Below are 54,794 nucleotides of genomic sequence, written 5' to 3'. Positions count from 1 at the left end.
TGAAAGGCATGTCCATCACGTGGTCGATGCCAAGGACGTACATTGCCAGACGCTCCAGACCATAGGTCAATTCGCCGGACACGGGTGCACAATCATGGCCACCTACCTGCTGGAAATAGGTGAATTGGCTTACTTCCATGCCATCGCACCAGACCTCCCAGCCCAAGCCCCATGCACCAAGCGTGGGGCTTTCCCAGTCGTCCTCGACAAAGCGGATGTCGTGCAGGTCCATGTCGATGCCGATGGCTTCAAGCGACCCCAGGTACAACTCCTGCAAGTCCGGCGGGCTGGGTTTGATCAACACCTGATACTGGTAATAATGCTGCAGCCGGTTTGGGTTTTCACCGTACCGCCCGTCTGTAGGTCGGCGCGACGGCTGCACATAGGCGGCTGCCCAAGCCTTGGACCCCAACGCACGCAACGTGGTCGCCGGGTGAAAAGTGCCTGCTCCGACCTCCATGTCGTAAGGCTGTAGAATCGCACAGCCTTTGGCGGCCCAATAGGTTTGCAACCGCAGGATTATTTCCTGAAATGAACGTGGTGCGCTGGACGGTTCGGTCATGTCATTCCCTTTGGCGCACAGGCGCCGGTTCCGTTGGGTTTTGCCCTTCCTATGCAAGGGGCCAAGGGGCGTCAACGGGCCAGTGTGCTCTAGCTGTCACTGCGCCGCCACACTGGAAATTCCCCGCGTTCTTGGCATGGCGTTCAATACCCCAAATCGCGTAGTCTGCGGCAAAGCTAAAACACCGCGGACACGGGCAGACAATGACACGCTTATTTTCGGCAATTCTGTTTCTTTTTCTATTTGGCGCGCGCGCCGTCATCGCCCAACAAGACGCGGGCGTTTGGGTTCAGGTTGAGGCACGACCTTCTCTGAGCGAGGCTCAGGATCGGGCGCAGGCTTACGCAAGCATCTTGCCGGATGTGAACGGATTTCGTCTGAACTCTGGCTGGTATGCCATTGTTATTGGTCCGTATTTACGCAGCGATGCCGAGCAGGTATTGCGCGTATACAGGGCCGAGGGGCAGATACCTTCGGACAGTTACATAACCTTTTCAAATACACTCGGCCAGCAGTTCTGGCCTGTCGGCGTAAACCTGTTGGACCGTGGTGTCGTGTCCCCCCCGGTCGAGCCGCAACCACAAGAACCCGTGGTCGGACTGTCAGCGGAACCGACCGACGAAACCCGCGCTGAAGCGTTGCAAAGCGAGCGTCTTTTGACAGCAGAAGAACGCAAAGCGCTGCAGACGGCCTTACAAGCGGCGGGTTTTTACAACTCGACAATTGATGGCGCGTTTGGGCAAGGCACCCGCCGTTCAATGGGCGACTGGCAGCGTTTCAACGGGTTTGAGGCAACTGGCGTCCTGACCACTGCACAACGCAGGGCACTTATGGACGACTTCAACGCCCCCTTGATCAGTGTTGGGATGGCACGACACGTGGACCCACAGGCGGGGATTGATATCGATCTGCCCTTGGGTGCCGTTGCGTTTTCGCGCTACGAAGCGCCTTTTGCGCATTTCGACAGCACGTCCGATTTGGGTGCAAGCGCATTGTTGATCAGTCAGCAAGGCAACAAAGACACGTTGCGCGCATTGTATGAGGTTATGCAATCGCTGGAAGTTGTCCCACTGGAAGGTCAAAGACAGCTGCGCGGTGACAGCTTTGTGCTCGAAGGGCGCGGGAATGGCATTGTGTCTTATACCGAAGCCCGTTTGAACGACGGCAAGATCAAAGGGTTTACTTTGGTTTGGCCAGACGGCGACGAAGCGCGCCGTAAACGCATACTGGGGGCGATGAAGGCCAGCTTTGCGGTGAATGACGCTGTTTTGGACTCGGCCGCCGGTGCGGACGCCGAACAGCGGATTGACCTTGTCTCTGGGCTGCAAATCCGCAAACCTCGCCTGTCGCGGTCAGGGTTCTTCGCGGATGCAAATGGAACTGTGCTGACCGTAGCGGAAGCCACCAATAGCTGCACGCGCGTAACCCTTGACGGCGATCAGGAACTGCAAGTGGCGTGGAGTGACGCCGATCTTGGCGTTTCCGTCCTGCGCCCCCGAACCAATCTTGCACCGCTGAGTGTTGCTGAATTCAGCGCGGATATCCCCCGCATCCAATCCGAGGTGGCGGTATCCGGCTTTTCGTACCAAGGGGCTTTGGGCGCTCCTACTCTGACATACGGACAAATCGCTGATGTGCGCGGCCTGAATGGCGAAGAAGGGGTCAAGCGACTTGCACTTGCCGCTCAACCCGGAGACGCAGGTGGCCCGGTCTTTGATGATGCGGGGCATGTCGTGGGTATGCTGCTGCCAACCCCATCCGAAGGACGCACCCTGCCCGCTTCGGTCAGTTTGGCAGCAACCGCCGCTCGCCTGAGCGAGATTCTGGGCAAGGCTGGTATCTCTGGCCAGTCCAGCCAATCCGATACGCAAATCTCACCTAATGAGTTGAACCGGCGCGCTACAGGGATGACTGTTCTGGTGCATTGTTGGGATTAACCAATGCTTCATACAAAAAAGCGCCGTCGGCTAAGCAGCGCTTTTTTGTTTCAGACGATGTCCGGTGTGATCCGGATTAGCGTTGGAACCGGCGCATCAAAGGCCGCCCTTACAGCTTGCTGCATCTCGTCCAGATTAGTGGGTGCCGCCGATAAAGCACCGAACGCCTCAGCCAGTTTGCAGAAATCGGGATTTCGCGCAACGACCGCATTAGGGGCAATCTGACCACGGACCATGCTGTCCTCGATCTCCTTCAGTTTGCCGTTGTCCCATAGGATGATCGGCAAAGACAGACCAAGCTCGACCGCGACCCCCAGCTCCATCATGGTGTAGTGAAAACCATAATCTCCGGCGATTACCGCCGTAGGCTTACCAGCGCGCGCAACCGCACCGCCTATTCCAGCAGGCAAAGCATACCCAAGTGTTCCGAAACCCGTTGGGTGATGCCAATGGTACGGAAAGGTCATATCCCAGACTTCTTTTGCGACATACGCAAACTGTGTCATGTCCGAATAAATCATACAGTCGGCGGGGATCGCCGCCCGCAGCGCATCGATAACCGGCACAAGACCGGGTCTTTCGGCATCAACCTCCGCGCGCCACCGGGCACGTGCCTGCGCGACCTCTTCCGGCGTCCAGCCAGAGGACGGCTTTACATGGTCAATTGAGCTCCACAACGCGTGGGCAAAGCTCTCTCCATCCGCCTGCAGCTTGACCGCGGCCCGGTGATGATCGGATAGCACCACAGGGTCGATATCCACGCGGACAAGATTTCCACTATACCCCAGCTTATCGCGCCACAGATCGACTTCGCCCAGTTCAGCCCCCACTGCGATGGCCAGGTCGGCGGAGGCAATGACGTCCACACTGCTGGGACGCGGCAGGTATGCTCCGAAATCCAGCGGATAGTTCAAACCAGCCAACCCGCGACCCGCATATGTGGTAAAGCACGCAGCCCCCAATTGGGTCAGAATTTGCCGCCACAGGTTCGACCGCGTCCCACCACCCAAAATAAACAGCGGCCGGCGCGCAATGTTCAACATAGAAAGAACCGGCGCGACATCTGGTGGCAACGCCTTTGTGCGCAACCCCGGCTGATTGGGGAACGGGGCTGGGTCGGCCTCGGTTTCAAGCTGCGCGATCGGGATCTGGATATGTTTCGGTCGCGGTCGGGACAGCTCGAACTCTTCAAAGGCGCGCTCGACTAGGCCGTAGGCTGCCTGCGCTGTATTCGCTTGAAGGGACCAGTCGGCCACGGTGTCCGCCGCTGCGCGCTGATCTTTCATCTGGTGTAACTGACCCTGCACAACCTGCGTTTCGTCGAGGCACGAGGACAGAACAAGCATAGGAACAGAATCCGTATAGCCCTGCCCCATCGGTGTCATGATGTTGCACAGACCCGGCCCCGTAATCACATAAGCCACGCCGGGTTTACCCGTTGCCCGCGCATATCCATCGGCCATAAACCCGGCGCCTTGTTCGTGGCGCGCCAGAACGTGGGTAATACCGGCCTCTTCGATACCGCGATACATCTCTTGGTTATGCACGCCGGGAATGCCAAAAATGACGTCCACGCCTCGGTCCCTGAGCATGTGCGAGATCTGCGCGCCAAGGGGTCTTTTCATCAACTTCTCCAGAATTGAACGGTAAATAGCGCGTAGACTGCCAGTAGTTCTAAACGTCCCACCAGCATTCCGATGGACAACAACCACTTGGCCGTATCGCTCAGCCCGGCAAAGTTTCCTGCAGGACCGATCTGATCGCCAAGGCCCGGTCCGACATTCGCCAACGCCGTGGCTGCACCTGAGACCGAAGTGATAAAATCCAGCCCAGTCAGCGCCAACGCCCAAGCCAGAATGCCCATCGACAACACGAAGAACATGAAGAAACTCATGACCGAGGTCAGAACATCCGTGCCGATCGGCCGCCCATCATAGAGCGGCATGAACACACCATGCGGAGAGCGGATGCGCCGAATTTGGGTTTTGATCGACGCAAACAGCAACTGGTATCGGAAAACCTTGATCGAACAAGCGGTTGAGCCAGCACAGCCACCGATCAGGCCAACCAAAAAGAACACCATCACGGGAAAACTACCCCAAGTCATGTAATTGACGCTGGCATAACCCGTCCCGGAAATGATCGAGGTGATGTTGAACAGCGACTCTCGGAATGCTTTCTCCCAATGATGTGGGAAAACCGCCAGCAAGAACATCGTCATGATAATGACCAAAACCATGATCGTCGCCAGAAAAGTGCGAATCTGGCTGTCCCTCAAAAGCGAGCTTGTATGACCATTCGCCAGCTGCACGTAGCGCACAAATGGCAAGGCCGCCAGAATCATGAAGACAGATGCGGCATATTCGGTCGGGCCTGAAAACGTAGCGAACGACGCATCATAATTCGAAAACCCGCCTGTCGCGATTGTCGTCATTGCGTGCACCACGGCGTCAAAGAACGACATGCCAAAACCCGCATATACCAACGCGCAGACAAAGGTCAGGAAAACATAGATCAGCGAAATCTGCCCCGCTATCTCTTGCGCGCGAGGCAGAATTTTCCCCATTGTTTCAAAACCTTCCGAGCGGAAGATCTGCATGCCCCCGACGCGTAGCTCGGGCAGGAAAACCATGGCGACAACGATGATGCCGATGCCACCCAACCATTGCAACACACCGCGCCACAGCAGCAAGCCCTGCGGTAAGTCGTCTAGCCCCGAAATCACGGTCGACCCCGTTGTCGTCAGGCCAGACATCGCCTCGAAATAGGCATCAACAAAACGCAGCTCGGTCTCGCCGAACAGGAACGGGATCGCGCCGAAAAAAGGCAGGGCCACCCAAACACCAGTGGTCAGCAAGAACGTCTGGCGAATGGTCAGCCCTTCGCCCACACCGTTCGAACAGCTCATCGCCAGGATGACACCTGTCAGGACGGTTATGATACCGCTTTCCAGAAAGACATGCCATTCGCCGCGGCCCTCGATGAGGTCCGCAAGCAAGGGTAGCGACATGGTCGCCCCAAGAATGGCGACCAAAAGGCCAATCACATATCCAACCGGGCGCATGTCCGTCATGAGGCGCAGCGTTGGCGTGCCAACACGACCGAGTCAAGCAGGTGCCTGGATTTACTTTCCTGTTTTGCTTGCCGGAGAGGGCATCGCAGGCGGTTTAGATGGCGCTCGCGTTCGTCGCACAGGTGCCTCAGACACGGCCGCCTTAGGCGCTGCAGGCTTTGGCGTGACGGTCTTGGCAGCCGGTTTCGGCGCAGCGGCCTTGGTCACGGTGGCTTTGGGTGCTGCAGGTTTGTTCACAGCCGGTTTGATAACCGGAGCTTTCACCGCCTTTGGCTTTGGCGCGGCTTTGGCCGCGGCTGGTTTAGGAGGCGCCGTTTTAACCGTTGCCGTCTTGGGTGCTGCCACTTTCTCAGCAGCCGGTTTCGGTGCCGCGGTCTTGGCCACCGGCTTAGGTTCAGCCGGTTTCGGAGCTGCGGTCTTGGCCACTGGCTTAGGAGCAGCCGGTTTCGTTACCGCAGGTTTTGGAGCAGCAGTTTTCGCGGCTGCTGGCTTCGCCGCAGCTGGTTTCGGAGCGACTGGCTTAACTTCCGGCGCTTTCTCCGTGGCGACTTTTGGAGCGACCGTCTTGGCAACTGCAGGCTTCGGAGTGGCAACCTTGGGCTTGGTCGGTTTCGCAACCGGAGTGCGCCCTGCCCGCGCCGCAGGTTTGGCAACCTCAGCTTTCGCGGTCGGCGTGGCGCGTTTGGGCGCTGCACGGACCGTCTTCGCCTTTGCCACGGTCGCCTTTGCTGGCGCAGCCTTGGGCGATTCGGACACCGTTTTGGCCGCCGGTGCCGCGGCTTTGGCAACTTTGGGCTTTGCAACCGGGGCTGGTTTCGCTTTAGCGACCGGCTTGGTGGCCGGGGCTTTTGGCTTGACCGCAGGCTTTGCAGGTGTCGGCGCAGGCGCAGCCGATGAGATGTGCAAAGCATGTACCGGAACAAATGGCAGCTCTAATGCCGAGGTGGCAATAATCTGCATTATTTTCATCTGGTTGCTGACCGCGTAGCCAGCCATGCGAATGGCGGCCGCCTGAAACTCCAGCGGCTGGGTAATGGGGTTCATACGCTATTTCTCCTCTGAAAACGACACAGCCGGGAACGGAGAGAAGAGCTCTGTCCCGCCCAATTTCTCAGGCGGGATGCGATGTCGTGCACTATCGAGCGTCGCACGTTTCAGCGTCCTTCACGAGTAGCAGTAACCGCTGGAAAGCGGCCTTTGCCACGGCTGCAGTCATGCACAGTCTACTTGAAAGAATGTGCGTGCGCAGCAATTATTGCCGCACTGCGGCAAAAACGTGCCTGAAGGCTGGTTCTGAGGCTAAATTAGCTCACCCAACGTGAAAGAGCGTGGTGAACAACCGTGGGTCCAGACTGGCAGAGACGAATGTAGGACCCTCTGTCAAAACGGACACCGCATCATGGCTGTGCAGGCTTTCCTGATGACTTGCAACAACGCGGAAGTCGCCAATGTGGTGGTCCGCCAAAAGCTCGGCGCAGAACAGGCGGGCCGCATCTTCAACAAAAATGGGGTTTGCCGCGTTCAGCTCGGCAAAGGCCTGTTCATCCTCACGCTTGACCATGACCTGAGTTTCGGTTGGGACTGCCCTGCGACATAACGCGATCAGGTCCTCGAACCACAGGCAGTCTGCGTCGCAATCCAGAACGACAGAAATTCGCGCAACCGAGCGCTGCGAATGCGGGGTTGCCAACTGGCCACGCGTTGACCGGGCATGTTCGCTCAATTCCAACGAACACGGACAGGTCGATGAATAGACATAGTCCAGGTGCATGATCTTCTGACGCACGCCATTCTGTTCGACCAGTTCCAGCGCGATGTCATAGTACTGGTAGCCTTCCAGCCCCGAGCGCAGGCTTTTCACCTTATCCGGATACGAGAACCGCATCTGAATGCGCGCATCAAAGCTGTCCAGATCGTTCATGTAATCGTCCAGCGCGGCCTCGATGACCTCAAAGCTGAATGTACGCTCAGCATGCTTGTAGAACGAGCGCATGATCCGGGACATGTTGATGCCCTTCTTTTCGGCCTCCAGGCTGACGGTCCCGGTGACAGAGGTCTCAAGTGTCAGGTCTTCACCGTTTTTCCGATGAAACCGGATCGGCAAACGGAAGTTCGAGATGCCGACATGTTGGATCTGCTGTTTGGCACCACGGATCAGGCTGGATGGCCCATTCTGAAGATCCGGCAACGAAGCACGATAGGCCGCGTCAACCTTAAACCCTTCGGGGTAATCGCGCGACAAAGACGGATAATTCTCAGGAACCAATCCCGGCACCAGACGCGCAATAGCAGGATCAAGCTGGCTGATCTCGGCATCGGTCGCAGATACGGCCCATTTGCGCAGCGTTTTCAGTGCTGCGGCGGCCTCATCATGGTCGGGGGCGTCGTCAATGTCACGGGGGTGCACGTTCATCGATCAGGGTTCCTCGGGGTTGGTCGCCGGACTATATACAGCTTGGGCGCGTTTTCCAGTTTATCCGTATACGCCGGAAAACACAGCCCGGATCGATTTTCGGTGCGGGATGAGCAATTTACCACCCCACACACGGTCCTTTGATCCGGCTTTTAGCAGCCTTGACGCGACGTTTACTGCTGAGAAACGTCCAATGCGCGTTCAATATCGGCAAGAAGATCGCCTGCATCCTCAAGACCCACCGAAAAGCGGATCAGGCCGGGCGTGATGCCAAGCTCATCTTTTTGGTCGTCCGTCAGGCGCTGATGCGTGGTCGTTGCGGGATGGGTGGCAATCGATTTGGCATCACCCAGATTGTTCGAAATCACCGGAATCGTCATTGCATTCAGGAGCTTGAACGCAGCTTCTTTGCCGCCCTTGATGTCCAGCGACAGAACCGTGCCACCTTTACCGCCCAATTGACTGTGGACCAGCGCATTCTGCGCATGGGTTTTCAGGCCCGGATACAAGGTACGCTCCAGCGCCGGGTGCCCTTCAAGCGCCTCGGCAATGGTCTGCGCCGACTCAGCCTGAGCGTTAACCCGCAGGGCCATCGTCTCAAGGCCTTTCAGCATGACCCATGCGTTAAACGGGCTAAGCGCGCCGCCTGTATGCTTAAGGTAGGGTTCGATCGTACCACGGATGAACTCCTTGGTGCTGATGATGACTCCTCCAAGCGCACGCCCCTGCCCGTCGATATGTTTGGTGGCCGAATAGACGACGACATCGGCCCCCTGCTGGATCGCGCGCGAGAACACGGGCGTTGAGAAGACATTATCCACGATCACTGTCGCGCCGACCGCATGCGCCAGCTCGGAAACGGCTTCGATATCAATGACCTCAAGCGTGGGGTTCGACATGGATTCGAAGAACACCGCCTTGGTTTCCGGGCGAATTGCAGCTTTCCATTCATCCAGGTTTGTTCCGTCGACAAACGTCACGTCGACCCCGTAGCGGGTCAGGATGTTTTCGAGAATATAAAGGCACGAACCAAACAGCGCCTTGGCAGAAACCACGTGGTCGCCAGCCTTTAACATGGCCGTCAGGGCCGCGTTTACGGCTGCCATGCCCGATGCGGTCGCAAAAGCGTCCTCGCCGCCTTCCAACGCGGCAATACGCTGTTCGAACATCGACACGGTCGGGTTGCCATAACGGGCGTAAATGAACTCATCCGGTCCGGTCTCAATAAACCGCGCCTCGGCCTGTTCGGCGTTTTCATAAACGAAGCCCTGGGTCAAAAAGATCGCCTCGGATACTTCGTTGTATTGACTGCGACGGATACCGCCATGGACGGCTTGGGTGCGTTTGTTCCAGCTCTCGCTCATCTCAATCCTCTCGACCCTTGTCTGGCAAGGGCATCAAAAAAACCCCAGACGCGGTCAAGCGAAAGGGGCCTTTCATCCTGACCTTTTAGCGGTGATGTTTAGCGTGGCCCGCAATCCGGTAACAAATCGCCACGTAGTACCGATGGCCTTACGCTGCACTTGCGAAGGCGTCAAGCCCGCTGTGGGTTCAGTCACGGTTTCGTAACACTTTACACCTGCCCCTTGCCCAACCGCCTGAAACCCTCATGATCGCCTCAACTTGAGGAGAGACCATGATTGATCTGTATTTCTGGCCCACGCCGAATGGCTGGAAGGCGTCCATCGCCTTGGAAGAGATGGAGCTGCCCTACACCACCCACCTGATTAATATCGGCAAGGGTGACCAGTTCGATCCCGAATTCCTGAAGATTGCGCCCAATAACCGGATGCCAGCCATCGTTGATCCAGATGGCCCGGGCGGTGAACCGATTTCCGTCTTCGAAAGCGGTGCCATCCTGATGTATCTGGCCCGTAAAACCGGCCGGTTCTATGGCAAGACCGAGCGTGACCGGATCGCGGTCGAAGAATGGTTGATGTGGCAGATGGGTGGAGTTGGTCCCATGGCAGGTCAGGCACATCATTTCCTGAAATACGCGCCGCAGTTGGAGCCACCGCAGGATCTGCCCTACGCCAAAGATCGCTACCGCACCGAGGTCGGGCGGCTTTACGGGGTTCTCGACCGGCGACTGGCCGAAAACGAATACGTCGCGGGCGATTTCTATTCCATCGCCGATATCTCAATTTGGGGCTGGGCAAGCCTTTGGGAAGGTCAACAACAGGTGCTGGAAGACAAACCCCATTTCACGCGTTGGCTGGAAACCGTCAGCGCGCGTCCGGGTGTTCAGGCGGGGCGCGCCCTGCATGCGGATTTGCGCGGAGATCACCGAGACAAGCAATCGCAGAGCAATTTGTTCAAGCGATGAGCATCGTCGCAGACTGAACCTGTCAACGGTTACCTCTGGGCCAGAGAGCTAACGGCTCAAATCATTCCTCTGTCGGCGGAACAGCCCGCTGATAGAGATGCCATGTCGTGTGCCCAAGTATTGGCAGGGTGAAGATCAGTCCCAAAAATGCCGGCACCAGTGACAACAGCATGGTGGCCGAGATAATGGCAGCCCAAGTCAACATGACCACGGGGTTCTCGCTAACGGCCCGCAGCGAGGTGAGCATTGCGGTTATGAAATTTGTCTCTCGGTCCAGAAGCATGGGCATGGCAACGACAGTGACCGAAAACAAAACCGCCGACAAAAAGGCGCCAATTCCGGTGCCTATGAGAAGGAACAGCCAGCCTTGCGGCGTAAAGAAGACCGAGTTCAAAAACCCATCGAAATCCGAGAAAGAGGCGTTTTGCAAGATAATCGCCAGCCAAAGCCGGACCTGATAAATCCAAACCCAGAAGATGAATAGTGTAACGAAAGCCATCCAGCCCATTTCGCGCTTACGTTGATCTGCCATGACGGTCAGAATGTCAGACCAGCCGAAATCCTCGCCTTTTTGCAATCGACGCGACATCTCATATAGCCCTGCAGCCGCAAAAGGCGCGATGAGCGGAAAGCCCACAATGGCGGGAATGATCATCCAGATCTTGCCCAGCCAAACCATGACCCACACTATCAGAATTCCAAACACTGCATAGAACAGGCCGAAAAAGCCGCTCATGACCGGGCGCGCCAGAAAATCGGAAAATCCGGCCTTTAGCGACGCGCGAATATCATCTGCAGTGATCGTGTTGACGCTGTACCTGTCCGGCTGCGGTGGTGCCAGGTTTTCCGGCGGTGTGGAACCTGCGGTTTTGGATGTCATGACGCATTCCTCCCCAATCGCGGCGTAGCAGGCATTCGATGCCGCTAACATCCCGATTTCGAAACTGTGCATCAGCGCTGACTTTTGGGCAAGGCAAGAGTGGGTTTCAGACGTACAGCGTGCTGAATGTCGACTTGTTCTATGACCATTAAACAAGCAATCGCGGCGCAGCCTGTTCGCGCAGAGGAATCGCCTTTTGGCCTCAAAGACAAACGATTTTTGGCAGATTACTAGGCAGACCCGCCGCTTTTACTAGGCGGATCGTCACTAAACTGCTCGAAAAACCGTGCGAGTCCGACCAATGGCGACACATACGGCAAATCGACCAGTGCAACCGAGGGCAAACCTTCGGCGGCATCCAATCTGGCATGCAAATGGTCCGCTCCGAAATCCTGCACCCAATAACCCAAATCTTCGTAAAGGTTACATCGGCTTCTGATTGTAACCGTTTCACAAATCGCGGTCTGCCCTTCGCTGCGAACATTAAGGCGTTCGACATCCACATTCGCTTCGCCTTCGACCATGTAATACGTCGAAATAACCTGACTCGTGCCGCTCTCTTGCTCGATCTTGCATCTATAGAGCATTTCCATGTTCTCCGGGTCCCAGGTTTCGGGATTTACCGTGTTCATGTTCATCGAGACCGTGAATAACCCATCATCCCCCACCGGGCCGGTTTTGTATTTTCCGCTATAGCTGTCAGGTCTTGTCTTCAGAATGTCAAAGGCACGCTGTGCGGGGATGGGGTATCTGGTGCGTGACTTCCATTCCCGCAAATCAATGGGAACATGCAGAAAAACACTGGGCAACCAGTTCAGGCCGAGCCATAGGAAAAAACTAACTAGAACCGTTCCGACAATCGTCCAGGCAGCAGCCTTCCCTTGATTCTGCGTTGGCGCAAGATCGGGCAACATCTCAATCACCGGCAAGAGCATTAACGTCATCCCAAGCATCAAAGCCGTTGTGACCGTCTCCCACCAGACTCGCGGATAAATGAGAACCAACGACATGATTGCACATACACCACACAAGGCTGTCACGATTTGCGTTTTGGGATCCGCCAAGAGTGCGGAATGACCAAAGAGTTTGACCCCGACAGCCCATGGCACGAATAGAAGAAACAAACTTAGCAATATCAGGCGCCGCAGTCGAAATATGCGGTACAAATATTTGTTTTTCATAATGTAATACCTGTCAAACTTGTGACTGGATTACATTCAACCTTGGCGAAACCATGACGCTTGGGTGTTTTCTGCTCACTTGCCTTGGGGCGATTGCTCTTCCCCTCGCACCAACACGTCCAACATCCCCGAGATATCCTCAATCTCTTCCGCGATTACATGGGTTACTGAATGTGCCCTTTGCATGCGGCCCGTGACCCTTAGCAATCGCCCCGAGATCACTGCACGGCGGAATTGTTCGTAAATTTTGCGCCAGACAACCACGTTCACGATACCCGTCTCATCTTCGAGCGTGACAAAGATCACGCCCTTGGCCGTTCCCGGCCTCTGCCGCAGGATAACCAGCCCCGCAACGGTGACCCGCGCGCCCTCGGGCGGATCATCCAGCCGGTTGGCAGGAAGGCACGCAGGCGGGCGTGGCCAGTCTCGGTTTGAAACTGCGGGGCGAACAGGCGCAACAAGCATAGGAACAAAGATAGAACATACATCAAGAATGTCCAGTCGCGGCATGTCGAGTCGCAAATGAGGGTGGAAAGACCTAAATGCCTTGACTAAGGAAGGTTTCGAACATCGAAAAAGGAAGACGCACGCAATGGCAAAGATCACCTATGTCGAGCACGGCGGTACCGAGCATACAGTCGAGGTCGCCAACGGACTGACCGTCATGGAAGGGGCCCGTGACAACAACATCCCCGGCATCGAGGCCGATTGCGGCGGCGCTTGCGCATGCTCGACCTGTCATGTCTACATCCACCCCGACTGGGTCGAAAAAGTTCCGGCCAAAGACGACATGGAAGAAGACATGCTGGACTTTGCCTACGAGCCCGACCCTGCCCGCTCACGCCTGACCTGCCAGATCAAGGTCACTGACGCGTTGGACGGACTGGTCGTTCAAATGCCGGAAAAGCAAATCTGATGTGGTCCAAAGCGCCGCGCCTAACTAGTCGCCTCTGGCGAGGTCAGGTTCGCGGCGCATGGATGGCTTTGTGCCTGTGGCTGGCGGGGTCAATACCCCTAGCTGCTTCAGATACTGTTGTGCGTGCCCATTTCATCGCCCCAACCACACGCTACGCACATGGCGTGTTAGGGGACTTCGTCGAATATGGCGGACTCGAGATGCGGATCGAAAATGCCTCATTTCAAGCACCACTCCGACTGCATCCGGTCTATGAATGGACAACACAATCCGTCAAGCTTCCCCTCGATCGTGTATTCGAGGACCTAGAACCACGCCTTGCCGATGTCGACCTTGATGGTACAAACGAAGTGATCGTCGTGGAATCCAGCGTGCACGAAGGCGCGCAACTGGCAATCTACAACGCCCGCGGAGAAAAGATCGCCGCTACGCCGCATATCGGTACCCGTTTCCGCTGGCTCGCCCCGATAGGCGCAGCCGATCTAGATGGCGACGGATATATCGAAGTCGCCTATGTTGACCGCCCCCACCTAGCCAAAACCTTACGTATCTGGCGCTTCAAAGATGGTACGCTTAACGAAATCGCTTCCCTTCCTGGCCTGACAAACCACAAGATCGGAGAGGACTTCATCTCTGGTGGCATCCGAGATTGCGGCAACGGCCCAGAGATGCTTGTCGCCAGTGCGGACTGGAGCACTATCGTCAGCGTCTCCTACCAAAACGGCTGGCTTACCACCGATCTCGGACCTCTCAGAAAACGCAACGACCTAAAAAACGCGCTGACCTGCTGATCCGGCCTTCATCTGGCTAAAAATATCTCGGGGTGCGCGAGGGGCTGGCCCCTCGCCCTAAAAATCAAGACGGGCACAACCCGGCAATAGAATTACAGAGCCCGCCAACCAATATCGCGACGGAAAAAGCCCTGAGGCCAGTCAACCCCATCAACCATCGCGTAGGCATTGTCTCGCGCTTCCTGAAGGGTGTTGCCCCGCGCGGTTACGTTCAGAACCCGACCGCCTGCGGCCAGAATTTGGCCCTCGGCTTCTTTGGTGCCAGCGTGGAACACCATATTCCCACTGTCTTCGGGAAGTGCCGTTAAACCACCAATCACGCTGCCTTTTTCGTATGAGCCAGGATAGCCATTTGCCGCCATAACGACGGTCAGTGCATGATCATCCGCCCAGTTCACGCGCGCCTCGGCCAACCGCCCCTCTGCCGCGGCGTGCATCAGGTCCATCGCCTGGGCACCCAGACGCATCATCAGGACCTGACATTCCGGGTCACCGAACCTGACGTTATATTCAACCAAACGCGGTTGGTCGTCCTTGATCATCAATCCGGCGTAGAGGACGCCTTGAAATGGTGTTCCCCGACGTTTCATTTCCTCAATCGTGGGTCGCACGATCTGCGCCATCGCGCGTTCTTCGATTTCGGCGCTCAAAACAGGTGCCGGGGAATAGGCGCCCATTCCGCCAGTATTGAGGCCGGTGTCACCTTCACCGACGCGCTTGTGATCCTGCGCTGTGCCGACAGATAGAACATTCTCTCCGTCACACAGCACAAACAACGAAGCTTCTTCACCATCCATGAACTCTTCAATGACAACTTCTGCGCCTGCGCCGCCAAAGGCACCGCCGAACATGTCATCAATCGCGTCAAGGGCAGTTTGTTCGTCCATCGCCACGATAACACCTTTGCCTGCCGCAAGGCCGTCGGCCTTGACCACAATAGGTGCCCCCTGCGCGCGGATGTAATCCTTGGCGGGCGCTGCTTCGGTAAATCGCGCATAAGCAGCGGTCGGAGCGCCCGCAGCATCGCAGATTTCCTTGGTAAAGCTTTTGGATGCCTCTAACCGAGCTGCTTCAGCCGAAGGTCCAAACACAAGAATTCCCGCCTCACGCAGGCGATCCGCGACACCTGCTGCAAGCGGCGCTTCGGGCCCGACAATCACAAAGTCGATCGCATTTTCTTCGGCAAAGCTTACAACGGCACCACCGTTTTCGATATCCAGCGCTGCGCAGTCTGCGATCTGGGCAATTCCGGCATTACCGGGGGCCACGATCAGACGATCGCATTTCGGGTTTTGCATCACCGCCCATGCAAGGCTGTGTTCGCGCCCTCCACTGCCGAGAATGAGGATATTCATAACTGCTCTCCGATCTGCTTGGCCTCGCCTGCCGCGCGTTCTAAGCTGGGTAGGCATTTGACACAAGGCGCTGAAATGTCCGATCTGCTTGATGACCCAATCCCCGGCCAAAACACCCCCGAATACTCGGTTTCGGACATTTCGGGCGAGGTAAAGCGCACCCTCGAAGGTGCCTTTGGCCGAATCCGTGTGCGCGGAGAAGTGGGCCGCGTGTTCAAGGCACGTTCGGGTCATCTGTATTACGACATCAAGGATGACCGGAACGTTCTGGCTTGCACCACTTGGAAAGGACAGGTCGCGGGTCTTTCCGTTGTACCCGAAGAAGGGCTTGAGGTCGTCGTAACCGGCCGTCTCACCACTTTCGGTGCCCAATCCAAGTACAACATGAACGTCGACGAAGTCGCTGTTGCTGGACAAGGCGCACTTATGGCGCTGTTGGAAAAGCGCAAAAAGCAGCTGGAGGCCGAAGGTCTTTTTGCACCCGAGCGCAAGAAACCACTGCCCTACCTGCCCCAGATTATCGGTGTCGTAACATCGCCGTCCGGTGCGGTGATTCGCGACATCCTGCACCGCCTGCGGGATCGGTTTCCGCGAAAGGTGCTGATTTGGCCGGTGGCCGTACAAGGTGCCAACTGCGCGCCCGAGGTAGCAAACGCAATTCAGGGGTTTAACCAACTGTCCCCCGGCGGAGCGTTACCTCGCCCTGACCTCATCATCGTTGCCCGAGGCGGCGGATCAATCGAAGACCTATGGGGCTTCAACGAAGAGGTTGTGGCGCGCGCCGCGTCAGCCTCGGCCATCCCATTGATTTCAGCGGTTGGGCACGAAACGGACACCACGCTAATTGACTTCGTTTCTGACCGCCGCGCCCCAACGCCCACCGCCGCAGCCGAACTGGCGGTACCGGTTCGTATGGAGCTTCTTGCGTGGACCGGAGAACAAGGCGCACGGCTTTCGCGGGCAGCATCAGATGCCGTTCAGCGTCGTTCTCAACGTCTGCGGGATCTATCGCGCGCTTTACCACGCCCAGACAGCCTGTTGAATTCTCCACGGCAACGCCTTGATTTAATTGCAGACCGTCTGACACCTGCACTGGATCGGGGGATCCAAAATCGCCGTCTGCAAGTCGTGAAACTGTCGGGGCATCTGCGTCCTTCGACCCTGCAGAACCTGATCACGTCGCGACAAGACGCCATACGAAACCTTTCATCCCGCCTGTCCCTGCGTCCAATCCAGCGAGAAATCGAACAACAACGCCAAAACCTGATCCGATTGTCCGAGCGTATGAACGCCGCACAATCCACGCGGTTGGATCGCATGCGTCAGAACCTCGAGGCAATGGATCGATTGCGCGAAACCCTGAGCTACAAAGCGACCTTGGACCGCGGATATGCCGTGGTCCGGGCCGAAGGTCAGGTTCTGACAACCAAAGCGCAAGCAACGAAACATACCGCTTTCGAGATTGAATTCGCCGACGGCCTTCTGGCTACCGGCCCGTCATCACCCCAAAAGACCAGCGCAAGGAAGCCCGCTAAAAAGGACGCACCGGATCAAGGCACGTTGTTCTAAGCAGGGTCGTTCAAACGCCGACGTCCGGTCCATAACAGACCATCTCTTCATCGATATTTTCAGCTTCGTACAGCTCAGTCTGATCCGGATTGCCCTCGAACTGAGCGATGAGCCCCCCGCCCGATCGCGTGAAAACCCAGCATTGGGGATCAGATCTGTCCTCGTAAATGAAACAGATTTGGTCGTCGCGTTCGTACCAGATGCCTTCTCTGCACTCGCCATCCAGAAAAGACCAAATCACACGTCGGTTTGGCAGATACCGTTCCGCGCCATAGACCTGCCCTTGAAAGCCGTAAAACAACGTTTTTCCGCGTGTATAAGCATCGAACTCAGCGCCTGTGAGGGCCGATTGCGCACCCGCGGTTTGCGTGGAAAGCGCCAGAAGAATCATGACGTGTTTTAGCATAGCCGTATTCTGTCAGATGAAGCCTCGCTAAGCCAATTACCATTGCGTCACAATTGCCTTCCCTTACGTAATATATTGAATTCGTTTAGTGATTTTTGCGAACCTGGCAGAAACGAACGGGACAGAACGTTGGCAACAGTCTTAACTTTAATTGCAGCGGCCTGTGCGTTGGCCTATCTGCCAATGACGCCCAAATCAGCAACGCTTTTGCGATCAGCCTTGAAAACAGCTTCTGTCGGCGTTCTGGCTTTGGTTGCTCTTTACCAAGGGGCACCCATTCTGCTAACTGCAGCTCTGGGGCTTTGCGCTCTTGGGGACGCGCTGCTCTCTCGTGAGACGGACAAGACGTTCATGGCCGGCATCGGTGCCTTTGCAGCAGGTCACATTGCATACATTGTACTGTTCGTCACACGACCGTCTGCAGACCTCGCCATGATACTGGACCACCCCGGGGTTTTCTGGTCTCTGATCATTCTCGGCATCGTGGCAGCAAGCGTTTTGGTACCACGCGCAGGTGATCTGACGTTGCCTGTTTTAGGTTACATTCCCATCATCTTGGGCATGGGAGTCACTGTATTGGCCTTACCGGGCGAAGGTGCCCTTGGGCTGGCCTTGCCCGCCGCGCTGGCTTTCATTGCATCCGACCTTATCCTGGCCGCCGAGAAGTTTGTTCTGCCCGCCGGTCACCCCGCATTGCGTGTCACGCCATATTTGGTTTGGCCACTTTATTGGGGCGCACAAGCCGGGTTGCTTTTCGCATTCCTGTGACCCTTTGCAACTGCCGCAATTCCGCATTAGGTGAAGGGAACACCTGCGGAGACCAAAAATGGCGTTTTTCTCAAAGCTCAAGGACAAACTCTTCAAATCCTCGTCGCGCCTCGAACAGGGGCTGGATGAGATCATCGAAGATGGCGGTGAGGAATCGTCGGCCCCCGAGCCTGTTGAACCCGAGCTGCCAACCGAACCGCAGCCAGAACCCGAGAAACAGCAACCTGCCGATACGCCCGTTCAAGCAACCACCCCCACGCCCCAACCTGCGCCAGCCGACCCCGCACCAGCGCAAGGCGTTTTGGGCCGTTTCTTTGGACGAAGTGAACCCAAAACCGTCATCCGCCGCACTTTGGACGACGACATGCTGGAACAGCTCGAAGAGCTGCTGATCGCCTCAGACATGGGCGTGGACACAGCGCTGCGCGTCACATCCAACATGGCCGAAGGGCGCTATGGTCGAAAACTGTCGACACAGGAAATCAAGGAGTTGCTTGCGCAAGAGGTCGCTCGGGTGATGGAGCCTGTTGCGAAACCGATGCCGCTTTACCCCAAAAGGCCACAGGTCGTTCTGGTCGTCGGCGTAAATGGCTCTGGCAAAACGACCACGATCGGCAAACTGGCCAGTCAGTTCAAAGCTGCAGGAAAGAAGGTCGTCATCGCCGCTGGAGACACATTTCGCGCCGCCGCGGTGGAGCAATTGCAGGTTTGGGGTGACCGCGCGGGCGTTCCTGTTCTGACGGCCCCCGAAGGTTCCGACCCCGCATCACTCGCTTTCGATGCCCTCACAAAAGCACAATCCGAAGGCGCAGATCTTCTGATGATCGACACGGCCGGCCGCTTACAGAACCGGGCTGACCTAATGGAAGAGCTGGCCAAAATCGTTCGCGTGATCCGCAAAGTGGACGATACTGCGCCCCACAACACCCTATTGGTGCTGGACGCAACGACAGGCCAGAACGCCCTTAGCCAAGTGGACACTTTCCGTAAATTGGCAGATGTGTCTGGCCTGGTCATGACCAAACTTGATGGCACCGCCAAAGGCGGCGTTCTGGTCGCGCTGGCTGACAAATTCGGCCTTCCCATTCACGCCATCGGCGTTGGCGAGCAAATCGACGACCTGGCCCCATTCGACCCCGAAGAATTCGCTGCCGCATTAACGGGTCTCGCAACAGGGTCCGAAACTTCATCTGGCTAAAAATATCCTCGGGGGGTGTGGGGGGCAGACAGCCCCCCCACCCTCTCCAACCAAACAAAGGCCACTATGTGAGCGATTGGCTGATCTCTCTCGAAGGTACCGAAGCCGGCCACCGCCTTGCCTTGGCGCTGGCCTTGATGGCTGCTTTCCTTCACGCTGCATTCGGCGCGCTGCAAAAGGGCCGCCATGATCCCTGGATGTCCCGTGGCGCAATCGACGCAAGCTATGGCCTAATGGCAGCCCCATTCGCACTCTTTGTGGTCCCGTGGCCAGAACCGTATATGTGGCCCATCTTTGCGGTCGTTTGGCTAATCCACATCCTCTACAAAATCCTACAGGCATTTGCCTATACCAAGGGGTCATACACAGTAGTTTACCCGGTAGTTCGGGGAACCGGCCCGCTTTTCACCGTCGTTGGCGCCTATCTCCTGTTCGGGGAAACATTTACCGGGATGCAATGGTTTGGCGTTTTTGTTCTGACAACCGGGATTTTCGGCTTGGCCGCCTACAATTTCCGTTTCCTGGAAACTGACCGAGAAACTCTTGGCATTGCTCTCGTTCTCGCCATCGCAACGGGTCTTTTTGTTGCGCTTTATACAACCTATGACGCCTACGGCATTCGGGCGACGGCCGATCCCTTTACGTTCCTTGCATGGTTTTTCATGATCGACGGTGCCGCTATGCCAATCTACGCCGCGCTGAGATGGCGCGCCATGTCCAACCCTCCAGCCATAGGCCCTTTGATGTTGCGTGGGCTGGCAGGTGGCCTGATCGCGCCATTGTCGTTTGGCTCTATCATGATGGCCACAAGATTGGACAAAGTCGGCGAAGCAGCCGTCCTGCGCGAAACCTCAACGGTTTTTGCGGCGCTGATCGGATGGCTGATCCTGAAAGAAACCGTCGGTCCAAGGCGGATTGCGCTGATGGCATTGATTGCACTCGGCGCCGTAATAGTTGAAATGGGCGGGTAAGCAGCAGGAAACCGACATGACAGGCAAAAAAGAGATCAATCCGTTTCTGAAACAGGTGCTGGAGCTGGGCCCGCCTTTGGCCTTCTTCTTCATCTACCTGCGACTGCGCGACGACAGCTTCGAATTCGCAGGGACCGAGTATTCGGGCTTTATCGTTGCAACCCTGATCTTCGTGCCACTCATGCTGGGCGCGATGGCTATCCTGTGGTTTCTGACTGGGAAACTCAGTCGGATGCAGATCTTCACCGCCTTCATGGTCATTTTCTTTGGCGGCCTGACAGCCTGGTTCAACGACGAGCGCTTTTTCAAAATGAAAACGACGCTGGTTTACGGTTTCTTTTCGGTCATTCTGGGGATCGGTCTTTTGCAAGGAAAGTCCTATCTGGCCTACGTTCTGGATGAGATGCTGCCAATGCGCCACGAAGGGTGGATGATCCTGACCCGCAGACTGTGCGGTTGTTTTGCCGTACTTGCAGTGGCCAACGAACTTGTCTGGCGCACGATGTCCACCGATCTTTGGGTTAAAATCGAAACCTTCGGGTTTCCCATAGCCCTGATGGTGTTTCTGATGCTGCAATTCAGCCTTTTGCAAAGCTACATGGATGACCCCGACCACCAGTAAAGGGGCTGGTTCAGCAATCTGGGGCACCAGTACGAAAGGCAAGCCCAACAAAAACCTTGGCTAATTGTCATAGCTGTGAAAAGTTGTGGAACCACTCACCACCGCCAGCCGGAGTACCACACCAATATGACGGCCTTCCCTAACAGTGGCTTCCTGTCGGAAGCTTCGGACCGATTGAGGGCCATGCTCTCAGCGCAGGCTACCGAAATATCCCTCAAACAAGGCGACGTCCTCTTCGAACAGGGGGACGAAGGCGATGCCCTTTTTGCCATTCTGGAGGGCACGCTCGAAGTTTCCTTTCTCGCGATGAGCGGGCGCAAGCTATCCCTGACCCTCATGAAGCCAGGAGAGGTCTTTGGTGAGATTGCGTTGTTCGATAACGGACCACGTACCGCGACGATCTCGGCGGCTGAACCGTCGCGTGTATTACGGGTACGACGCAACGACGTCATGAACCAAATTCGTCAGCACCCTGACCTTGCCGTCGACATGATCCGCTTGGCGGGCCTTCGGATGCGCTGGATGGGCTCTCAGCTGAACGAACAGGTCTTTCTGCCGATGCCTATCCGCCTTGCCCGCAAACTGTTGCACCTGTCCGACCTGCAGGGCAACGCATCCAACCGCATAACCTTATCGCAAAGCGAACTGGCCGAGTTTGTGGGCGCAACGCGTGAGGCCGTTTCCAAGACCATTTCGACCTGGAAACGCGATAACGTGGTCGAAGCCTCGCGCGGAGGGTTAAAAATCCATGACTTTGAGGCGTTGCGGGAACTGGCCGACTCGGATTTGATTTAACCTGATGTGACCTGCTTCACATACGGTCAGCCGCGTTAAGACTATCTTAATAATTGTTACCGTAGGAGGTCAGAGAATCATCCCCGATATCTGTCCACTGACCTCTCCCTGTATCAGAGCCACGCGCCTTCCCCGGCGTGTGGCTCACTAATTTAGACCTCGCACAAATAAGGCCGGAGCTCTCGCTCCGGCCTTTTTCATTTTGCGGATATTTGACGGTTACCCGCCAAGGCTCAGCGCCACGAAACGAGGATCGCCGCCCCGACGCACCAGCAGCAACAGCGACTTGCGTCCTGCTTCACGCGCTTCTTCCATCCGTGTTTCAAGATCGTCGATGGACGTCACTTTTTGCTGGCCGGCCTCGGTGATCAGATCACCTGCGCGTAAACCCTTGGCGTATGCTTCGGATGCTTCGTCAACTTCGGTCACGACCAGACCATCCGCATCTGCATCCAAGTTAAGATCCGTGCGCAATGTGTCGGTCAGTGGCGAAATGGAAAGCCCAAGAATATCGGCATTCTCGTCCACCGGCTCTTCAGGAGCCTCTTCCTCGCCGCTATCTGCGCGTTCCGCATCTTCGCGACGGCCAAGCGTTACCAGTACCGTCTGCGTTCCGCCATCACGATGAACGACGACCCGGACAGATTTGCCGACAGTGGTTTCACCGACCTGACGCACCAAACCGCGTGTATCTTCAACTTCGACACCATCAAAGCTGAGAATAACGTCGCCAGCCAGCAGGCCCGCATCTTTGGCCGGGCCGTCCGGAACATCGCTGATCAGCGCGCCGCCGGGTTTTTCCAGCCCCATGGCTTCGGCCATATCCTCGGTCACATCCTGAATGCGAACACCCAGCCAACCGCGACGGGTTTCACCAAACTCGCGCAATTGATCGACGACCTTAATTACAACGTTGGACGCCATCGAAAATCCAATGCCGATCGACCCTCCGTTCGGGGACAAGATGGCCGTGTTCACTCCGATTACTTCACCATCCATATTGAACAGTGGCCCGCCCGAGTTGCCTCGGTTAATGGCCGCATCCGTTTGGATGTAGTCGTCATAAGATCCGCTCAGCGCGCGATTTCGGGCCGATACGATACCAGCGGACACCGAAAAACCTTGTCCAAGCGGGTTACCCATTGCGATCACCCAGTCGCCCACGCGGGCCACGTCGCTGTCGCCGAACTGCACATACTGCAGCGGGCCGGACGCTTCGACCTTGAGAAGCGCGATGTCGGTTTTCTCATCCGTTCCGATCACTTTGGCGGGCAACTCTTTCTTAGGCTGTCCGTCGCCAGGGAAGAATTCGATCAGGATTTCATCAGCCTCAGCGATGACGTGGTTGTTGGTTACGATGAACCCATCCTCTGAGATCACGAAACCTGAACCCAAGGCATTGCTGCGACGCGGGCGATTGTTGTCGTCACCGTTACGATCCTGAAACTCGCGAAAGAAATCCTCGAACGGAGAACCTTCGGGAACGATCCCCTGAGGCCCTGCCTGCCCTTCGATCAGGGTGGATGTCGTAATATTGACCACCGCAGGGCTGATCTGTTCAGCCAGCGGTGCCAGGCTGTCACCACGCGCTTGCGCAGAGACCGATTGGGCCAGAACAAGCAGCAGACCGGCGACCGCCAACCACATCAACCGCATGAAACCAACAACATCGTCCCGCCGGACGGAAATACTGCGCGCTTGTGCCTGCACTTGGGAACTCCTTGTCGTCAATATTGTCTGGATCGCCCTTGGGCGGTCCTTCTTGACAACCAATGTAGTCGGTTTGTCCTAACCCGCAACTGAGGATCGCGGGGAAATCACCTGCAAGTGAAAACGCTGTATTAAAACCCGACCTGAAAAGCCCCCCAAAGCAGCACCAATCCACTTACGATGCACAATAACCCGGCCAATCGCCGCGCCTGTTCCGGTAAAGTCCGCAAAGCTTCGAGCATTCTTTCAATAAGCGAAGGGGCCAGCGCATAGGCCAGCCCCTCGACAATCAGCACCAGCCCAAAGGCCAGAAGGATCATACCCATTACTGGGTCGCCTGCCCTGTGGGCGATTTCAGGTAGTTGAAGAACTCGGAATCGGGGCTGAGCACCATCGAGCTGTTGCCACCGCCCAGCGCGCGCTCATAGGCGGACAGCGAGCGGTAGAACTCGAAGAACTCCGGGTCTTTGCCAAAGGCTTCAGCGAAGATTGCGTTGCGTTCCGCGTCGGCCTCACCACGAATGATCTCAGCTTCGCGGTTGGCGTCCGAGACCAGCTCGACCACGGTCCGGTCGGCCTGCGCACGCACACGCTGCGCCGCCTCGTTACCGCGGGCACGTTCGTCGGTCGCCTCACGCTCCCGCTCGGCTTTCATCCGGTCGAAGGTTGCATTCAGGTTAGCCTGCGGCAGGTCAGTTGCCTTCAGGCGCACGTCGATCACATTCACGCCCAGCGCACGCGCTTCGGCAATTGCGCTGTTGCGGATACGAAGCATAAGGGCCGCACGGTCCGAGCTGAGGATGTCGCGAGAGGAAACTGAACCCAGAACTTCACGCGTTTCGGCGCGCAGGATACGGTCCAGACGATCTTCGGCGACCGGGATGCCTCCGACACCAACGGCCTGACGGAATTGCTCAAGATCCGAGATCCGGTAACGGGCAAATGCGTCAACCACCAGACGACGATCGTCCAATGGCGTGACTTCCAACGGCTGTACGTCAATGGACAGGATACGGTCGTCGTAACGTACCACTTCCTGAATGACCGGGATCTTGAAGGCCAGACCCGGGTCTTCCTTGACCGAGACAACACGGCCAAATTGCAGAACCAGTGCGCGTTCGCGTTCATCGACGATAAAGATCGATGACAAACCGACCACGCCCAGGATCACGATGATGATAAGAATAATGGGTGACTTACGCATCAGTTGCTCTCCCCGCCTGAGTTGCGGCGCAGTTCATTCAACGGCAGATATGGCACGACGCCCTGGCTCTGACCGTTGGAGTTTTCGTCCAGAATGATCTTATCCACGTCACCCAGAACCTGCTCCATCCGCTCTAGATACAGACGCTTGCGGGTCACATCGGGCGCTTTGGAGTATTCTTCCAAAACCGCGCTAAAGCGGCTTGCCTCACCCTGTGCGCTGTTGATCTGTTGGGCGCGATAAGCTTCGGCCTCTTCCAGAACCTGTGCGGCTTCACCACGCGCTTCGGCCAAAACGCGGTTGGCGTAGGCGTCAGCGACGTTTTGCAGACGGTCACGCTCCTGAGCAGCGGCCTGAACGTCGCGGAAGGCCGCAATCACGTCTTGCGGCGGGTCAGCCTTGTCAAAGTTCACACGGACAATGTTGATGCCTGAATCGTAACTGTCCATCGTTTCCTGGATCAACTCTTGCAGGCGTTCAGCGATGACACCACGATCCCTGTTCAGGATCGGAGCCAGTTCGCTTTGCGCGATGATCTCACGCATCGCCGATTCAGATACCGCGCGGATCGTTTGACGTGCGTCGCGTAGATTGAACAGGAACTTGGCCGGGTCGTTGATGTTCCAAACGACTTGGTAGTCGATATCGACCACGTTTTCGTCACCTGTCAGCATGAGGCCATCATCGCTGCCGCGCGCGCCACCCATGTCTTCGTTCTGTTCGCGGGTGACCGGGATGACCTCGGCGGTCACGAACGGCCACGGCGCAAAGTTCAGACCGGGATTACCAACCGCGGAGAACTCACCAAGAAACAGCTCGACTGACTGTTCTTCCGGTTTCACCGTGTAAAAACTTGCCGCGCCCCATAGGACAGCGCCAACCACGAGACCGATAATGACCGTCCCTTTAGTGAAAAGCGGCCCACCGCCGCCCGAGCCCTGCCCGTTGCTGCCGCGTCCTGAACCACCGCGACCGCCCATGAGGACGCGCAGTTGTTCCTGACCTTTCTTCATCAGCTCGTCGATCTCGGGGATCTGCGGGCCATCGCCTTCGGGTGGGCGTTGCCCGTTCCCGTTGTTACCCCGATTTCCTCCGCCGCCAGAAGAGCCTCCGCCCCCCCAGGGGCCGCCGCTGTTGCCCGCCATATGAATCTATTCCCTTGTGTTGGACCGTGTGATCACGGGTTCCCTTGTAACTTGTGTGCGCGCGGTTGCAAATCAAGCGGTGCGCGCAGGTTGCCGCATTGTCACCAGTTCTTCGGCCATGACCGGGTGAACTGCAACAGTGCGATCGAAATCTTCTTTGGTTGCGCCCATCTTTACGGCAATTCCCGCCAATTGGATCATCTCACCCGCACCCGGAGCAACAATGTGGCACCCCAATACCTTTCGGGTGGCCTGAGACACGATCAGCTTCATCAAAACACGCTGAGTTCCCCCCGCAAACGCTTTTTGCATAGGCTTGAACGATGTCGCGTAAACCTCAATCGGCTCTTGTGCCGCTGCTTCTTCTTCGCTTAGCCCTACTGTTCCAAACTCGGGCTGGGTGAAAATCGCGGTCGGGATCAATTCGTGATCAACCGGCGTCGGGTTCCCTCGGAATACGGTTTCGACGAAAGCCATACCTTCGCGGATCGCCACTGGCGTCAGGTTTACCCGATCTGTCACATCACCGATGGCGTAAATCGAAGGAACGCCCGTCTGGCTGTACTCGTCCACCAGAATCTCACCTTTGCGGCCCCGCTCAACGCCGACGGCCTCAAGACCCAGATTGTCCGCGTTCGGCGCACGGCCCGTTGCGTACATCACAACGTCGAACTGATCCTCGGTACCGTCGGTCGCTTTGACACGGATTTTGTCGCCCTCTTTCGTCATCTCAAGCACATTGGTGCCGAGACGGACATCAATCCCGTTCTGACGCATCTCTTCACAGATCAGCCCGCGTGCTTCTTCGTCGAAACCACGCAGGATTTGTGCCCCGCGATAGAACTGAGTTGTTTTGACCCCAAGCCCGTTCATGATCCCTGCGAATTCGCTGGCGATGTAGCCACCGCCGACGATCAGAATGCTTTCGGGCAGCTTTTCCAGATGGAAAATCTCGTTCGACGTAATCGCAAGATCCGAGCCCGGAAACTCGGGCACAACCGGGCGCCCGCCGGTGGCGATTAGAATGTGCTTGGCCGTCTTGCGGGTGCCATCGGCCAGTTCGACCGTATGAGCGTCAACGATATGCGCGCGCTGGTCAAAGCTTTCGACCCCGTTGTTCTTAAGGATGTTGCGGTAGATGCCTTCCAGGCGATCCAGTTCTGTCGTCAATTTGTCGTGAAACGTGTTCCAGCCAAACGCTCCGGGCTGGATGTCCCAGCCATAGGCTTGCGCGTCGCCCACCATGCCAGAATACTCACTGGCAAAAACCATCAGCTTTTTGGGCACGCACCCACGAATAACACATGTACCGCCATAGCGGTCTTCTTCGGCAAGTGCGACCTTGGCCCCGGTTTCACCAGCCGCTACGCGCGCCGCGCGGACTCCGCCCGAGCCTCCGCCGATGACAAACAGATCATAGTCAAAGCTCATCCTGAGTTCCTTCTTTCCGTCAGGCCAAAATTCGTTGAGTATCTGGGGTCGAATAACAAACTGCCAACCCTTGGTGTTTCAGAAAATGTAACAAAGACCCTGAAAACACGATTGGTTAAGCTCAATCCGCGAGGTCCGAGAATAGATTCTCGTGGCTATCGGCCGGCTGCTCGGTCTCGACAGTACCGTCATTGATATCGCGGATTTCGACGCGACCATCGCCGTAACCGACCACAACTTTGTCACAAATGTCGATGAACAGACCGTTTTCGACAACACCCGGCACCTGGTTCAGAACCAGCGCCAGTTGGCGCACATTCCCGATGCGCTGCAAATGCAGGTCAAGCACATGGTTGCCCTCATCGGTGACAAACGGCACTTCTTGGTTCATACGCAGCGACGTGCGTGTGCCCAGTACGTCCATTGTGTCCAGCGCCTCTTCAACAAGGGTGCGGGTGGTTTGCCAGCCAAAGGGGATCACCTCCAACGGCAAGGGGAACGCGCCCAATGTCTCAACCTCTTTTCCGGCATCGGCGATGACCACCATCTGATCACTTGCAGTCGCAACGATCTTTTCCTGCAGATGCGCGCCGCCACCGCCTTTGATCAGGTTCAGTTCGCCGTCAAATTCATCCGCCCCGTCGATGGTCATGTCCAACCACCGCGCCTGATCCAATGACACAACCTCGATCCCGACCTCGCGCGCCAGTTGGGCCGTGCGGGTCGAGGTCGGTACACCCCTGATCTTCAAACCGTCCTGCTGCACCCGCTCGCCCAGACGACGTACCATCCAGGCGGCAGTCGACCCGGTGCCCAATCCGACGCGCATCCCGTCCTCAACCAAGTCCGCAGCACGGCGCGCGGCCACGTATTTGGCCTTGTCGATGGGCGACATCTCTGTGGTCATTGCAGCACCCCCTTGTCTTGCTGCCGAAACGTATACGGAATGCCCTCAGAAACTGCGAGAGGGAATTGATCACGTCACCCGGCGCGCGAATCCTAAAACTACGCGTTTCCTATGGGAAACGTCGCAATCGAGGCTTTCTGGCCGACGTTCAGCGTATACATATGGATCATGAACACGCCCTATCGCCTGCACTATGCCCCTGACAACGCCTCGCTGGTGATCCGGCTGGCGCTGGAAGAGATGCGCCTAAAGTACGAAACCGTTCTGGTAGACCGCAGCGTGAACGAACAGGAAACTGATGCTTATCGTGCATTGAACCCGAATGGGTTGATCCCCGTTCTTGAGACACCGCACGGGCCAATTTTTGAAACCGCTGCCATTTTATTGTGGCTGGCGGATTCGCATAAACAACTTGCCCCTACCCCGGACGCTCCTGACCGGGCCGCGTTCTTGAAATGGCTGTTCTTTGCCTCCAATACACTGCACGCCGATCTGCGGATTCTGTTCTATGCGGAAAAGTACATTGAGGCGGGTCACGCAGACACCCTGCGCGCCGGAATCCGCCCGCGGCTGCGGAACCACCTTCGTCTGTTGGATGCGCAGGCTGCAAAGACGCCTGAGTGGCTGCACCCGGAAAAACCTTCTATTCTGACCTACTATGTCGCTTGTCAGATGCGATGGATGGGCCTTTACCCGATGAAAGCTGATCGCAGCTGGTTTCAACTTGCGGACACACCCCATCTGCAGCGGATTCTGATGCAACTGGAATCTCGCCCCGCGACGCGTGCCGCTATCGCAGCCGAAGGGTTGGGGGTTACACCCTTCACAGCCCCGATTTACCCTAACCCACCAGAAGGCTCTGCTATCTGATATGTTCCTGTCTGTCTTCGATATGTTCAAAGTGGGCATTGGCCCATCGTCATCGCACACTATGGGTCCGATGGTGGCCGCCGCGCGGTTCTTGGACCAAATGCGCGCCTCGCCGTTCGAATTTGCGGGCTTGCGTGGGTCACTGCACGGATCATTGGCGTTTACGGGCGTCGGTCACGCGACGGACAGAGCGACTATTCTGGGTCTGGCGGGCTTTGTCCCCGATACGTATGACCATGAAAAGGCCGAAGCGGCGCTGGCCGCCATCAACGAAACGCACACCGTCACGGTCGATGGGCTGCCGACGTTGCACTTTGACCCCAAAACTGATCTGGTCTTTGACTATGAACACCACCTGTCCGGCCACGCCAATGGCATGATCCTGATGGCCACTGATGCGCAGGGCGATGTGATCTTGCGTCAGGTGTACTACTCTATCGGTGGCGGGTTTGTCTTGACCGAAGAAGAACTGGCAGAAGGCAAAGCCACAGACGAAGGCAAGCCGGTCCCTTTTCCTTTCAAATCTGCGGTCGAGATGCTCGACATGGCCAAATCCAGCGGTAAAAGCATTGCCGAGATGAAGCGCGCCAATGAAATCTCGCGGGGGTGCGCCGACAGCTTTGCCAAGGGCACCGCGCGGCTTTGGCAGGTGATGAACGACTGTATCGAACGCGGCCTGACCACCGACGGCATCCTGCCCGGCGGTTTGCACGTTCGACGCCGCGCCAAGGGCATCCATGACGCGCTGCAGGCCGAGCGTGGGATGAACCTGAACGCGCCGCACACGATCAACGACTGGATGAGCGTCTACGCCATGGCCGTGAACGAGGAAAACGCAGCCGGTGGACAGGTCGTCACCGCACCCACGAACGGGGCCGCAGGCGTACTGCCAGCGGTGTTGCGCTATTACCTCGACCATGTCCCCGGTGCCTCTGAAACCCATATCGAGGACTTCCTGCTGACGGCTGCTGCAATTGGGGGGTTGGTCAAATTCAACGCCTCGATTTCGGGTGCCGAGGCCGGTTGTCAGGCCGAGGTCGGCAGCGCGGCGGCTATGGCGGCAGCCGGGCTTTGCGCTGTAATGGGCGGCACGCCCGAGCAAGTGGAAAATGCGGCTGAAATCGCGCTCGAGCATCATTTGGGTATGACCTGCGATCCCGTGGCAGGATTGGTTCAGGTTCCCTGCATTGAACGCAACGGCTTGGGCGCCATCAAGGCAGTTTCGGCTGCTTCGCTGGCGTTGCGCGGGGATGGGCATCATTTCGTCCCTCTGGACGCGGTGATTGAAACCATGCGCCAAACGGGCCACGACATGCACGAGAAATACAAGGAAACCTCGTTAGGCGGATTGGCTGTCAACGTGCCGAACTGCTGACCCTTACGGAAGGAATAACATGCAGGGACATTGCCTTTGCGGTGCCGTTTCTTTTCAGGTCGACCCTCCGGTCCTGTCCTGCGTGACCTGCCACTGTGACAGCTGTCGCCGACAATGCGCCGCCCCGATGACAGCGTATTTCGGCGTCAGAGATGGTCAGTGGCGGTGGACGGGGTCTACGCCAAAGACATTTGCGTCTTCGCCGGGTGTCGAGCGTAGTTTTTGTGCCGATTGCGGAAGCCCCATATCGTTTCGATCCGAAGCCATGTCTGGTGTACTGCATCTTTACACCGCGCTGCTGGACGACCCAAACCAGCTCCGACCCACATTACATGTTGCGCACGAAGAAAAGCTGGATTGGTTGCAGTTATCGGACGGGTTGCCGGTTTGCATTGGTCCCGACTACACCAAGGTTCAACCCTTGCCAGAAGACCTTTCAACCGATCCGCAAAACCCTTAGCGTCGCGCACATGACACAGGATCGCCCCGTCTTTGGCATCGTCTTGATGCTTGGATTTTGCCTGCTTGCGCCGTTGGGTGACGCAATGGCGAAACTGCTGGGCGAGACGACTCCGGTTGCGATGCTGGTTTTTATCCGCTTTGCGGTTCAGGCCCTTATTCTGACGCCGCTTGTTCTGTTGACCGGCAGACCCTGGATGATGCGAGGGCGCGTTTTGCGCCTGACGTTTATTCGAACGGTTCTGCACATTATCGGCATTAGTGCGATGTTCAGCGCATTGCAGTATTTGCCCTTGGCAGACGCGGTAGCCATCGCTTTTGTGATGCCATTCATAATGCTGCTATTAGGCCGGTACGTACTGGGCGAAGAAGTCGGGGCGCGGCGGCTGATCGCCTGCGTCGTAGGCTTTGTGGGCACATTGCTTGTCATTCAACCCAGTTTTGTGCAGGTCGGCGCAGCCGCGTTGTTGCCCTTGGTGGTCGCCGTGGTCTTTGCCCTGTTCATGCTGGTAACGCGTCAGATCGCCAAAGATACGGACCCAATCGCGCTTCAAGCTGTGTCCGGCCTGATGGCAACTGGTCTGATGCTGCCGTTTCTGCTGGCTGGAACATCGGCCCAGATATGGCAGCTTTCACTAGTCGTCCCCGAAGGCGACAGCCACGTGTTGTTGTTGGCCATCGGGGTCTTGGGAACGGTCGCGCATCTTTTCATGACCTGGTCGCTGCGGTACGCCCCGTCGGCCACTTTGGCCCCGATGCAGTATCTTGAGATCCCGGTCGCCACCGTATTCGGTTGGATCATCTTTCACGACTTACCAGACGGGCTGGCCGCACTTGGGATCGCAATCACGGTCGCTTCGGGCCTTTATGTCATCCTGCGCGAGAGGGCCAGCGCCCGGTCTGCTCCGACTGAAACACCTGCATAACCTGCTCTAGCGCGCCGCGCGGAACCATAACGATCATACCCGGGCCGTCGATGTTCAACTCGACCTCCGCGATGACCCGATTGGACGTACCGATTTGCCCGCCGGGTTCGAACACCAAGCCATCAATGGGCCATTCCAACCCCTTGCTTCGTCCTGTCACGCGCTCAAGTGGAAACAAGGACACGATATCTCCAACCGATAGATTTAACGCAAGACGAGGTGGCGCGTGAAAAACGACCTCATGCGCGCCCAGCAAAACACAGGGGCGATCTTGCTGGCGAACCAGTGTGTTAAGGACCGCGAGTTGATGGTCCAACCTGTGTCCAAGAAATCCGATTCCCAAAACCAGGGGGGTGTCGATACTACGAAGCGCCTTATCAAAGTCAGTGCTGTCTTGTTCCTTGATCGGAAACTGACGTTCCGATGGTATAAGGTCTTGGATACGCGGCTCAAGCGAATCGAAATCGCCGATGACAGCATCCGGAATGCGCCCATTTTCGACCAAAGGTATCGCTCCGCCATCTGCGGCGACTATTGTTTGTGTACGAATCAGCGCCAATTTCAGGTCTTCGGGCATGATTAGACCGCCGCCAACCAGCGTTATTGGGTCGTCTGACCGTACAATTGGCATATTTTTCGTAAGATTGATCATTTTTCCCGGATTTGGACACATTGAGACCACAAAATGGTAGGTTCATAGGCAGAGGTTTGAGCCAATAGGTGTGCCCGGCACAGGGCGGGTTGGCTGTCGTAGTTTGTAAAGGACGTGCGTCTGATGGTACAGAATAACAAGGTTTTAACCGTTTCATACGGAACCTTCTCATGCACATTGGAAGGCTTTGACGACTCGTTCGAGACGATGAAAGCGATTGCCGAGTATTTTCGCGATCTCGCTGCCGAAGATCGTTACTTTGGATCCGAACCTCCGCAGCCTGACGCAGAAATGCTGGCTCGTATCGCCCAACGCGACGCATCGCGTCGTGTCGAAGCCAGCCAGAACGACCACGGCCTTGTCCTGCGAGCTACAGAACAAGCCGCGCCCGCGACGATTTCTGCGGCTCCCACGCCGAACGAAGTCTCTGGTTTTATGCAGCAAACTGCGCCCGCAGAACCCGTTGCTGAAACGTCTGAACCCGTTGAAGAAACCCCTGCCCCAGCAGCCGACAGCATTGCTGCCAAACTGCAGCGTATTCGGGCTGTCGTATCTCATACCGACGAAAACTCGGTCATCTATGCCGAAGACGAAGAAACCACGCTGATGAACGCAGCCGCCGCGCCAACGGACGCCGTTGCTGCTGCGTTTGAGGCTGGTTCACTCAGCGCATCGGATTTCGAAGACGAAGCCGAAGAAGCGATTGATGCCGTCGCCGAAGACATGCAAGCCAGCCCGGTCGAAGCGGAAGAAGAACCTGCGTCGGAAGATGAGATGGCGTCCGAGTTCGCCATTGAAGACGATGAACAGGTCGGCGAAGACCTAGAACCTTCTGTCGATGAAGAGATCGCTCTGCAAGAAGAGTTGACCGAGGAAGAGCCCCAGTTCGAAGACGAAACGTCTGAAGAAGAAGATCTTCTTGAAGATGACGAACCCGCCGAGGAAGAGGATGAGCCGGTCAACATTCTGGGCGACTACGCCATGGATGACGTCTCGGACGAGCAGGAAGAGCCTGTAGAAGAGTTCGAGGAAGGCATCCTGACGGCAGCGGATGAGCAAGACCTGTTAAGCGAAATCTCGAACGTCGAAGCGTTCTTGGCTAGACGGGCAACCGAATCTTCTGACGATTCCGGTCCGGATCAGGATGTATCCCGCCTGATGGACAAGGCGAATGTGCAGATGGACGATCCCGCGACCAGTGATCAGCGTGAAACCTATTCGCAGTTGCGCGCCGCCGTTGCAGCCACCGAGGCTGAACGCAAAGAAAAAGCACCAGAAGCCGAAGAAACTGATGAAGCCGAATACCGGGATTTCACGTCGTCGGTCAGCCCGCGCCGTCCCGAAATCGAAGTCACCAGCATGCGTCCGCAATCTGACACTTTGGCCCCGCTGAAACTTGTGGCCGAGCAGCGTATCGATACCCCCGCTGACGAAGCCGCCCCGATCACTCCGCGTCGTGTCCGCGCACAGGACGAAGAAATGGCGACGGAGGAAGGCGGATTTGCGAATTACGCACAAGAACAAGGTGCCCAGTCCCTTCCCGATCTACTTGAAGCCGCCGCATCCTACCTGTCATTCATCGAGGGACAGGAGCAGTTCTCGCGCCCTCAGTTGATGAACAAGATTCGCTCGCTCAAACAGGACGAATTCAATCGAGAGGAAAGCCTGCGCTCTTTTGGCCAACTGCTTCGTGATGGCAAAATCGAAAAAGCAGGCGGTGGCCGGTTTGCCGCGTCGACTCATATTGGTTTCCGCCCGGATGACGACGAACGCGCAGCAGGCTGAAATTGACCAACAATAGAGTTAGGTCGGGGATTTCCCCGGCCTTTTCTTTTGCGCGAATTTACGCGGGCGACTGCTTTTCCTGATCAACTTTCAGAAATTTATGCTGCACTGCAGAAAAATCTGTTATGATAGCCCTAGTACGACAGTTTTAAGTCTTCCCGCGTTCAAACAGAGGCTGCGCCATGTATGAACTTCCAATTAGACGTCTTAGAATTTACGACAAGCCAAAGATAGAGAGCCATTTCAACAGCTTGGACACCGACGCGCTCATGTCGAGGTTCGGTGTTTCGGTTAAACCCGAGTTCATTCAGGCCTATCTATCTGATATTTTCGACAATGCAGCGCTTGTTTATGGCGCGTTTCCCGACGCGTGCTTGCGCGGTGTTGGCGAGATGCGAGTGGTGCCGGACAATACCAACCACGTCGCAGAAGTCGCCTTTTCGGTCGAAACCTCCTGGCAAGACCGCGGGATTGGCGATGCTCTTTTGTCCCGAATAATCGCGGCTGCCCGGAACCGAGGCATTCGAGAAGTGCATATGCTGTGTTTGGCAACCAACCAAAAGATGCGTCGTCTGGCATCAAAACACGATGCGGACCTGAACCTGATCACCGGTCAGATCGAGGCTACACTGGCCACGCCATGGCCAACCCCATTCAGCGTTGCCGAGGAAATTTCCGGCGAGTACCACGCAATGGCCCGCGCAATTCTTAGATGGCCCGGACTGGATGCCTCTACTGTTCGGTAGCGGGTAACGTTAATCGTTTGGATCGTTCGGGTCTTCTTTGCCAACGCCTTTGAAGACAAACTTGAACGGCAGGGCCCACAAGATGCCCAGCACAACGTAAACCACAAACTCCAGCCAAATCGGCGGACGGTCCAGCCAATTCACCACAGTCACCACGGCAACGATGTAAAGCGGCAAGCCAATAAGCAGCAAAACCAATGACCAACGTCGGCGGGCTTTGTAGCTGAGGCCCGATTTCTGTTCGTCAGTCATCAGTCTGCAAACGGGTCTGTCACCAATATGGTGTCATCCCTCTCCGGGCTGGTCGACAACAAGGCCACAGGGCATTCGATCAATTCTTCTACACGGCGGACGTATTTGATCGCATTGGCGGGCAGATCTGCCCAGCTGCGGGCACCCTCAGTCGATTCGCTCCACCCCGGCATTTCTTCGTAAATTGGCGTGCACCGCGCTTGTTGATCAGCAGCAGTGGGCAAATAGTCCAAACGCTCGCCATCCAATTCGTATCCAACGCAGATTTTCAGGGTTTCAAAACCGTCCAGAACATCCAGTTTTGTCAAAGAAATTCCATTCACACCGCTGGTGGCACAAGTCTGGCGCACAAGACAAGCGTCAAACCAGCCGCAGCGACGCTTGCGCCCTGTTGTCGTACCAAATTCGTGCCCTCGCTCACCCAGGCGCTGACCATCAGCGTCTTCCAGTTCGGTCGGGAAAGGACCTTCGCCAACGCGAGTGGTATAGGCTTTGACAATTCCCAGCACAAAATCGATCGACCCGGGGCCTATGCCAACACCGGTCGCAGCCTGCCCCGCAATTACATTCGACGAGGTCACAAAAGGATATGTACCAAAATCAATGTCCAGCAACGCGCCTTGCGCACCTTCAAAAAGAATGCGCTTCCCGGCTTTGCGCTTTTCGTTCAGCACCTTCCAGACGGGAGCAGCAAAAGGTAGGATTTCCGACGCGATTTCCTTGAGTTGCGCGACAAGAGCGTCGCGATCTACGGGCGCGATCCCCAGACCCTTCCGCAACGGATCATGATGCTGCAGCGCCCTGTCAACACGCGCCTCTAGGGTTGCTTCATCAGCCAGATCGGCAACACGCACAGAACGTCGACCAACCTTGTCTTCGTATGCAGGCCCGATTCCCCGCCCGGTTGTTCCGATCTTTGTCCCCTTGCTGGCCGCTTCTTCACGCGCCCGGTCCAATTCCCCGTGGATCGGCAGAATCAGCGGCGTGTTTTCCGCGATCATCAACGTATCAGGTGAAATCTCCACGCCCTGCGCACGAATAGTCGCAATCTCTTTAAGCAAGTGCCAGGGGTCCAGAACAACGCCGTTGCCGATCACACTTAACTTGCCACCGCGAACAACACCCGACGGCAACGCGTGCAGTTTGTAGACCGCACCATCAATTACCAAAGTATGCCCGGCATTGTGCCCGCCTTGAAAACGCGCAATCACATCGGCCCGTTCACTGAGCCAGTCGACGATCTTGCCCTTTCCCTCGTCACCCCATTGGGCGCCGACAACAACCACGTTGGCCATATCCGGTCCTTTTCGCGCTGAGTATTCAAACCCGGCTCGTATAGCGAGGCTCAGACGGCAGGGAAACCGATATTTCGCCGCAGATGACATTCGCGCATACGCGCGAAGCCTCCGGCGGGGATATTTTCAGCCAGATGAAGTTCGGATCCCCTGCTTCATCTGGCCACAAATATCCCGGGGGAGTCGCCCGGAACGGGCGGCGGGGGCAGAGCCCCCCTACCTACCCTGCCGCCAACTTGACAGGTTGTCCGTGGGGCGTCGTGAGGTAGGCTTGCTCCCAGGCCGCCGAGAAATCGGTAACGTCCTGTACGCTGGTTTCACCTATCTCGGCCAGGAAAGTTTCCAAAGTCTCCAGCCAAGCTTTGAAATAATCGTCTCCGCCATCCAGCTCCTTATCGAGCCCATGACGTTTTAACGTAGCGGAAAACTGTGTGGCCCAATCCGGCCAACTGAAACATCCAGACTCGTTTAGCGCGACGGTCAATGCAAATAGATCGGCATGCCAAGGAGCCGCGAAGACGGGTTCCGGGGCGGAATGTGTAAAGCAGTCGCTCATGCAGGTTCCAGATAGCTTTGCCAAAGATCGAGCACGACCTCGTCATGTGGGCTTTCCGGGTTTACCCAAAGTTCAGACGCTGGAAAGCCGACTGCGTACAAAGGCTCGGGTGCTTCCCCTAATCCGTGTGCGCTGGAATCTGGAAGCACATGTGTTCCGTGCACCCTGACTATTCGACCAACTGCACCTGATGCGTAAGCAGGCAAGCGCGTATGCCCGCCGTCTTTAAGACGGTTTGATGCCGGTCGTAACGTTCGAACCGCCTGGCCGGGTTCGAATTGTACCGGGATGTTTGACGGTCGGTCCGCCGGAGCGCCTTTGGACAACGCGGCTGCTACAGAATCGGCCTTCAACATGCGCGACGTCAGGGGATGAGGTTTGTCTGTTTGCACCCCCTTTAAGTCATCCACGGTCAAAACGCCCTGTTCGACCAAAAGGTCGGCCAACGCGGATATCCATTTCTCGTAATACGAAAACCGGGCGTAGTCTTTCGGTGACAATTTCTCGCGTGCGTGGCGCGACGTGTCGATATTCCATTGCCCCAGAAAACCAGCGGCCAGAGTGACCGCAAGGGCGCGACCGTGCCACTCTTGCGGGAATACCGGCGCGTCTTCGGCGTCTGGTATGACCGGACCGTCGCCAAAGCGGCCGCCCATATCGTGAACACGGGTCATGATGGCACCCGTGGCAGTCCGGTGCCAATCATGCTGTCACGGGTTACCAGCGCCGCGAGTTCATCCTCGGTTAGACCTTCAGTGCCCTCTGGCCTCAATGGAAGAACAAGATAGCGTATTTCGGCGGTCGAATCCCAAACGCGAACAGATGTATCTTCGTCGAGCGTCACACCGAAGTCGGCCAGAACTTTGCGTGGTTCGCGCACGGCCCGGGCCCGATAAGCGTCCGACTTGTACCAGCCCGGAGGTATTCCCAACAGCGGCCACGGGTAGCAACTGCACAGCGTACACACCACCATATTGTGCAGCGCCGGTGTGTTTTCGACCGCAACAATATGCTCACCCTGGCGGCCGAAAAAACCCAGATCAGCGACGACGGATGTCGCATCCTCTAACAGCGCCTGTCGGAATTCTGGGTCCAGCCAAGCCTTGGCCACAACGCGCGCGCCGTTCTGCGGCCCTATCTTGTTTTGATAAGTGTCGATGATTTCATCCAATGCCGCGGGATCGATCAAACCCTTCCGAGTCAGAATCGTTTCCAACGCTTTGACCCGCAGCGCAGGTTCAGGTGGCAAAAGGGCGTGCGGATGGTCGTGATCGTCATGTGGCATGGGTGGAGGTTGCGCGATCATGTACCGATCTGTCCAGTCCCTTTGGCGTGATACGCAACATCACCAACCGTGATGCGAACTCCTCCCTTGCCCCCGGAACCAAACTTGCATAAGTACCACGCGATACACGCCACGCTGTACAGGACCACCATGGAAAACGTCGTTCTCATCATCCATCTTCTTTTGGCTTTGGGCCTGATCGCCGTTGTTCTGATGCAGCGGTCCGAAGGCGGTGGGCTTGGCATGGGTGGCGGCGGCGGTGGTGCCATGACGGGTCGCGCGGCGGCGACAGCATTGGGCAAGGTCACCTGGATACTGGCCGCGTGCTTTATCGTAACGTCGATCACGTTGACCATTCTGGCGGCCCAGAAGTCCTCGGGCAGCTCGGTCATTGATCGTCTGGGTGTTCCTGCCCCAGCCCCGGCTGAGGAAAGTGCACCTGCAGTTCCATCTGCTGACGATCTTCTGCCTCCTGCTCAGGGTGACAACGCTCCGTTGCTGCCGCAGGCCGACTGATCCACTACACTTAGAAATCTGAAAGAGAACTGCAACAGCATCTTGCGGTTCTCTTGCGCTATTGGCGCGAATCCTTTATATGTGAAGTCCCGTGGTGCTGCGGTTTTTTCAAGCCGCCGGGCAGTTGATTTTGACGTCTCACGGGAGCAGCCGAAAAAACATGGCGCGATTTATTTTCATCACTGGTGGTGTGGTTTCATCCTTGGGCAAAGGACTGGCTTCGGCGGCCTTGGGTGCGCTGTTGCAGGCCAGAGGATACTCGGTTCGCCTGCGCAAACTGGACCCCTATCTGAACGTCGACCCGGGCACCATGTCGCCGTTTGAGCATGGCGAAGTGTTTGTCACCGACGATGGTGCTGAAACCGATCTGGACCTTGGCCATTATGAGCGCTTCACCGGTGTTGCCGCGCGCAAGACCGACTCGGTCAGCTCGGGCCGGATTTATTCCAACGTGCTCGAGAAAGAGCGTCGAGGCGATTACCTCGGCAAGACCATTCAGGTGATCCCGCACGTCACCAACGAAATCAAGGATTTCATCGCCATTGGCGAGGATGAGGTTGATTTCATGCTGTGCGAGATCGGCGGCACCGTCGGCGATATCGAGGGCCTGCCCTTTTTCGAAGCCATTCGTCAGTTCAGCCAGGACAAGCCGCGCGGTCAGTGTATCTTTATGCACCTGACACTGTTGCCCTACATCAAAGCCTCGGGTGAGTTGAAAACCAAGCCGACCCAGCACTCAGTAAAAGAGCTGCGCTCGATCGGTCTGGCCCCTGATATTTTGGTTTGCCGTTCCGAGGGGCCGATTCCCGCCAAGGAACGCGAAAAACTGGCGCTGTTCTGTAACGTACGCCCCGACAGCGTGATTGCAGCGCAAGACCTCAGCACCATCTACGACGCTCCGCTGGCCTATCACCGCGAGGGGTTGGATCAGGCGGTTCTGGACGCGTTCCAGATCAGCCCTGCCCCCAAGCCCGATCTGGCCAAGTGGGAAGACGTCAGCGACCGTATCCACAACGCCGAAGGCGAAGTGAAGGTCGCTATCGTCGGTAAGTATACCCAGCTTGAAGACGCCTATAAGTCGATTGCTGAGGCACTGACCCACGGCGGCATGGCAAACCGCGTCAAGGTCAAGGTTGAATGGGTCGACGCCGAAGTGTTCGACACCGAAGATGCCGCACCACATCTGGAAGGCTTCCATGCAATTCTTGTTCCGGGTGGTTTCGGCGAACGTGGTACAGAGGGTAAAATCAAAGCAGCCCAATACGCGCGCGAGCACAAGGTACCCTACCTTGGTATCTGCCTTGGCATGCAGATGGCAGTGATCGAAGCAGCCCGCAATGCGGCTGGCATCACCGAAGCCGGGTCCGAGGAATTCGACCATGAAGCCGGTAAAAAACGTTTTGAGCCAGTCGTTTATCACCTCAAGGAATGGGTTCAGGGCAATCACAAGGTCGAACGCAAAGTCGGTGACGACAAGGGCGGCACCATGCGTTTGGGTGCGTATGATGCGGTACTGGCAGATGGCTCCAAGGTCGCCGAGGTCTATGGCGGCACAAATATCGAAGAACGCCATCGTCATCGCTATGAGGTCGACATCAAGTATCGCGAACAACTTGAAAAGGCCGGTCTCAACTTTTCAGGCATGTCGCCCGATGGCCGCCTGCCCGAGATCGTCGAATGGTCCGACCATCCGTGGTTCATCGGCGTCCAGTACCACCCAGAACTGAAATCCAAACCATTCGAGCCGCACCCGCTGTTCCGTGATTTCGTACGCGCCGCCAAAGAGACGTCGCGACTGGTGTAATTCACCGCAAATTGAGGGCTGTTTCGGAATTTACTGTTCGAAACACCCTCTTACAGGGTTAACTGTCGCCATATGACCAGACAGGAGACCTGCCATGACCGATCAAGCAACCCGCGCAGCAACCTTTGCCACCCTGCACAAAAAGGGCGACCCGGTCATCCTGTATAACATCTGGGACGCTGGCAGCGCAGGTGCTGTCCGCGATGCAGGCGCTAAGGCCATAGCGACGGGTAGTGCCCCGGTCGCCATGGCGCAGGGTTTTGGAGACGGGCAGAACATCCCAATGGAGTTTGCGCTGGATAATGTCCGGCGCATCGTTTCAGCGGTTGATCTGCCGGTCACACTGGACTTCGAAGGTGGATATGCTGAGGACCCCGCCAACATTGCAGCGAACGCACGCCTCGCGCTGGAAACGGGTGTCGTTGGATTCAACTTTGAAGACCAAATTATTGGAACAAAAGACCTTTATGACATCGAGACCCAGGCCGCCCGGGTCGCTGCCATGCGTGAAGGATGCGATGCGGCAGGTGTTTCGGCCTTTATCAACGCGCGCACGGATATCTTTCTGAAAGCCAAGCCGGAAACACATGACGAAGCGATGCTGGACGATGCAATTTCCCGCGCAAAAGCCTATGCCGACGCCGGAGCAAGCGGGTTCTTCGCTCCGGGTCTAAAGGATGAAAAACTGATTGCGCGCCTGTGCGACTCGACCGATTTGCCGGTCAACATCATCGCCTTACCCGGCACGCCCGATACAGCGACTTTGGCAAGACTGGGTGTTGCACGCATAAGCTATGGCCCTGTTCCGTATCGCCAAATGCTAGGATGGCTGCAGAAGCAAGCAGAGCACGCAATTCAATCCGCTGGCTAACTCTTTTACCGTCGTCGATTTTTTGTGCGCGTGTAGCGCGTTGTGTGACCGTATGAACATATGCGGCTATGTGCGGTAGTCCGTGCTTGGCGGGGTACCAAATATAGACTAACCTCGCAGTATGTTGAAAAAGTTCTTTCAGGCTTTCCGCCCGCCGCAGCATGATAAACTACCTGATCCAGATGCCGAGCTTGCGCTTGGGGCGCTGATGGTTCGTGTGGCTCAGGCGGATCGCGATTACAAACTGGAAGAAATCAGCCTGATCGACCGCATATTAGCACGCCTCTACCAGCACAACGCGATCGAAGCGGCAAAGGTGCGGGCCACCTGCGAAAAGCTACATGCAGCCGCGCCCGAGACGGATACGTTTGGCAAGTTGATCCGCGAAACAACAGATCAACACGAACGTTTGGCCGCGCTGGATGCATTGTGGGAGGTCGTTCTGGCCGATGGCGAGTCCGATGAGGGCGAGATGAAAATCGTCGAAGAGGCCCGCATCGCAATGGGCCTGAGTTTCAAAGACAGCCAAACCGCCCGCGAGCGTGTGCAAAGACGCTTGGAAGAGACCTAGCTCACCTCTATATCTGGTTCATGTTTAGTGATTTTCTGTCCCGGCTGACTCAGCCGAAGCCCGATCCGCTTGCCGATGAAGATGCCCGCTTGGCCCTGACGGCCTTGTTGGTGCGCATTGCGCGGTCTGACAACGATTACGCAGACAGTGAAATGGCCAGAATCGACCGGGTTTCTGCCGAGCGCTATGGTCTATCGCCGTTTGAAGCCGCTGCGTTGCGCGCCCGAGCTGAAGACCTCGAGGCTGAAGCCCCTGACACAGTTCGCTTTACCCGCGCAATCAAAGAAGCCGTTGCTTACGAAGACAGGCTGGCGGTGGTTCAGGCCATGTGGTCAGTCGCATTGGCGGATGGGCAGCGGACAGGTGAAGAGGACTCTCTGCTGCGGCTTGTGGTTAGCTTGTTGGGCGTCAGTGATGTGGATTCCGCATTGGCCCGCCAGAAAGCCGCCAGTTCGTGATCGCGTCGTTGGGCATGTATGACTTGCCCGCACTACAGCCAGCAAATGACCGTTTCTGGCGTTCGATTCGTCAAAACCTTGGCTACGGCCCCGAGAAGTTATCACGAGGCATTGATGATTGGGAGGTCTGGCAACATGCAGACCTCGTGTTCGCCCAGACCTGCGGGATGCCTTATCGCAATTTTTTGCACGGCAAGGTGCAACTTGTCGGCACGCCCGACTATGGGCTCAGTGGGTGCCCGCCGGGATATTACCGGTCGGTTTTTGTCGCAAGAAAAGGCGATCCGCGCGGGCTGGAGGACTTAGTTAAGGGGACGTTTGCCTTTAACGATTCAATGTCTCAATCGGGTTGGGCTGCTCCGACCGTCTTTCTGGCGCGGCGGCATCTAAGCCTCAGTGCCGCTGTGAAAACCGGGGGTCACGCCTTGTCGGCGCAGGCCGTCGCATATGGAACTGCCGATTTTGCTGCGCTGGACGCCTTGACGTGGGAACTTTTGAAAGAGCACACCACCCTTGGCGAGGATTTACGCGCTGTCGAGGCCACTGAGCCCACCCTTGCCCTGCCGTACATCACATCACTTGGACAGGATGCTCAGCGCGTTGCGCTTTCCGTTCAATCCGCCATCAACATGCTATCTGATCAGGATCGTGCTTTGCTACACGTACGCGACCTGATCTCTGTTCCAGCCGATGCATATCTGTCTGTGCCGAACCCGCCCCAAACGGCGGTCGACCTGCTCAATCCCTGACCAATTTGGTAAGAACGTCTGGTCATTTCGTCGGTTTCAGACCCTGAACGTGTCATTTGCGCATTGCATTGAGCTGAATTTTAAGCCCTAGTACCGCACCAACACCAACCAAACCTGGACAACCCGTGACAGATTCCACTCCGGTCATCGAGATCAAAAACCTACACAAGAGTTTCGGCAATCTCGAAGTGCTGAAAGGGGTGGACATTACAGCAAGACGGGGTGACGTCGTGTCACTGATCGGCTCGTCCGGTTCAGGAAAATCGACGCTTTTGCGGTGCTGCAATCTGTTGGAAGACAGTCAACAAGGGGAAATCCTGTTCAAAGGTGAACCCGTACGCTGGAGCGGAAAAGGCCACAATCGCCGTCCCGCCGATCCTAAGCAGGTTTTGCGCATCCGTACCAACCTGTCGATGGTGTTTCAGCAATTCAACCTTTGGGCTCATATGACCATCCTGCAAAACGTGATGGAAGCGCCTGTCACCGTTCTGGGCCGCGACAAAGCAGAGGTTGAAGACAGCGCGCGCAAATATCTGGATAAGGTAGGGATCGGCGACAAGTGCGATGTCTATCCGGCCCAGCTTTCCGGGGGTCAGCAACAGCGCGCGGCGATTGCGCGTGGCCTGTGCATGGAGCCTGAGGCACTGTTGTTCGACGAACCGACATCAGCGCTTGATCCCGAGCTGGAGCAGGAAGTGATCAAGGTCATCAAAGACCTTGCCGCAGAAGGCCGCACCATGATCATCGTCACGCATGACATGAAGATGGCTGCGGATATTTCCAGCCATGTTGTCTTCCTGCATCAGGGCCTCATCGAAGAAGAAGGCCTGCCGGAAGACATCTTCACTACCCCTGAATCCGAACGGCTTCAGGGCTTTCTCTCCGCCACTAAGGCGGCGTAAATTCTGGACAGAACTAAACTGGGGAGTAACCAATGAAAAACCTGATTCTGACCACTGCAGCACTGGCCCTGACAGCTGGTTTCGCTATGGCCGACACTGTGCGCATGGGCACGGAAGGCGCTTACCCTCCGTATAACTTCATCAACGATGCAGGTGAGATTGACGGGTTCGAGCGCGAAGTGGGTGATGAGCTGTGCAAACGCGCCAACCTGGAATGCGAATGGGTCAAGAACGATTGGGATTCGATCATCCCGAACCTCGTCTCGGGCAACTACGATACGATCATCGCAGGTATGTCGATCACTGATGAACGCGACGAGGTGATCGACTTTACCCAGAACTATTTCCCGCCCACCGCTTCGGCCTATGTGGCAGCTTCGGAAGGTGTTGATCTAGAAGGTGGCATCGTAGCCGCGCAGACAGCAACCATTCAGGCCGGTCACATCGCCGAAAGCGGCGCGACACTGGTAGAGTTCGCGACGCCCGAAGAAACCATCGCAGCTGTACGCAACGGCGAGGCTGACGCTGTCTTCGCCGACAAAGACTACCTTGCCCCGCTGGTCGAGGAATCAGGTGGCGAACTGATCTTTGTAGGCCCCGATGTACCGCTGGGCGGCGGCATTGGCCTAGGCATTCGCGAAAGCGACGGTGAGTTACGCGGCAAATTTGACGAGGCAATCACCTCGATGAAAGCCGACGGTACCTTGAACGAAATGCTGATCAAATGGTTCGGCGAAGGTACACCGACTTACGACACTGATGGTTCGATCGTAACCAACTAAGTGCCATCTCATGGCCCGGCGCCCCATCGTGTGCCGGGCCACCTTGGCCGATAACCCGGCCTGACGTTCGAAAGACGCCCGATGTTCTCCTATTGCGCTGATCCAGACACGCTCGGTACGTTCCGGTGGTTCTCGTGCTATCTGACCAATGGCGTTCATTGGTCATTCTACCTGTCCTTTATCAAGGTTCTGGCTCTGCTGGCTGTCACAGCCCCCGTGGCGCTGAGTTTCGGCTTTGCCGGCGCAATGGCCGCCCGTTCGCATTTCCTGCCGCTAAGTTGGCTAGGGAAAGGCTATATCGCCGTTGTCAGGGGTGTTCCTGACATCGCGTTCTTTCTGTTCTTCGTGATCGCGCTGGATCAAGCTTTTGAATGGACACGGCATCAGGTGATGTGCCCCGAGTGGACAGACCCTGTCCGACAAGGCAACGACTTTATCGTATGTCAGGCTGCGAAACTGCCGCTTGGCAGCGCCCCTGAATGGATTCACGAAACATACGGGTTTTTTCTGGCGGTCGTTACATTCTCGATCGTGTTCGGCGCGTTTGCGGCCAACGTTCTCTTCGGGGGTATGCGTGCAGTGCCGCATGCTCAACTGGAAACGGCCGAAGCCTATGGCATGACTCGTCGCCAGACGTTCTGGCGTATCCTTGTGCCCCAAATGTGGGTCTACGCCCTGCCCGGCTTGTCGAACCTTTGGATGGTGTTGATCAAAGCCACTCCGCTGCTGTTCCTGCTGGGCATCGAAGACATCGTCTATTGGGCGCGCGAACTGGGTGGCACCAAGACCTCGCGTTTCACAAGTTACCCTCACGGCGACTGGCGCATGTGGTATTTCCTGTTCCTGCTGATTTTCTACCTTGGCATGACCCGCGTTTCGGAAATCGGACTTGAGAAACTGATGCGGCGTTTGTCTCACGGTCAGGCCACCGCAGGCGGAGAGCTTCTGCGCAAGGAGACGACGGCATGAGCTGCTTGCAAACAATTCAGGATTACGGCCTGCGGTCGATCGGGTATGGTGAGCGGCTACTGCCCAGAACCGACTTTACACTGTGCGAGCATTTCACCCTGATTGGCTCAGGGATGATCTGGAACGTCTATTTCGGTTTTGTTGCATTGGCGACCGGGTTCTTTTTGGCGACGGCTGTCGCGCTGGGAAAGGCCTCACCGAATAAATGGATACGTAAGCCTTCGGAATGGTTTATCTTTATCTTCCGCGGCTCGCCCTTGTTTATTCAGTTCTTCTTTGCTTATTTCCTCTTCCTGTCATTGAAGAAATCCTACCCAATGTTCGACGCGCTTACATCAGCTTGGCTTGGTGCGTTGATTGTCTTGTTCCTGAACACGGCCGCCTATTCGGGGGAAATCTTCTACGGTGCGCTTCGGTCGATCCCCAAAGGCGACATTGAGGCTGCTGACGCTTATGGCATGACAGGTTGGTCGCGGTTCCGCCGCATTGTCTGGCCAACAATGCTACGCCTTGCGTGGCCTGCATACACGAATGAGGCGATCTTTCTGTTTCAATCCACCACGTTGGTCTTTTTCTCAGCCTTCCCAGCTTGGCAGCAGCGAGGAGACGCGCTGTATTACGCCAGTTACTTTGCGGATAAGACGTTCAACCCGTTCGTCCCCTACCCCATTCTGGCGTTCTATTTCATCCTGCTGACACTTGTGATCGTGTGGGGTTTCGGCATGGTTAACAAGCGGTTGAACCGGCACCTTCCCACTGCCCAGAAATCGAAAATGAGGTTCCGACTGAACCTTGCACGTTGATGCAGGGTGCCATTCGATGCGACCAAACGGGCGTGCTTTTGCGGGCCCGTTTTTTTGTTCCAACGCAAGTTAACGTTCAAACGTTAAGCCATGTTTCCGAAGTTTTTGGGGGTAATGGTACCGCCTCCCTGGCTTGAACAGGGGACCTCTGGATCCACAATCCAGCGCTCTAACCAACTGAGCTAAGGCGGCACTCGTGAAGGGCGATGTACCGAACGCGCCCGGGGAATGCAAGAGGATTAAAGCCGAATTTTCCAGCTTTGTTCGACCAGATCGACACCGAAAGAATGGACCGGACGACTGTCGGTCAATTGCCAGCCCATGGACTTGTAAAGTGCGCATGCAGCCTTGTGACTTTCATGCGTCCAAAGCTCCATTTTGACAAAACCCCTATCCCGCGCATGCGACATACACGCCGTTAACATCTGTTTTCCCAGCCCTTTACCGCGGGCCTCTGGGACAAGAAAAAACAGGCGTAGCTTGGCAGTTTGTTCATCAAGTTTTACGCAAAATATACTGCCCAGTTTGCGGCCGCTATCTTCTGCAATCCATCCGCGTTCGAAACTGGGGTCATGGTTCACCACAAAATCATCCAGAATTTGGTGCACTAATTGCGCAAAGCTTTTGTCGAACCCTTCGTCGCGTTCGTACAGGATACCGTGCTGTTCAACCAACCAAGGAACATCATTCGGATCAAACGGTCGAAGCTGAATATCATGCATACCCCATCTGATAGCATCGGCGGCTTGATTCTCAAGTCTTTGCGCGCTAGCACGAACCTTCATCTCCGGAGGCGCAAATGGGCATCAACACCGAACGTGACATTCAGGCCAACCTGCAGATCGGCCCCACCGACCAAGGAATGGTACGCCTGTTCATCGAAGCCGATGGCGTCGAGATTCCCATGGACTTTGAACCCGAAGAGGCCGAGGAAATCGCAGAAGAAATTCGCGCTGCGGCGCAAGCTGCACTGGCTGTAAAAAGCTGACGACCTAAAGCCTTGGGTCGCGCAAGGTTTGCAATCTGCGCGCGGCGTCCATCGCAAATTTCTGAATCATTTTCTTACGCCGCGCCGGAGCCACCTTTTCTTCCGGGGCCATACGCACGATTTCCGCATCATAAGCGTCAGCAATAATCAGACCGGTTTGCGCAGGCAGCAGTTCCGTTGGAAAATCAATATCGACGGCCCAGAAAAACCTGTCACACCATTCCAGGTACCCTTGCCATTTCGCGTCTGACTGATAGTCAGCCCGACTGGACTTACACTCGACAACCCAAAGCTCGCCCCGGGGACCCAATCCCATAACATCCACACGCAGACCGCGTGTGGGCACGAATTCTTCCACAGACACAAACCCATGCGCCGACAAATGCCGCGCGACGCCTCGTGCTAGTTTCTGTCCTGGTTGAAGATCCAAAGTCATTTCAGAAATGTGAACAATTAGAGAACAAAAGGCAAGGCGCAACACATTGAAACTAAAGCTTGGAATGGATGCGGTTAGGCATGTCCATCTTGCAGTGGTCCAATCGTTTCGAAATGTCCCTTGCCGCCCCCAAAAACGTTATACGGCGCAATGGAATGGCGTCTTGAAGACCGTTGAGTCGCACAGAAGAGAACAACCTTTTATCTTTGCACCATGGTCTATGCCGGTTGCGGTTATCGAACCAAAACAGACAAGCTGATGGAACGAGCACGGCATTGAACGAAACAGTTGTTGCCTGACCCCTTGTGCGAACCCTCCGGACGCCCTAGGTAAGCGCTTGGCGGGTTCTGCCCTTCTTGTGACAGGTAGCATTCTGGTGGCCTTAAGCAATTCCGAGGGGGCTGGCTCTGTTCAGGTCCTGGCCTGATTACCCGGCGCCCACCTGTACATACAGGTCCTCGGGAATCAAACCGCACGGTTGACTGGTGGTCCCGCCACTTCTGCCTTCAGTCAATGGTTTGCGCAAAATTGACCTTTACGAATGTCTCGTCTTTCAATGCGAAATCGTACATTTGGCGGCCATTCCATTGCGGCATGTACTCAGCAAACAATAGATTTTTCTGATCTGGGCGAACGGGTACGGTCAGTTCTGCGACCGGCAATCCGACGCCGAAGTTCAATAATTGCCCTGCCCCATACCTTTGCGCAGCATGTGACACGGCATGGTGCAGCATGACGTGTTCGATATGACTGTATTCCCCCACTTGATTGTGCGTGATGATCGCTGACGGCTTAAACTGCTCCATCAGAGCAAAGGCAGATCCACTGAGCCAGGGGGTACATAAACATCAGCGGGAAACCAAGACGGTCTCAGCCGCTTCGAAAGGTGGTGCAATGCGGGCCATTTGAGCTCTTTAACCGGGGATGGCTCACCAAGATGGAAGTCTTGCAGCATGTGGGTGTAGCAGACATTTCCATTTATCGCGACGAGCTGCCCTGCCTTTTGCAATCCTTCGGCAATGGCCGCGTTCAAATCATGGAGATCTTGTCTAAAAGCATCAGAGGTAATCACCTCTTCGTATGTCGGCGCGTTCACAAAAATTGGCTTTCTTTGGCACTGCTATCCTGCTTGCGCGCCATAAGAATACTCCCCAGAAGGATTTTCAAGGTACGAATGGAGTCCGTGCGCCACTGTTACGCTGAGGCTTAGTTGTCAGGTCCAAGCCTCACCAACGTTCAGCTTTCTTCAACCTTCACCCGAGCAGGTTCAAAGCTGCTTACAACTGGCGTACCCCGGCGCGGGCCTTGGGGTTTTTCGGCCATGCTCATGATTTTGTAAGCAAATTGTACGCCTGCAAACACGATCCCATTCATGAACCATATCATGAACAAAGCGATCAGGCCTATGTCAGAGCCGGTGATCAGGTGACGCAAGTTTCCGACGTTCAACGCCAGCAACACACCGACAAACACGGCCGCGATGACAAAGCCCCACGCGACTTGGGTGATATACAAGCGGATCAGTTTGGGCATATTGGGCCTCCTTGCGCTACAACCGTAATTCTAGCGCAAGTCGGTTGCCGGTAAAGGCGTCAGAACGCCTCGGGTTGCGCCTCGCGGGCCATGTGGTCCAGAACGGCGTTGACGAACTTCGGCTCTTTGCCTTCGGGGAAAAAGGCGCGGGCCACGTCGACGAATTCATTGATGACCACCTTGGGGGGCGTGTCATTTTGGGTCAGCTCAGCGCCCGCGGCGCGGAAGGTGGCACGCAGGGTCGGGTCAATGCGAGCAATAGGCCATTTCGCCACCAGCGCGCGGTCGGTCATCTGGTCGATCGGGGCCTGGTAGTTCACCGCATCCTCAACCAGTTTGCGGAACAGGCGGATGTCGCCGTCCAGCATTTCCTCGCCCTCGTAGACGGCACCAAACCGGTGATCCAGAAACTCGGTCACAACCTGCTCGGTCGTCTGGCCCGACTGCTCCATTTGGAACAACGCCTGAACAGCATAAAGCCGGGCGGCGGATTTCATCAGGCGTTTCTGGTTGGCCGGTTTCGGCGCGTCGGTCTGGGTCATGCTGTCTTGGGTCCGTTGCTGTCGCCCGCCACAAGGATGGACTCGGACGGGGGCTTAAAGCCCACGCCCTTTTTGGAAGAGCCCCACTTACGGCTGAGCGCGATCAGATGCAAGGCCGCAGCGGCCGCTCCGCCACCTTTATTCATCTTTTCAGGGTTGGCGCGAACCTCGGCCTGTTCGTCGTTTTCGACGGTCAGGATACCGTTGCCGATCAGCAAGCCCTGCAGGCCCATCAACTGGATGGCCCGGCTGGAATCGTTGCAGACGGTTTCATAATGCGTGGTCTCGCCACGAATAACGCAGCCCAGCGCGACATAGCCGTCATAGTTGCACTGACGATCCGCCATGGCGATGGTGGTCGGAATCTCCAGCGCACCGGGTACTTCGACGACGTCGCAGGTGCCGCCTGCGGCCTCGATCTCGGCCTTGGCACCGGCGACCATATTGTCGGCAATGGCACGATAGAACGGGGCCACCACCAGCAGCAGTTTCACCGGCTTGTCGAAGGTCGGGGTCGGCAGGACGCCGTGTTTGTCTTGTTCAGCCACGATCAGTCTTCCTTGAGGATAGAGCGGGTGCCGACGATGGACAGACCAAAGGCGTCGAGCCCCAGATATACGGTTTCAGGCGAGTCGGTCAGCAGTATCAGTTCCTGAATGCCCATCTTGGACAGGATCTGCGAACCAAGGCCGGTTTGCTTGATGGTCCGCGGGCCTTCATCTTCCGGCGCGTAAAGCGAGTTGCGCGGCTGGCGGAACAGGCAGACGACGCCCCTGCCTTCCTCGGCGATCTTCTCCATCGCGCGTGGCAATTCGCGCGAGGATTTGGGGCCAAGACCCAGAATATCAGGCGCTTCGTGCAGCGCGTGGGTGCGGGTCAGCACAGGCTGGGGTGTCGCAATGTCACCTTTGATCATCACCACATGTTCGATGCCGTGGGTCTGATCGGTGAAAATCCGCATCTCCCATTCGCCCCCATATTCGGAGGTGACCGTTTCGCGCGAGGTTTCGACGACAAGGTTATCATTGCGCGATCGGTAACTGATCAGATCGCTGATCGTGCCGATCTTCATGTCGTGGGTTTTAGCGAACTCCACCAGATCGGGCAGTCGGGCCATGGTGCCGTCGGGCTTCATGATCTCGCAGATGACACCCGAGGGGTTCAGCCCAGCGAGGCGTGAGATATCAACGGCGGCCTCGGTATGACCCGCACGCACCAGCACCCCACCCCGCTTAGCGCGCAGGGGGAAGATGTGACCCGGTGTTGCGATATGCGCCATCGTGTTCTGTTCGTTGATCGCCGTTGCTACGGTAAGCGCGCGATCTGCGGCGGAAATCCCGGTCGACACACCCTCACGCGCTTCGATCGATACGGTGAACGCTGTTTCATGACGGGATGAGTTGTTCACGGCCATCATCGGCAGGCCCAACGCGTCCACACGTTCCGCCGTCATCGGCAGACAGATCAGCCCGCGCCCATGGGTGGCCATGAAGTTGATCGCCTCGGCATCCGCAAACTCGGCAGCGATGACCAGATCGCCTTCGTTCTCGCGATCTTCGTGGTCGACCAGAATGTACATCCGGCCTTTGCTCGCCTCTTCGATGATCTCTTCGATCGGGCTGATCGCGTCGCGCAGTTGCGCCTCGACGGGTCCGGGGGTTTCAAAGCTCATTGGGCAGCCTTTCGCTGAGCAAGTTTGCACGGGTGGATAGACCACCCCGCGCGCAAAGGCCAGTCTGCAAACGCCCCGAACTGGTCAGAACGCGGCGTTTAAATCAGGACATTTCGGCCAGACGGGCCACGTAGCGGGCCAGCGTGTCGATCTCAAGGTTCACCTTGTCCCCAACCGAGACATCACCCCAAGTCGTCACCTCTTTGGTGTGGGGGATGAAGTTGATGCCGAAATCGCAGTCGTCCACATCATTCACGGTCAGAGATGTGCCGTTCAGTGCGACAGATCCCTTAGGCGCGATGAACCGCGCCAGATCCTTGGGCGCACGAAGGGTAACGCGGGTGCTGTCACCCTCATCCTGCACGGCAACAACTTCGGCTACGCCATCTACGTGACCAGAAACGATGTGACCGCCCAGCTCATCCCCGACCTTAAGCGCACGCTCAAGGTTGACGCGTTTACCAAGTTGCCAAACGTCCAGATTGGTCTTCGATACGGTCTCGGCGCTGATCTGGACATCGTACCAGTCGTCGCCCAGCGCAATCACGGTCAGGCACACACCATCGCTGGCAATGGAAGCGCCGATATCGATTCCGGCAGTGTCATAGCCCGTTTTGATGCGGGCCCGCAGATCACCCTGCTGGTCAAGCTCGGTTACGGTGCCAACATCGGTGACGATCCCAGTGAACATTTACTTTACCCTCGGTGTTTAGACTATGAGCCGTTGTCAGTGCCGAGGTAAGGGTAACCGCCCGTCCGGGCAAGCCCTGCCTTGCCGCACGCGGCGCAAAAAGGCATAAATTTGAAACCCAAAGACAAGAGCAGCACAGATGCCACCACTCACCACAGGCAAGCAGGGCCGCGTCTTCCTGTTCTTACAGGGACCACATGGCCCGTTTTTCAGCAGCTTGGCGCACGCTCTGCGCAAAACCGGGGCTGAGACGTGGCGCGTTGGGTTCAACGCTGGTGATAAGGCTTTTTGGAGCGACCCTGGCAGTTACATTCCCTACACCGACCGCCCCGAACAATGGCCCGCTCGGTTATATGAGCTGATAACTTCTCTGGGCGTCACCGATATCGTGCTTTACGGCGATACGCGTCCAATCCACGCACATGCCGTGGAGATCGCGAATGACCGCAACATCACAGTTCACGTCTTCGAAGAAGGCTATTTGCGGCCTTGGTGGGTGACGTATGAGCGTGCGGGATCCAACGGAAACTCGCGCCTTATGACGCTAGACGTAGCGGATATGGAGCACGCCCTGGAACGATCCGATACGCAAGAGCCGCCCCCACCGTCCCATTGGGGCGATATGCGACAGCACATCTTTTACGGGGCTCTCTATCACTGGTTTGTTCTGTTTCTCAATCAAAAGTACCGAAACTTTCGCCGTCACCGCGACCTTCCGGTCTCAAAAGAGTTCTGGCTTTATTTCAAACGGTTGATGTTCATGCCGTTCCACAGAATTGACCGCCGCTGGGCCACGCTGCGCGCGCGGAAAAGCGGCATGCCCTATCACCTCGCGTTACTACAACTCGGGCATGACAGCTCTGTTCAATCTCACTCAGACTATTCGTGTACGTCCGAGTTTTTGGAGCACGCTATCCAAGGCTTTGCAAAAGGCGCACCGCAGCATCACCAACTGGTCATCAAAGAGCATCCGCTTGAAAATCATCGGGAACCTCTGGGCCGGCGCAGTCGAGAAATTGCCGCCCGATATGGGGTCGCCGACCGGGTCCACTATGTCCCCGGCGGGAAACTTGCCCGCCTGCTGAATGACGCGAATTCTGCAATTACGATCAACTCTACCGCTGGTCAGCAAGTCCTTTGGCGCGGCATCCCACTGCGGGCGTTTGGGCGATCCGTCTACGACAAACCCGAGTTCAACTCGCGACAGTCCATAGCTGACTTTTTTGCCAATCCGACGCCACCCGATCTAGCCGCATATCAAACCTACCGTCAGTTTCTTTTGAAAACCTCTCAGATCCCTGGGGGTTTTTATTCCAGACGAGGAAGGCGCCAGCTACTTAGGCGTGTGACGGACATGATGTTGTCAGCAGAGGATCCCTATCAGGCTCTTCTCAAGCCGAAAGAGGCGCGGACGACACAGTTGCAGGTCGTTGATGGGCATAAACAGGTTGGTGCTGGAGTTTGAGGCATCGACCGGGTAACTTGAAACAAAGAAAAGAAGACTGAGGATATTCGGCAGTGCAGCGCTTTCCTACCCAATGGGTGCGGGGGATTTCCCTTGTTGCCGCTTTTGGTCTGCTGGCCGCGTGCCAGCTCCCTAAGTCTGGCCCCAGCAAAAACGAAATACTTGCCGGTTCGGTGGAAAATGGCGGCAACGCCTTTGTCGTCGAAGTGGACGACCGCGTGGCTCAAGCCACGTCTGCGATCCCACATTTCGGATTCTCGCAATCGTTTCGCAGCGCAGAGAACCTGAAAGCGGATACCGTTCGACCGGGTGATGTTCTAAGCCTCTCCATTTGGGAAAACGTGGATGACGGCCTTTTGACGTCCCAGGCAGGCGGCGCCACTTCGCTGAACGATATCCAGGTCGACAGCGATGGCTTTATCTTTGTGCCCTACGCTGGCCGTGTTCGCGCGGCAGGAAACACGCCCGAGCAGTTGCGCCAGTTGATTACCGGTGAGCTGCGCGAACAGACCCCTGACCCTCAGGTCGAGGTTCGCAGATCTGCCGGAAACGGCTCAACCGTATCATTGAACGGCGAAATCGGGGCGCCGGGCATTTACCCAATCGAAAGCCCCACGCGCACCCTGGCGGGGATGTTATCGCAAGCTGGCGGCGTGTCTGTCGGGTCTGATATAGCGCTGG

Annotated in this window: 60 protein-coding genes, 1 tRNA gene and 1 riboswitch (2 of these 62 cut by a window edge); of the genes, 30 read left to right on the top strand and 31 right to left on the bottom strand. The window is 56.6% G+C overall.

Going from position 1 to position 54,794, the window contains the following annotated elements; genetic code table 11:
- Positions 1-562: the 5' portion of a glycine--tRNA ligase subunit alpha gene (locus tag ACR0BD_RS10780; protein ID WP_480830319.1), read on the bottom strand. 368 nt of this gene lie to the left of the window's left edge; only the first 562 of its 930 coding nucleotides appear in the window; its start codon is at positions 560-562; its stop codon lies off the left edge, out of view.
- A 203-nt stretch (positions 563-765) separates the two neighbouring features.
- On the opposite strand from ACR0BD_RS10780, the gene ACR0BD_RS10775 reads away from it, so the two are divergent.
- Positions 766-2,499, top strand: a complete 1,734-nt coding sequence (locus tag ACR0BD_RS10775) for a serine protease (protein WP_480830317.1) — start codon at positions 766-768, stop codon at positions 2,497-2,499.
- 50 nt (positions 2,500-2,549) lie between these two features.
- On the opposite strand, the gene ACR0BD_RS10770 is transcribed toward ACR0BD_RS10775, so the two are convergent.
- Positions 2,550-4,124, bottom strand: coding sequence for a thiamine pyrophosphate-binding protein (locus ACR0BD_RS10770; RefSeq protein WP_480830315.1), 1,575 nt, complete (start codon positions 4,122-4,124; stop codon positions 2,550-2,552).
- Positions 4,124-5,572, bottom strand: coding sequence for a TrkH family potassium uptake protein (locus ACR0BD_RS10765; protein WP_480830313.1), 1,449 nt, complete (start codon positions 5,570-5,572; stop codon positions 4,124-4,126). Before ACR0BD_RS10765 ends, ACR0BD_RS10770 begins: the two co-directional genes overlap by 1 nt.
- Here ACR0BD_RS10765 and ACR0BD_RS10760 point away from each other — a divergent pair.
- Positions 5,571-6,560 carry a hypothetical protein gene (locus ACR0BD_RS10760; protein ID WP_480830311.1) on the top strand — a complete coding sequence of 330 codons (990 nt, stop codon included), beginning with the start codon at positions 5,571-5,573 and terminating at the stop codon, positions 6,558-6,560. The two genes, ACR0BD_RS10765 and ACR0BD_RS10760, sit on opposite strands and share 2 nt — an antisense overlap.
- A gap of 321 nt (positions 6,561-6,881) precedes the next feature.
- On the opposite strand, the gene folE2 is transcribed toward ACR0BD_RS10760, so the two are convergent.
- Both folE2 and metZ read right to left on the bottom strand, forming a co-directional pair.
- Positions 6,882-7,985, bottom strand: coding sequence for a GTP cyclohydrolase FolE2 (gene folE2, locus ACR0BD_RS10755; protein WP_480830309.1), 1,104 nt, complete (start codon positions 7,983-7,985; stop codon positions 6,882-6,884).
- A gap of 173 nt (positions 7,986-8,158) precedes the next feature.
- Positions 8,159-9,349, bottom strand: coding sequence for an O-succinylhomoserine sulfhydrylase (gene metZ, locus ACR0BD_RS10750; RefSeq protein ID WP_480830308.1), 1,191 nt, complete (start codon positions 9,347-9,349; stop codon positions 8,159-8,161).
- Positions 9,350-9,414: 65 nt separating this feature from the next.
- Positions 9,415-9,492, bottom strand: a riboswitch (SAM riboswitch).
- 129 nt (positions 9,493-9,621) lie between these two features.
- On the opposite strand from metZ, the gene ACR0BD_RS10745 reads away from it, so the two are divergent.
- Positions 9,622-10,311 (top strand): glutathione S-transferase N-terminal domain-containing protein, encoded by a 690-nt coding sequence (locus ACR0BD_RS10745; protein ID WP_480697733.1) that lies wholly within the window; start codon positions 9,622-9,624, stop codon positions 10,309-10,311.
- A 61-nt stretch (positions 10,312-10,372) separates the two neighbouring features.
- On the opposite strand, the gene ACR0BD_RS10740 is transcribed toward ACR0BD_RS10745, so the two are convergent.
- The 3 genes from ACR0BD_RS10740 to ACR0BD_RS10730 all read right to left on the bottom strand — a co-directional run bounded on the left by ACR0BD_RS10740 (position 10,373) and on the right by ACR0BD_RS10730 (position 12,837).
- Positions 10,373-11,191, bottom strand: coding sequence for a DUF2189 domain-containing protein (locus ACR0BD_RS10740; RefSeq protein WP_480830307.1), 819 nt, complete (start codon positions 11,189-11,191; stop codon positions 10,373-10,375).
- Between the two features lie 230 nt (positions 11,192-11,421).
- Positions 11,422-12,201, bottom strand: a complete 780-nt coding sequence (locus tag ACR0BD_RS10735) for a hypothetical protein (RefSeq protein WP_480830306.1) — start codon at positions 12,199-12,201, stop codon at positions 11,422-11,424.
- Positions 12,202-12,447: 246 nt separating this feature from the next.
- Positions 12,448-12,837: an OB-fold nucleic acid binding domain-containing protein gene (locus ACR0BD_RS10730; RefSeq protein ID WP_480830305.1), complete on the bottom strand. Its 390-nt coding sequence runs from the start codon at positions 12,835-12,837 to the stop codon at positions 12,448-12,450.
- A 127-nt stretch (positions 12,838-12,964) separates the two neighbouring features.
- Between ACR0BD_RS10730 and ACR0BD_RS10725 the strand changes: the two genes are divergently transcribed.
- Complete coding sequence (locus tag ACR0BD_RS10725) at positions 12,965-13,288, top strand: 2Fe-2S iron-sulfur cluster-binding protein (protein WP_298388772.1); 324 nt, start codon at positions 12,965-12,967, stop codon at positions 13,286-13,288.
- Between the two features lie 62 nt (positions 13,289-13,350).
- Complete coding sequence (locus ACR0BD_RS10720) at positions 13,351-14,079, top strand: FG-GAP repeat domain-containing protein (RefSeq protein WP_480830304.1); 729 nt, start codon at positions 13,351-13,353, stop codon at positions 14,077-14,079.
- A 92-nt stretch (positions 14,080-14,171) separates the two neighbouring features.
- Here the strand turns inward: ACR0BD_RS10720 and purD are convergent, their stop codons facing one another.
- Entirely contained in the window at positions 14,172-15,434 is a 1,263-nt protein-coding gene (gene purD, locus ACR0BD_RS10715) for a phosphoribosylamine--glycine ligase (RefSeq protein ID WP_480830303.1), read from the bottom strand.
- 75 nt (positions 15,435-15,509) lie between these two features.
- On the opposite strand from purD, the gene xseA reads away from it, so the two are divergent.
- On the top strand, positions 15,510-17,003 hold the full coding sequence (gene xseA / locus ACR0BD_RS10710) for an exodeoxyribonuclease VII large subunit (RefSeq protein ID WP_480830302.1): 1,494 nt from the start codon (positions 15,510-15,512) through the stop codon (positions 17,001-17,003).
- 10 nt (positions 17,004-17,013) lie between these two features.
- Here xseA and ACR0BD_RS10705 read toward each other — a convergent pair whose 3' ends face one another.
- Entirely contained in the window at positions 17,014-17,394 is a 381-nt protein-coding gene (locus ACR0BD_RS10705; protein WP_480830301.1) for a hypothetical protein, read from the bottom strand.
- Positions 17,395-17,538: 144 nt separating this feature from the next.
- Between ACR0BD_RS10705 and ACR0BD_RS10700 the strand changes: the two genes are divergently transcribed.
- From ACR0BD_RS10700 to ACR0BD_RS10680, 5 genes are all read left to right on the top strand, one after another.
- Positions 17,539-18,177 (top strand): lysoplasmalogenase family protein, encoded by a 639-nt coding sequence (locus ACR0BD_RS10700; RefSeq protein WP_480830300.1) that lies wholly within the window; start codon positions 17,539-17,541, stop codon positions 18,175-18,177.
- Positions 18,178-18,235: 58 nt separating this feature from the next.
- Positions 18,236-19,375, top strand: coding sequence for a signal recognition particle-docking protein FtsY (ftsY, locus tag ACR0BD_RS10695; protein WP_480830299.1), 1,140 nt, complete (start codon positions 18,236-18,238; stop codon positions 19,373-19,375).
- Between the two features lie 68 nt (positions 19,376-19,443).
- A complete protein-coding gene (locus ACR0BD_RS10690; protein ID WP_480830298.1) occupies positions 19,444-20,346 on the top strand; it encodes an EamA family transporter in 903 nt (300 codons plus the stop codon).
- Between the two features lie 16 nt (positions 20,347-20,362).
- Positions 20,363-20,968: an inner membrane-spanning protein YciB gene (locus ACR0BD_RS10685; RefSeq protein ID WP_480830297.1), complete on the top strand. Its 606-nt coding sequence runs from the start codon at positions 20,363-20,365 to the stop codon at positions 20,966-20,968.
- A 126-nt stretch (positions 20,969-21,094) separates the two neighbouring features.
- Complete coding sequence (locus ACR0BD_RS10680) at positions 21,095-21,763, top strand: Crp/Fnr family transcriptional regulator (RefSeq protein ID WP_480697755.1); 669 nt, start codon at positions 21,095-21,097, stop codon at positions 21,761-21,763.
- Between the two features lie 219 nt (positions 21,764-21,982).
- Here the strand turns inward: ACR0BD_RS10680 and ACR0BD_RS10675 are convergent, their stop codons facing one another.
- The 6 genes from ACR0BD_RS10675 to rpiA form a co-directional block, all read right to left on the bottom strand.
- Positions 21,983-23,473: a Do family serine endopeptidase gene (locus ACR0BD_RS10675; protein ID WP_480830296.1), complete on the bottom strand. Its 1,491-nt coding sequence runs from the start codon at positions 23,471-23,473 to the stop codon at positions 21,983-21,985.
- Between the two features lie 131 nt (positions 23,474-23,604).
- Positions 23,605-23,799, bottom strand: a complete 195-nt coding sequence (locus ACR0BD_RS10670) for a DUF2065 domain-containing protein (protein WP_480697757.1) — start codon at positions 23,797-23,799, stop codon at positions 23,605-23,607.
- Positions 23,799-24,677, bottom strand: coding sequence for a protease modulator HflC (gene hflC, locus ACR0BD_RS10665; protein WP_480697759.1), 879 nt, complete (start codon positions 24,675-24,677; stop codon positions 23,799-23,801). The genes ACR0BD_RS10670 and hflC overlap by 1 nt, the downstream gene beginning before the upstream one ends.
- Positions 24,677-25,822, bottom strand: a complete 1,146-nt coding sequence (gene hflK / locus ACR0BD_RS10660; RefSeq protein WP_480830295.1) for an FtsH protease activity modulator HflK — start codon at positions 25,820-25,822, stop codon at positions 24,677-24,679. Before hflK ends, hflC begins: the two co-directional genes overlap by 1 nt.
- A 72-nt stretch (positions 25,823-25,894) precedes the next feature.
- Positions 25,895-27,253 (bottom strand): glutathione-disulfide reductase, encoded by a 1,359-nt coding sequence (gene gor, locus ACR0BD_RS10655; protein ID WP_480830294.1) that lies wholly within the window; start codon positions 27,251-27,253, stop codon positions 25,895-25,897.
- A gap of 121 nt (positions 27,254-27,374) precedes the next feature.
- Positions 27,375-28,160 carry a ribose-5-phosphate isomerase RpiA gene (gene rpiA / locus ACR0BD_RS10650; RefSeq protein ID WP_480697765.1) on the bottom strand — a complete coding sequence of 262 codons (786 nt, stop codon included), beginning with the start codon at positions 28,158-28,160 and terminating at the stop codon, positions 27,375-27,377.
- Between the two features lie 168 nt (positions 28,161-28,328).
- Here rpiA and ACR0BD_RS10645 point away from each other — a divergent pair, with 168 nt between their 5' ends.
- From ACR0BD_RS10645 to ACR0BD_RS10630, 4 genes are read left to right on the top strand one after another with little or no spacing between them, the layout of a single operon-like run.
- Positions 28,329-29,030: a glutathione S-transferase family protein gene (locus ACR0BD_RS10645; protein ID WP_480830293.1), complete on the top strand. Its 702-nt coding sequence runs from the start codon at positions 28,329-28,331 to the stop codon at positions 29,028-29,030.
- Between the two features lies 1 nt (position 29,031).
- Positions 29,032-30,405, top strand: coding sequence for an L-serine ammonia-lyase (locus ACR0BD_RS10640; RefSeq protein WP_480830292.1), 1,374 nt, complete (start codon positions 29,032-29,034; stop codon positions 30,403-30,405).
- 19 nt (positions 30,406-30,424) lie between these two features.
- Positions 30,425-30,865, top strand: a complete 441-nt coding sequence (locus tag ACR0BD_RS10635) for a GFA family protein (protein ID WP_480697771.1) — start codon at positions 30,425-30,427, stop codon at positions 30,863-30,865.
- A 10-nt stretch (positions 30,866-30,875) separates the two neighbouring features.
- Positions 30,876-31,790 carry a DMT family transporter gene (locus ACR0BD_RS10630; RefSeq protein WP_480830291.1) on the top strand — a complete coding sequence of 305 codons (915 nt, stop codon included), beginning with the start codon at positions 30,876-30,878 and terminating at the stop codon, positions 31,788-31,790.
- Here ACR0BD_RS10630 and ACR0BD_RS10625 read toward each other — a convergent pair.
- Positions 31,735-32,421, bottom strand: coding sequence for a thiamine diphosphokinase (locus ACR0BD_RS10625; protein ID WP_480707147.1), 687 nt, complete (start codon positions 32,419-32,421; stop codon positions 31,735-31,737). The two genes, ACR0BD_RS10630 and ACR0BD_RS10625, sit on opposite strands and share 56 nt — an antisense overlap.
- A 144-nt stretch (positions 32,422-32,565) precedes the next feature.
- Between ACR0BD_RS10625 and ACR0BD_RS10620 the strand changes: the two genes are divergently transcribed.
- Together ACR0BD_RS10620 and ACR0BD_RS10615 are read left to right on the top strand one after the other, a co-directional pair.
- Positions 32,566-34,227, top strand: a complete 1,662-nt coding sequence (locus ACR0BD_RS10620) for a hypothetical protein (protein WP_480830290.1) — start codon at positions 32,566-32,568, stop codon at positions 34,225-34,227.
- Positions 34,228-34,409: 182 nt separating this feature from the next.
- A complete protein-coding gene (locus ACR0BD_RS10615) occupies positions 34,410-34,973 on the top strand; it encodes an N-acetyltransferase family protein (protein ID WP_480830289.1) in 564 nt (187 codons plus the stop codon).
- 9 nt (positions 34,974-34,982) lie between these two features.
- On the opposite strand, the gene ACR0BD_RS10610 is transcribed toward ACR0BD_RS10615, so the two are convergent.
- The 5 genes from ACR0BD_RS10610 to nthA form a co-directional block, all read right to left on the bottom strand.
- Complete coding sequence (locus ACR0BD_RS10610) at positions 34,983-35,225, bottom strand: DUF2842 domain-containing protein (RefSeq protein ID WP_480830288.1); 243 nt, start codon at positions 35,223-35,225, stop codon at positions 34,983-34,985.
- Positions 35,225-36,520 (bottom strand): adenylosuccinate synthase, encoded by a 1,296-nt coding sequence (locus ACR0BD_RS10605; RefSeq protein ID WP_480830287.1) that lies wholly within the window; start codon positions 36,518-36,520, stop codon positions 35,225-35,227. Before ACR0BD_RS10605 ends, ACR0BD_RS10610 begins: the two co-directional genes overlap by 1 nt.
- A 220-nt stretch (positions 36,521-36,740) precedes the next feature.
- Positions 36,741-37,076, bottom strand: a complete 336-nt coding sequence (locus tag ACR0BD_RS10600) for a nitrile hydratase accessory protein (RefSeq protein ID WP_480697785.1) — start codon at positions 37,074-37,076, stop codon at positions 36,741-36,743.
- Positions 37,073-37,750 carry a nitrile hydratase subunit beta gene (gene nthB / locus ACR0BD_RS10595; protein ID WP_480830286.1) on the bottom strand — a complete coding sequence of 226 codons (678 nt, stop codon included), beginning with the start codon at positions 37,748-37,750 and terminating at the stop codon, positions 37,073-37,075. Before nthB ends, ACR0BD_RS10600 begins: the two co-directional genes overlap by 4 nt.
- A complete protein-coding gene (gene nthA / locus ACR0BD_RS10590; protein ID WP_480830652.1) occupies positions 37,747-38,361 on the bottom strand; it encodes a nitrile hydratase subunit alpha in 615 nt (204 codons plus the stop codon). The genes nthB and nthA overlap by 4 nt, the downstream gene beginning before the upstream one ends.
- 150 nt (positions 38,362-38,511) lie before the next feature.
- Here nthA and secG point away from each other — a divergent pair, with 150 nt between their 5' ends.
- The 10 genes from secG to ACR0BD_RS10540 all read left to right on the top strand — a co-directional run bounded on the left by secG (position 38,512) and on the right by ACR0BD_RS10540 (position 46,786).
- The gene (secG, locus tag ACR0BD_RS10585) at positions 38,512-38,877 is read left to right on the top strand and encodes a preprotein translocase subunit SecG (RefSeq protein ID WP_480697789.1); all 366 of its coding nucleotides are present in this window, start codon (positions 38,512-38,514) and stop codon (positions 38,875-38,877) included.
- Positions 38,878-39,037: 160 nt separating this feature from the next.
- Positions 39,038-40,681 carry a CTP synthase gene (locus ACR0BD_RS10580; protein ID WP_480830285.1) on the top strand — a complete coding sequence of 548 codons (1,644 nt, stop codon included), beginning with the start codon at positions 39,038-39,040 and terminating at the stop codon, positions 40,679-40,681.
- A gap of 94 nt (positions 40,682-40,775) precedes the next feature.
- A complete protein-coding gene (locus ACR0BD_RS10575) occupies positions 40,776-41,552 on the top strand; it encodes an isocitrate lyase/PEP mutase family protein (protein ID WP_480830284.1) in 777 nt (258 codons plus the stop codon).
- Between the two features lie 121 nt (positions 41,553-41,673).
- Positions 41,674-42,123: a tellurite resistance TerB family protein gene (locus tag ACR0BD_RS10570; protein ID WP_480830283.1), complete on the top strand. Its 450-nt coding sequence runs from the start codon at positions 41,674-41,676 to the stop codon at positions 42,121-42,123.
- Positions 42,124-42,143: 20 nt separating this feature from the next.
- On the top strand, positions 42,144-42,581 hold the full coding sequence (locus ACR0BD_RS10565) for a tellurite resistance TerB family protein (protein WP_480697796.1): 438 nt from the start codon (positions 42,144-42,146) through the stop codon (positions 42,579-42,581).
- Between the two features lie 14 nt (positions 42,582-42,595).
- Positions 42,596-43,330: a phosphate/phosphite/phosphonate ABC transporter substrate-binding protein gene (locus ACR0BD_RS10560; protein ID WP_480830282.1), complete on the top strand. Its 735-nt coding sequence runs from the start codon at positions 42,596-42,598 to the stop codon at positions 43,328-43,330.
- 125 nt (positions 43,331-43,455) lie between these two features.
- A complete protein-coding gene (locus tag ACR0BD_RS10555) occupies positions 43,456-44,232 on the top strand; it encodes an ABC transporter ATP-binding protein (RefSeq protein ID WP_480697800.1) in 777 nt (258 codons plus the stop codon).
- A gap of 32 nt (positions 44,233-44,264) precedes the next feature.
- Entirely contained in the window at positions 44,265-45,014 is a 750-nt protein-coding gene (locus ACR0BD_RS10550; protein ID WP_480830281.1) for a transporter substrate-binding domain-containing protein, read from the top strand.
- An 81-nt stretch (positions 45,015-45,095) separates the two neighbouring features.
- Positions 45,096-45,983, top strand: a complete 888-nt coding sequence (locus ACR0BD_RS10545) for an ABC transporter permease (RefSeq protein WP_480697804.1) — start codon at positions 45,096-45,098, stop codon at positions 45,981-45,983.
- Positions 45,980-46,786, top strand: coding sequence for an ABC transporter permease (locus ACR0BD_RS10540; RefSeq protein ID WP_480830280.1), 807 nt, complete (start codon positions 45,980-45,982; stop codon positions 46,784-46,786). The genes ACR0BD_RS10545 and ACR0BD_RS10540 overlap by 4 nt, the downstream gene beginning before the upstream one ends.
- A 115-nt stretch (positions 46,787-46,901) precedes the next feature.
- Here ACR0BD_RS10540 and ACR0BD_RS10535 read toward each other — a convergent pair.
- Positions 46,902-46,978, bottom strand: a tRNA-His gene (locus tag ACR0BD_RS10535).
- Positions 46,979-47,025: 47 nt separating this feature from the next.
- A complete protein-coding gene (locus ACR0BD_RS10530) occupies positions 47,026-47,508 on the bottom strand; it encodes a GNAT family N-acetyltransferase (protein ID WP_480830279.1) in 483 nt (160 codons plus the stop codon).
- Positions 47,509-47,585: 77 nt separating this feature from the next.
- Here ACR0BD_RS10530 and ACR0BD_RS10525 point away from each other — a divergent pair, with 77 nt between their 5' ends.
- Positions 47,586-47,774, top strand: coding sequence for a DUF6324 family protein (locus ACR0BD_RS10525; RefSeq protein WP_480697810.1), 189 nt, complete (start codon positions 47,586-47,588; stop codon positions 47,772-47,774).
- A 4-nt stretch (positions 47,775-47,778) separates the two neighbouring features.
- Here ACR0BD_RS10525 and ACR0BD_RS10520 read toward each other — a convergent pair whose 3' ends face one another.
- The 7 genes from ACR0BD_RS10520 to ACR0BD_RS10490 all read right to left on the bottom strand — a co-directional run bounded on the left by ACR0BD_RS10520 (position 47,779) and on the right by ACR0BD_RS10490 (position 52,648).
- Positions 47,779-48,210, bottom strand: a complete 432-nt coding sequence (locus tag ACR0BD_RS10520) for an MmcB family DNA repair protein (RefSeq protein ID WP_480830278.1) — start codon at positions 48,208-48,210, stop codon at positions 47,779-47,781.
- A 506-nt stretch (positions 48,211-48,716) separates the two neighbouring features.
- Positions 48,717-49,016, bottom strand: a complete 300-nt coding sequence (locus ACR0BD_RS10515; RefSeq protein ID WP_480830277.1) for a hypothetical protein — start codon at positions 49,014-49,016, stop codon at positions 48,717-48,719.
- A 430-nt stretch (positions 49,017-49,446) separates the two neighbouring features.
- A complete protein-coding gene (locus ACR0BD_RS10510; protein ID WP_480830276.1) occupies positions 49,447-49,743 on the bottom strand; it encodes a hypothetical protein in 297 nt (98 codons plus the stop codon).
- A 59-nt stretch (positions 49,744-49,802) separates the two neighbouring features.
- Complete coding sequence (nusB, locus tag ACR0BD_RS10505; protein ID WP_480697818.1) at positions 49,803-50,285, bottom strand: transcription antitermination factor NusB; 483 nt, start codon at positions 50,283-50,285, stop codon at positions 49,803-49,805.
- Complete coding sequence (locus tag ACR0BD_RS10500; protein WP_480830275.1) at positions 50,282-50,833, bottom strand: 6,7-dimethyl-8-ribityllumazine synthase; 552 nt, start codon at positions 50,831-50,833, stop codon at positions 50,282-50,284. Before ACR0BD_RS10500 ends, nusB begins: the two co-directional genes overlap by 4 nt.
- A gap of 2 nt (positions 50,834-50,835) precedes the next feature.
- On the bottom strand, positions 50,836-51,957 hold the full coding sequence (gene ribB, locus ACR0BD_RS10495; protein WP_480830274.1) for a 3,4-dihydroxy-2-butanone-4-phosphate synthase: 1,122 nt from the start codon (positions 51,955-51,957) through the stop codon (positions 50,836-50,838).
- Between the two features lie 103 nt (positions 51,958-52,060).
- The gene (locus ACR0BD_RS10490; protein WP_480697824.1) at positions 52,061-52,648 is read right to left on the bottom strand and encodes a riboflavin synthase; all 588 of its coding nucleotides are present in this window, start codon (positions 52,646-52,648) and stop codon (positions 52,061-52,063) included.
- Positions 52,649-52,787: 139 nt separating this feature from the next.
- Here ACR0BD_RS10490 and ACR0BD_RS10485 point away from each other — a divergent pair, with 139 nt between their 5' ends.
- Both ACR0BD_RS10485 and ACR0BD_RS10480 read left to right on the top strand, forming a co-directional pair.
- A complete protein-coding gene (locus ACR0BD_RS10485; RefSeq protein WP_480830273.1) occupies positions 52,788-54,113 on the top strand; it encodes a capsule biosynthesis protein in 1,326 nt (441 codons plus the stop codon).
- 53 nt (positions 54,114-54,166) lie between these two features.
- Positions 54,167-54,794 carry the 5' portion of a polysaccharide biosynthesis/export family protein gene (locus ACR0BD_RS10480; RefSeq protein WP_480697828.1) on the top strand. The gene runs 503 nt beyond the window's last position, so the window shows 628 of its 1,131 coding nt (coding positions 1-628); the start codon lies at positions 54,167-54,169; its stop codon lies beyond the right edge, outside the window.

Source organism: Ruegeria sp. G5 (assembly GCF_056533365.1).
The sequence above is the reverse complement of the archived record's forward strand: the minus strand, read 5'-3'. Positions and strand labels throughout refer to the sequence as shown.

Excerpts from the sequence above, each read along its gene's own strand:
- ACR0BD_RS10545 (WP_480697804.1), top strand. The coding sequence starts at position 45,096 with ATGTTCTCCTATTGCGCTGATCCAGACACGCTCGGTACGTTCCGGTGG.
- ACR0BD_RS10760 (WP_480830311.1), top strand. The coding sequence starts at position 5,571 with ATGAGGCGCAGCGTTGGCGTGCCAACACGACCGAGTCAAGCAGGTGCC.
- secG (WP_480697789.1), top strand. The coding sequence starts at position 38,512 with ATGGAAAACGTCGTTCTCATCATCCATCTTCTTTTGGCTTTGGGCCTG.
- purD (WP_480830303.1), bottom strand. The coding sequence starts at position 15,434 with ATGAATATCCTCATTCTCGGCAGTGGAGGGCGCGAACACAGCCTTGCA.
- ACR0BD_RS10550 (WP_480830281.1), top strand. The coding sequence starts at position 44,265 with ATGAAAAACCTGATTCTGACCACTGCAGCACTGGCCCTGACAGCTGGT.
- rpiA (WP_480697765.1), bottom strand. The coding sequence starts at position 28,160 with ATGACCACAGAGATGTCGCCCATCGACAAGGCCAAATACGTGGCCGCG.
- ACR0BD_RS10575 (WP_480830284.1), top strand. The coding sequence starts at position 40,776 with ATGACCGATCAAGCAACCCGCGCAGCAACCTTTGCCACCCTGCACAAA.
- metZ (WP_480830308.1), bottom strand. The coding sequence starts at position 9,349 with ATGAGCGAGAGCTGGAACAAACGCACCCAAGCCGTCCATGGCGGTATC.
- ACR0BD_RS10580 (WP_480830285.1), top strand. The coding sequence starts at position 39,038 with ATGGCGCGATTTATTTTCATCACTGGTGGTGTGGTTTCATCCTTGGGC.
- folE2 (WP_480830309.1), bottom strand. The coding sequence starts at position 7,985 with ATGAACGTGCACCCCCGTGACATTGACGACGCCCCCGACCATGATGAG.
- ACR0BD_RS10745 (WP_480697733.1), top strand. The coding sequence starts at position 9,622 with ATGATTGATCTGTATTTCTGGCCCACGCCGAATGGCTGGAAGGCGTCC.
- ACR0BD_RS10490 (WP_480697824.1), bottom strand. The coding sequence starts at position 52,648 with ATGTTCACTGGGATCGTCACCGATGTTGGCACCGTAACCGAGCTTGAC.
- ACR0BD_RS10635 (WP_480697771.1), top strand. The coding sequence starts at position 30,425 with ATGCAGGGACATTGCCTTTGCGGTGCCGTTTCTTTTCAGGTCGACCCT.
- ribB (WP_480830274.1), bottom strand. The coding sequence starts at position 51,957 with ATGAGCTTTGAAACCCCCGGACCCGTCGAGGCGCAACTGCGCGACGCG.
- ACR0BD_RS10685 (WP_480830297.1), top strand. The coding sequence starts at position 20,363 with ATGACAGGCAAAAAAGAGATCAATCCGTTTCTGAAACAGGTGCTGGAG.
- ACR0BD_RS10510 (WP_480830276.1), bottom strand. The coding sequence starts at position 49,743 with ATGCCCAAACTGATCCGCTTGTATATCACCCAAGTCGCGTGGGGCTTT.
- ACR0BD_RS10765 (WP_480830313.1), bottom strand. The coding sequence starts at position 5,572 with ATGACGGACATGCGCCCGGTTGGATATGTGATTGGCCTTTTGGTCGCC.
- ACR0BD_RS10560 (WP_480830282.1), top strand. The coding sequence starts at position 42,596 with ATGTATGACTTGCCCGCACTACAGCCAGCAAATGACCGTTTCTGGCGT.
- ACR0BD_RS10775 (WP_480830317.1), top strand. The coding sequence starts at position 766 with ATGACACGCTTATTTTCGGCAATTCTGTTTCTTTTTCTATTTGGCGCG.
- ACR0BD_RS10615 (WP_480830289.1), top strand. The coding sequence starts at position 34,410 with ATGTATGAACTTCCAATTAGACGTCTTAGAATTTACGACAAGCCAAAG.
- ACR0BD_RS10515 (WP_480830277.1), bottom strand. The coding sequence starts at position 49,016 with ATGGAGCAGTTTAAGCCGTCAGCGATCATCACGCACAATCAAGTGGGG.
- ACR0BD_RS10610 (WP_480830288.1), bottom strand. The coding sequence starts at position 35,225 with ATGACTGACGAACAGAAATCGGGCCTCAGCTACAAAGCCCGCCGACGT.
- gor (WP_480830294.1), bottom strand. The coding sequence starts at position 27,253 with ATGAGCTTTGACTATGATCTGTTTGTCATCGGCGGAGGCTCGGGCGGA.
- ACR0BD_RS10525 (WP_480697810.1), top strand. The coding sequence starts at position 47,586 with ATGGGCATCAACACCGAACGTGACATTCAGGCCAACCTGCAGATCGGC.
- ACR0BD_RS10520 (WP_480830278.1), bottom strand. The coding sequence starts at position 48,210 with ATGACTTTGGATCTTCAACCAGGACAGAAACTAGCACGAGGCGTCGCG.
- ACR0BD_RS10705 (WP_480830301.1), bottom strand. The coding sequence starts at position 17,394 with ATGATTCTTCTGGCGCTTTCCACGCAAACCGCGGGTGCGCAATCGGCC.
- ACR0BD_RS10640 (WP_480830292.1), top strand. The coding sequence starts at position 29,032 with ATGTTCCTGTCTGTCTTCGATATGTTCAAAGTGGGCATTGGCCCATCG.
- ACR0BD_RS10720 (WP_480830304.1), top strand. The coding sequence starts at position 13,351 with ATGGCTTTGTGCCTGTGGCTGGCGGGGTCAATACCCCTAGCTGCTTCA.
- nthA (WP_480830652.1), bottom strand. The coding sequence starts at position 38,361 with ATGCCACATGACGATCACGACCATCCGCACGCCCTTTTGCCACCTGAA.
- ACR0BD_RS10645 (WP_480830293.1), top strand. The coding sequence starts at position 28,329 with ATGAACACGCCCTATCGCCTGCACTATGCCCCTGACAACGCCTCGCTG.
- ACR0BD_RS10770 (WP_480830315.1), bottom strand. The coding sequence starts at position 4,124 with ATGAAAAGACCCCTTGGCGCGCAGATCTCGCACATGCTCAGGGACCGA.
- nthB (WP_480830286.1), bottom strand. The coding sequence starts at position 37,750 with ATGACCCGTGTTCACGATATGGGCGGCCGCTTTGGCGACGGTCCGGTC.
- ACR0BD_RS10680 (WP_480697755.1), top strand. The coding sequence starts at position 21,095 with ATGACGGCCTTCCCTAACAGTGGCTTCCTGTCGGAAGCTTCGGACCGA.
- ACR0BD_RS10725 (WP_298388772.1), top strand. The coding sequence starts at position 12,965 with ATGGCAAAGATCACCTATGTCGAGCACGGCGGTACCGAGCATACAGTC.
- ACR0BD_RS10540 (WP_480830280.1), top strand. The coding sequence starts at position 45,980 with ATGAGCTGCTTGCAAACAATTCAGGATTACGGCCTGCGGTCGATCGGG.
- ACR0BD_RS10570 (WP_480830283.1), top strand. The coding sequence starts at position 41,674 with ATGTTGAAAAAGTTCTTTCAGGCTTTCCGCCCGCCGCAGCATGATAAA.
- ACR0BD_RS10600 (WP_480697785.1), bottom strand. The coding sequence starts at position 37,076 with ATGAGCGACTGCTTTACACATTCCGCCCCGGAACCCGTCTTCGCGGCT.
- ACR0BD_RS10730 (WP_480830305.1), bottom strand. The coding sequence starts at position 12,837 with ATGCTTGTTGCGCCTGTTCGCCCCGCAGTTTCAAACCGAGACTGGCCA.
- ACR0BD_RS10625 (WP_480707147.1), bottom strand. The coding sequence starts at position 32,421 with ATGCCAATTGTACGGTCAGACGACCCAATAACGCTGGTTGGCGGCGGT.
- ACR0BD_RS10530 (WP_480830279.1), bottom strand. The coding sequence starts at position 47,508 with ATGCATGATATTCAGCTTCGACCGTTTGATCCGAATGATGTTCCTTGG.
- ACR0BD_RS10485 (WP_480830273.1), top strand. The coding sequence starts at position 52,788 with ATGCCACCACTCACCACAGGCAAGCAGGGCCGCGTCTTCCTGTTCTTA.
- hflK (WP_480830295.1), bottom strand. The coding sequence starts at position 25,822 with ATGGCGGGCAACAGCGGCGGCCCCTGGGGGGGCGGAGGCTCTTCTGGC.
- nusB (WP_480697818.1), bottom strand. The coding sequence starts at position 50,285 with ATGACCCAGACCGACGCGCCGAAACCGGCCAACCAGAAACGCCTGATG.
- ACR0BD_RS10630 (WP_480830291.1), top strand. The coding sequence starts at position 30,876 with ATGACACAGGATCGCCCCGTCTTTGGCATCGTCTTGATGCTTGGATTT.
- hflC (WP_480697759.1), bottom strand. The coding sequence starts at position 24,677 with ATGCGTAAGTCACCCATTATTCTTATCATCATCGTGATCCTGGGCGTG.
- ACR0BD_RS10740 (WP_480830307.1), bottom strand. The coding sequence starts at position 11,191 with ATGACATCCAAAACCGCAGGTTCCACACCGCCGGAAAACCTGGCACCA.
- ftsY (WP_480830299.1), top strand. The coding sequence starts at position 18,236 with ATGGCGTTTTTCTCAAAGCTCAAGGACAAACTCTTCAAATCCTCGTCG.
- ACR0BD_RS10735 (WP_480830306.1), bottom strand. The coding sequence starts at position 12,201 with ATGTCGTTGGTTCTCATTTATCCGCGAGTCTGGTGGGAGACGGTCACA.
- xseA (WP_480830302.1), top strand. The coding sequence starts at position 15,510 with ATGTCCGATCTGCTTGATGACCCAATCCCCGGCCAAAACACCCCCGAA.
- ACR0BD_RS10620 (WP_480830290.1), top strand. The coding sequence starts at position 32,566 with ATGGTACAGAATAACAAGGTTTTAACCGTTTCATACGGAACCTTCTCA.
- ACR0BD_RS10670 (WP_480697757.1), bottom strand. The coding sequence starts at position 23,799 with ATGGGTATGATCCTTCTGGCCTTTGGGCTGGTGCTGATTGTCGAGGGG.
- ACR0BD_RS10605 (WP_480830287.1), bottom strand. The coding sequence starts at position 36,520 with ATGGCCAACGTGGTTGTTGTCGGCGCCCAATGGGGTGACGAGGGAAAG.
- ACR0BD_RS10565 (WP_480697796.1), top strand. The coding sequence starts at position 42,144 with ATGTTTAGTGATTTTCTGTCCCGGCTGACTCAGCCGAAGCCCGATCCG.